Consider the following 57514-nt stretch of genomic DNA (forward strand, 5'->3'; position numbering starts at 1 on the left):
CGTCCAAGGTCGACCGTTCGGCGGCCTACGCGGCCCGCTACGTCGCCAAGAACGTGGTTGCCGCTGGCCTGGCCGACCGTTGCGAAGTGCAGGTCTCCTACGCCATCGGCGTGGCTGAGCCGACCTCGATCTCGGTCACCACCTTCGGCACCGGCAAGATCAGCGACGACAAGATCGAGAAGCTGATCCGCAAGCACTTCGACCTGCGCCCGTACGGCATCATCAAGATGCTGGACCTGGTGCACCCGATGTACCAGCAGACCGCCGCCTACGGTCACTTCGGCCGCAAGCCGAAGGAATTCAGCTACCTCAACGGCGAAGGCGAGACCGTCAACGCCACGGCCTTCTCCTGGGAGAAGACCGACCGCGCCGCCGCCTTGCGCGCCGATGCGAAGCTGAAGTAACGCCTGCGGGTAGAGCCGACCGGTAGAGCCGGCGGGTAGAGTCGACTGTTAGTCGACTGACCCTGGAGAAGGGCCGCGCAAGCGGCCCTTCTGCTGTCTGTAGAGCCGAGCCCATGCTCGGCTGCTCTTGGCGCAGGCAAAGGAAAGCCGAGCATGGGCTCGGCTCTACAAGAGCTACGCCACGCCGATACAATCGGCGCATGTCGACCGAACTGAAAACCCACCAGCTGTCCATGACCGTGCTGATGTCGCCGGACATGGCCAATTTCTCCGGCAAGGTCCACGGCGGCGCGGTCCTGCGCCTGCTCGACCAGGTGGCCTACGCCTGCGCCAGCCGCTACGCGGGCAGCTACGTGGTCACCCTGTCGGTGGACCAGGTGATGTTCCGCCAGCCCATCGCGGTGGGCGAGCTGGTCACCTTCCTGGCCTCGGTGAACTACACCGGCACCTCGTCGATGGAGATCGGCATCAAAGTCGTGGCCGAGGACATCCTCAAGCGCAGCGTGCGCCACGCCAACAGCTGCTTCTTCACCATGGTGGCGGTGGACGAGGAAGGGAGGCCGACGGCAGTGCCGCCGCTGCAGCCGGCCAGCTCGGACGAGAAGCGCCGCCAGGCCGCTGCGCAGATCCGCCGCCAGCTGCGGCAGGAAATGGAACAGCGGCACCTGGAGCTGCTGGCGTCGAACCCGCCGTCGCCGGAGTAGAGTCGAGCTTGCTCGACTGCTTTCCGCGTCAGGCGAGCAGGTTCGACTCTACCGCTCGCCGGGCATGGCCCGGCGCTACCGTGGATTGCCGCTTGGGTAGCGCCGGGCCATGCCCGGCGGATACGGCTCAGCCGGTGTTCTGCACGCCCTGCGAAACACCGTTGACGCAGGCCACCAGCGCGCGCAGCAGGTCATCATCCTCGCGCCCGCTGGCCCGCCAGCGCTGCAGCAGATCCACCTGCAGCACGCTGATCGGATCCACATAGGGATTGCGCAGGCGGATCGACAGCGCCAGCCTCGCATCATGGTCCAGCAGCGTCTGCTGCCCCATCAGCGCCAGCAGCCAGTGCCGGGTCAGCGCAAGCTCCTTTTCGACCTGCGGGAAGAACCGCCCGTGCAGGTCGACGGACAGCTGCGAGAACTGTTCGGCGATGGTGATGTCGCCCTTCGACAGCACCATCGCGATGTCGTCGAGGAAGGTGCGGAAGAACGGCCAGTGACGCGCCATCTCACGCAGCGTCTGCTCGTGGCCGGCGTCCACCGCCGCCTGCAGGCCACTGCCCACGCCGTACCAGCCGGGAATGACGGCACGCGCCTGGCTCCAGGCGAATACCCACGGAATCGCGCGCAGGTTGCCCAGCGCCGCGTCCTGGCCCAGCCGGCGCGACGGCCGCGAGCCCAGGGTCATCCGCTCGATCACGTCGATCGGCGTGGCCGTGCGGAAATAGTCCATGAAGCCGGACTGGCCGACGAAGGCGCGGTACACCTCGCTGCTGGCCGCGGAGACGGCGTCCATCACCGGCCGCCACCCGTCTTCGCGCGGCTCCGGCGCACGCGGGCGCAGGCTGGCGCGCAGCACCGCGCCGGTGGCCTGTTCCAGCGAACGCAGCGCCAGCGCGCGGATACCGTACTTGCGGTGGATCACCTCGCCCTGCTCGGTCACCCGCAGGCGGCCATCGATGCTGCCGCGTGGTGATGCGTCCACCGCGTGGGTGGTCTTGCCACCGCCACGGCTGATCGAACCGCCACGTCCATGGAAGAAGGTCAGGCGGATGCCGGCCTCGGCCGCGACATCCAGCAGTTCCACCTGCGCACGCTGCAGGCCCCAGCGCGAAGCGGCGATGCCGCCGTCCTTGCTGCTGTCCGAGTAACCCAACATCACCATCTGTACGTCGTCGCGTGCACGCAGGTGCGCGCGGTAAACCGGATCCTCCAGCAGATCACGCAGGGTGGCAGTGCCGCGCTTGAGGTCGTCCACGGTTTCAAACAGCGGCGCGATGTCGAGCGGCACGCCGCCATCGGCATCGACCAGGCCACCGCGCCGCGCCAGCGCCAGCACCGCCAGCACGTCGCCGCGATCGTGCGCCATCGAAATGATGTAACTACCCAGTGCGTCGCCGCCATGCCGCGCGCGCGCATCGGCCAGCGCCGCGAACACCGCATCCAGGCGCTGGTTGCCCTCGTCATCGCCGGTGGGCAATGCCGCTTCGCCGCTGGCATGCGGGCCGAGCAGGCGTGCACGGCCCAGTGCATCCAGCGCCTGCCAGGCCTCTTCGCCACCCAGCACCGCAGCGAGTGCGCGTGCATGCACGCTCGATTCCTGGCGCACGTCCAGCCGCGCCAGATGGAAGCCGAAGGTCTTCACCCGCCACAGCAGGCGCTGCACGGCGAAGCCACCGGCGTGCTCGCCACGGTGGGCACGCAGGCTGTCGAGGATCAGCTGCAGGTCGTCGATCAGTTCATCCGGGCCGGCATAGGCTCCGTCACCATCATCCAGCGCGGCCTGCAGGCGCGCACGCATGCGGTCGTTGAGCAGGCGGTACGGCATGTCGGCGTGCCGCGGGCGCGACTGCACTTGCGGCAGCAGCTGTTGGTAGTGCGCCACGCGCGCCTGCAGTGCTTCGCTCACGCCCACCCGTTCGGTGGACTGGCTGAGCAGGCTGGCCAGCTGCAGCAGTTCCTTCTGGTAGCGCCCGAGCACGGCCTGCCGCTGTGCATCCAGCGTGTTGCGGATGGTGCCGGCATCCACGTTCGGGTTGCCGTCCATGTCACCGCCCACCCACGTGCCGAAGCGCAGCAGGCGCGGCAGCGGCAGCTCCTCGCCGTAGGTATCGCGCAGCGCCTGCTGCAGCGATTCGTACAGTACCGGAATCACCCGGTACAGCACCTGCACCAGATAGAAGCCGACGTGCTCGCGTTCGTCATCGACGGTGGGCCGCACCGGCGAGGAATCGGTGGTCTGCCACGACGCGGTGAGCGCCATGCGGAAGCGCGCGGCATCGGCAGCAGCCTCGCCCGGCGTGCGCTGGCCATCCAGGTTGTCCACCAGGCTGGCCACCATCAGCTGCTCTTTTTCCAGCAGCGCGCGGCGCACGGCCTCGGTCGGGTGCGCGGTGAATACCGGTTCGATGTCGATGCGCGGCAACCACTGCGCCAGCTCGTCCAGGCCTACGCCCTGCGCCTTCAGGTGCTGCAGCGCATCCTGCAGGCCATCAGGCTGCGCCGCGGCAGTACCGGCACGCTGGTAATCACGGCGGCGGCGGATGCGGTGCACGCGCTCGGCGATGTTGACCACCTGGAAGTACGTGCTGAACGCACGCACCATGGTTTCGGCCTGCTCCGGCGTGCGGCCGGCCAGGCCATCGGCCAGCTCGGACAGCGGTGCCTGGTTCTCGCGGCGCGCGATCGCGCGGGTGCGCACGTCCTCGACGTCGTCGAGGAACGCGGCGGACACCTGTTCGACCAGCAGGTCGCCGACCAGTGCGCCCAGTCGGCGCACATCATCGCGAAGCGGAAGATCGGGGGAAGCGAATTCGATGCTGCTGCGGTACTCGTTCATCGGCGACGCACGAACCTCGGGGCATGATCCGTCGCCAAGCCTATCCCAATTCGAAGCTGCTGCTGCGTTGCAGGAATGGTTTCATCTGCACGTATCCACCGCAGACGTAGCCGAGCATGGGCTCGGCTCTACAAACGTCATGGTGCGTGACACCGTGTAGCGCCCGAGCCCGTGCTCGGGCGGCGGCGAAGCCGCACGGGCGGCCCCCGTTGCAGGGCCGCCATCATCGCGCGCGGGTCAACGCTTCTTCTTTGCCTTGCCCTGCTCGGCCGGACCGATGGTCTGTTCCAGCCAGCGCTCGCTCTCGGCCAGCATGGTCATGATCGACTCGCGTGCGCGGTAGGCGTGCGATTCGTTCGGCAGCATCACCAGCCGCGCGGTGCCCCCCAGGCCCTTCACCGCGGCGAACATGCGCTCGCTCTGCAGCGGGAACGTGCCGGAGTTGTTGTCGTCCACGCCGTGGATGAAGAGGATCGGATCCTTGATCCTGTCGGCGTAGTTGAACGGCGCCATCTTCTGGTAGACGTCCTGCGCCTGCCAGTAGTTGCGCTCCTCGGCCTGGAAACCGAACGGGGTAAGCGTGCGGTTGTAGGCGCCGCTGCGGGCGATGCCGGCCTTGAACAGGCGGGTGTGCGCCAGCAGGTTGGCGGTCATGAACGCACCGTAGGAATGGCCGCCGATGGCGATGTGCTCGCGGTCGGTCACGCCACGACGCACTACTTCATCCACCGCCGCCTGTGCATTGGCCACCAGCTGTTCGATGTAGGTGTCGTTGGGCTCCTTGTCGCCCTCGCCGATGATCGGCATGGTCGGGCTGGCCAGCACCACGTAGCCCTTGGCCAGGAACGCCTGCGGACCCCAGTAGCTGATCGCGTTGAAGCGGTACGGCGAATCGGTCACCTGGCTGGCGGCCGCGGCACTCTTGAACTCACCGGGGTATGCCCACATCAGCAGCGGCCGCGGGCCATCACGCTTGGGGTCGTAACCCGGCGGCAGCAGCAGCGTCGCGGTCAGGTCCACGCCATCGGCACGCTTGTAGCGGATCTGTTCCTTCTGCACGCCCTTCAGCTGCGGCAGCGGATGGGCGAAGTGGGTCAGCGCGCGCGGTGCGGCATCAGCCTGGGCCAACGACTGCACGTAGAAGTTGGTCGGTTCGTCCGGGCTTTCGCGGGTCAGCAGCAGCGACTCGCCTTCCTGGTCCAGCAACGCGACCGGTGCCGAATAGACCGGTGCCTGCGAGTGGAACAGGCGGGTGGCCTTGCGGCTTTCGATGTCGAAGCGGTCGACGAACGGACGGTCACCTTCCGGCGACGCGCCCTGCCCGTACAGGAAGATGCTGCGGCCATCGGCGGTGGTCTGCAGGCGGCTGCGGCCGTTGACGTCGCGCACCACGCCGGCGCGGCCCGGATCGTTGTAGCGGTCCTGTGCATCGCGGTCCCACAGCAGCTGCGGCGCCTGCGTCGCGTCGTCCGGGGTGATGCGCCAGGTCTTGGTGTTGCGCGTCTTCCACCACGACTCGCTGAGCAGGGCCAGATCGCCACGGCCCCAGGTGATGCCACCGAAACGGCTGCCCAGCTGGGCCAGGGTCACCGGCGGCTTCTCGAACGGCGCGGCCTGCATGAACACCGCATCGCGCACCTTGGCGTCGCGGTTCGGGTCACCGCCGTCCTGCGCTTCGGCCCAGACCAGTGTGGCCGGCGCATCGGCGCGCCAGCTGATGTCACGCACACCGGTCACCTCGGCATCGTTGCCGGTCGGCAGGCCTTCCACCAGCGGGCGCGAGGCCACGCTGTGGGCCAGCTGACCGTTGCGGTCGAGCACGTCGATGCGGCGCGGGAAGCTGCCCACCGGCACCACGTACGAATACGGGCGCTGCACGGTCTGGCTGAGCAGGTAGTTGCCGTCCGGCGAGGCCGACAGGCCCAGGTAGATACCGGCCATGCCGATGGCGCGGGCCTGTCCGTCCAGGCCGACCTGCATCGGCTGCGCACGCGCGTAGAAATCGAACAGGCGCGCGTCGGCTTCGTTCTTCAGCAGATCCTGGTAGGTGCGGATGGACACCACGCCGCTGCTCTTGCCGGTCTGCTGCACGGCCGGGCCGGTCGGGATGCCATCGGCAGGCGGCGGATCACCGGCATTGGCCAGGCGGGTCATCACGATCAGGCCGCGGCTATCGGGCAGCCACTGGTAACCGTCGCCGAACACCGTGTTGAGGTTGGCCTGCAGGCGGCGCGCACTGGCGTTGGCGACGTCCACCAGCCACAGCTCGTTGGCACCGCTGGCGGCGTCGACCTGGTTGAAGGCCAGCCACTTCTGGTCGGGCGACCAGGCCAGGCCGGCGATCGACAGCTGTGCCGGCAGGCCGCTGATCTGTCGTTCCTTGCCGTCGGTTACGTTCATCAGCCACAGCTTCTCGCCGAAGCTGAAGCGGCTGTCGGAGAACGTGCGCGGGTTGATGCGGATGCCGGCCAGCTTCAGTTCCGGCTGCGCCACCACCTGGATCGACGGCAGCGACGGCATCTGCATCAGCGCGGCCACATCGCGGCGCGGCGACAGGAACAGGCTGGGCGCACGCGGCGCATCGACCACCGCCTGCAGCGCGGCCGAGGGCAGCTCATAACCGGCCACGTCCCTGGCGGCGGCCACCTGCGGGCTGTCGGCCGACCACGCCTGCGGGACCACCGCCAGCAGGGCCATGGACAGGACCAGGCCGGTCCAGCGCCGGCTGCGGCGCGCGTGCTTGCTCATCGTTCTTCCTGTTTTGGATGCGTGAAGACCTTCGACCTTAACAGGCGCCGACCCGCGCCCCATCTGCCGATGGTTGGGTCGCTCCGGTTCCGGCCCGGGGCCGCGATATACTGGGGGTTCTCCCCTGCCGAGGGGCGCTGCGACCGGATCCCCTGAGGCCCGGCCAGGCTCGGTAAGGTGGCTTTGTAACAACGGCGCCCGGCTAGATGCGAGCACCCGCTCGCCCACAACCGGAGCTACTGCATGAACGCTGTTGCCAAGACCTTCTCCACCGAAGGTGACTACAAGATCCGCGACATCACTCTGGCCGACTGGGGTCGCAAGGAACTGGACATCGCCGAGCACGAGATGCCGGGCCTGATGTCGATCCGCCGCAAGCACGCCACCAGCCTGCCGCTTAAGGGCGTGCGCGTGACCGGCTCGCTGCACATGACCATCCAGACCGCGGTGCTGATCGAGACCCTGAAGGACATCGGCGCCGACGTGCGCTGGGCCTCGTGCAACATCTTCTCGACCCAGGACCACGCCGCTGCGGCCATCGCCGCCACCGGCACCCCGGTATTTGCCTGGAAGGGCGAAACCCTGGAAGAGTACTGGGACTGCACCCTGGACGCGCTGACCTTCACCCTGCCCGACGGCACCCTGACCGGCCCGGAGCTGGTGGTGGACGACGGCGGTGACGTGACCCTGCTGATCCACAAGGGCTACGAGCTGGAAAACGGCAGCGACTGGGTCAACACCGCTTCGTCCTCGCACGAAGAACAGGTCATCAAGAACCTGCTCAAGCGCGTTGCCACCGAGCGCCCGGGTTATTGGGGCCGCGTGGTCAAGGACTGGAAGGGCGTCTCCGAAGAGACCACCACCGGCGTGCACCGCCTGTACCAGCTGGCCCAGGCCGGCACCCTGCTGATCCCGGCGATCAACGTCAACGACTCGGTCACCAAGAGCAAGTTCGACAACCTGTACGGCTGCCGCGAGTCGCTGGCCGATGGCCTGAAGCGCGCGATGGACGTGATGCTGGCCGGCAAGGTCGCCGTGGTCTGCGGCTACGGCGACGTGGGCAAGGGCTGTGCGGCGTCGCTGCGTGCCTACGGTGCACGCGTCATCGTCACCGAGATCGACCCGATCTGCGCCCTGCAGGCGGCGATGGAAGGCTATGAAGTCAACACCATCGAATCGACCCTGGGCCGTGCCGACCTGTACGTCACCACCACCGGCAACAAGGACATCATCCGCATCGAGCACCTGAGCGCGATGAAGGACCAGGCCATCGTCTGCAACATCGGCCACTTCGACAACGAGATCCAGGTCGATGCGCTGGTGGGCTTCAAGGGCGTGCAGCACGTCAACATCAAGCCGCAGGTGGACAAGTACATCTTCCCGGCTTCTGATGGAAGTGCTGGCAATGCGATCTTCCTGCTGGCCGAAGGCCGCCTGGTGAACCTGGGCTGCGCCACCGGCCACCCGAGCTTCGTCATGTCCAACTCGTTCGCCAACCAGACCCTGGCCCAGATCGACCTGTGGGCCAACAAGGACAGCTACGAGAAGAAGGTCTACCTGCTGCCCAAGCACCTGGACGAAGAAGTGGCCCGCCTGCACCTGGAAAAGATCGGCGTGAAGCTGACCACCCTGACCCAGGAACAGGCCGACTACATCGGCGTGCCGGTGGAAGGCCCGTTCAAGCCGGACCATTACCGCTACTGATGCCATGCGGGGGTCGGATCCCTTTCCGCAGGAAAGGGCTCTGAACCCAGCAACGGATGCACACGGAACGGGCGCCTTCGGGCGCCCGTTCTGCGTTTGCCATGCGTGGATGCAGTACATGGTAGATCCACGCCATGCGTGGATGCGCTCCGGCAGTAGCCTCGGTCAAGGCAACCCGCCCAGCGCGCGCTACGATGCCCCCATGACCCCCGCCATCAACCTGCTCAAGCGCGAAAAAATCGCCCACAGCGTGCGCAGCTACGTGCACGACGCGCATGCCGGATCCTACGGCGGCGAAGCCGTGGAGAAACTCGGCCTGGACCCTGCCCAGGTGTTCAAGACGCTGCTGGCCAGCACCGAAACCCACGAACTGCTGGTGGCGATCGTGCCGGTGGCCGGGCAGCTGGACCTGAAGGCGCTGGCCGAAGCCGCCGGCTGCAAGAAGTGCGAGATGGCCGCGGCCGATGCCGCCCAGCGCGCCACCGGCTACCTGGTCGGTGGCATCAGTCCGCTCGGGCAGAAGAAGCGCCTGCGCAGCTTCCTCGATGCCAGCGCGCAGTCACTGCCGGCGATGCACGTCAGCGCGGGCCGCCGCGGCCTGGAAGTGGAACTGGCCCCGGCCGACCTGCTGCGGCTGACCGCAGGGCACTACGCGCCCATCGGGAAGGCCCGCTGATGTCCGCCGCAGATGTCCTGCTGCAGGACCTGCTCAGTGGTGATGCCACGCGCATCCATGCCTCGGCAAGCCGGGTCGCGGTGACCTTCGATCACGCGCTGCTGGATGCACTAGCGCCGCATGCCGACCGTATCGAACGTGCCTGCGCCGGGGTCACACTGGGCGGTGCACTGCTGGCCAACCAGGTGCATCTGCAGGCAGCGCTGCAGCGCCTGCGTTACTGGCAGGCGCAGGCCGGCTGCCTGTGCGCGCTCACGCCGAAATATCTGTTCTTCGATCCGCGCAGGCTGATCGCGCAGGGGCAGATGCAGCTGCTCTCGGTGGGCGACGCCGAGGACGGCTGGGGCGAATGCCACCACGTCGCCTGCACGCAGTGTGGCCAGCGCTGGAAAGCGACCGACCGCGAATACCATTACCCATGGTGGGAGTGGAAAGCCGATTGACGGAAGAGCATCCACGCATGGCGTGGATCTACCGGGGCCGGAGACCTACGGCCGCCAGTTGGCGTTGCTTTCCCAGAACTGCACGGCGCGCTGGTAGGCCTCGCGGTCCAGTGGCACGCCGGAACCGCCCTCCTCCACGCCCAGCGCGTTGCGCATCATGGTGATCGGCGCCATCGGCACCTCTTCCGGCTCGGCGGTGTAGATGCAGCCGACGATGCCCCAGTCCGCGTCGATCGGCGAGCCTTCCTTCGCCAGCTGTTCGGCGCTGTACAGGATCACCACCAGGTAGTTCGCGCGCGGCGATTCCACGCCCTCGAACCAGCGCACCAGCACCGGCAGTTCCTCGCGGTTGCGCGCTTCGTAGCCGCTGCGCAGCAGGTGGCGGTTGGCCTCGGTGACCGGCACGGTCAGGCAGCGCGTGCTGGTCCAGTTCTCGTACACGAACAGTTTGCAGAACGGCGCATAGCCGTCGAGCACCTTCAGCGGCGCATGCGCGTTGAGGTGCGTCTGGAACTGCTCGGCGCTTATGTCCTGGATGGTGTTGGCGCGCGGCACGCGCGGGAACAGGCGAGGACGGGCGAATTCAGTCAGGACGATGGACATGGCATGCCGGGGTTGGAATATCAGGCGCACAGGGTAACCGCCACGGCCCTGCCGGGGGCGCTGGGCTGAACGTCACTGGCGCCTGCGTCGTGGTTGCCGCACCCTGTTGGTGCCCCCCTGCAAGGATTGCCGGCCCATGCACGCAGCACGCGCGTTGTCCCCCACCCCTCGCCGTCGCTGGAAGCGCCTGGCCCTGGTACTGGCCGCCGTGCTGGCGACACCCCCGCTGCTGTTCACCGCCGCAGTGTTCTGGCCGCTGCAGGCACCGCCGCTGCCCGAGGCCGGCAACAGCCGGGTGATCATCAACGTGCGGGTACTGGACGTAGTGAACGGCCAGGCCAGCGAACCCACCACGGTGACCATGCGCGAGGGGCGCATCGCCGCCATTGGCGGGGCCGCTGCGGACCCCTCGCTGCCCGTGCTCGATGCCGGCGGGCGATGGCTGTCGCCCGGCTTCTGGGACATGCATACCCACGCCCTGCAGCTGTCACCGCAGGTGCAGTTTCCGCTGATGCTGGCCAACGGCATCACCGGTACGCGCGACATGATGGACTGCCCGCAGCCCACCGATCCGTTGATCGCCTGCGTGGCCGACAAGCGCCGCTGGACCGCGCAGGCCGTTGCCGGGCAGCAGGTCGCACCGCGCTTCGTGCAGGTCGCCAGCTTCTACTTCGAAGACCCGGCGATGCGCGCCGATGAAGCGCTGCGCCGCGCCCGCGAATACGATGCACGCGGCATCGATGCGCTGAAGGTCTACAACCGCCTGCGCGCAGATACCTACCAGCAGCTCGCCGCCGAGGCGCAACGCCTGCAACGTCCGCTGGTGGGCCACCTGCCCAAGGTGGTTCCGCTGCAGGACGCGCTGCAGGCCGGCCAGCGCAGCTTCGAGCATGCCCAGCTGTTTGCCCGCCACTGCTTCGACAAGGCCGCGCAATGGCGCGAGGGCGCACTGGATGGCGAAGACCCCACGGCACTGGCCGAGCGCATGGTTGCCGGCCATCAGCCAGCGCTTTGTACCGAAGCATTTGCGCAGATGCGGGCCAGCGGCGCCGCATTCGTGCCCACCCACGTCACCCGCGAGGAAGATGCGCGTGCCCGCGATCCAGCATTCCTCAACGACCCACGCCTGGCCTATCTGGATCCGCTCTCGCGCTGGGCCTGGCGCGATGATCTGCAGGCCACTGCCGCGCGCTATCACGGGCACCGTGGCGACGCCGCACTGCAGGCGTACTTCCGCCATGGCCTGGCGTTGACCGGCGCAGCGCACCGTGCGGGCGTGCCGGTGCTGGTCGGCACCGACACCGGCCTGGGGGGCTTCCGCTACCACGATGAGCTGCAGTGGCTGCGGCAGGCTGGCCTGAGCCACGCCGACGTACTGCATGCAGCCACGCTGCAGGCGGCGCGCCATCTGCAACTGCAGGCATCGCACGGCAGCGTCGAGGTGGGCAAGGCTGCCGATCTGGTGCTGCTCGATGGCAATCCCCTGCAGGACATCGGCAACACCCGCCGCATCCACGCCGTGTTGCTGGCGGGCCACCTGTATGACCGCCCGCGGCTGGATAGGATGCTGGACTACGCACGCAGGCAGGCACGTTCGCCTGCAGTCATGGCGCGACTGTTGTGGGGCTTCATCACCAGCCCGGTCAGCGCCGAGCTGTAGCAGCTACAGCGCCATCCGCTCACGCAGCTCGCGCGCCTGCCGGCGTGAGACTTCCACCTCGCTGCCATCATCCAGCGCCAGGTCGTAGCCATCGCCCACGCTGGGGCTGACCGCGCGGATCCGCCGCAGGTTCACCAGCGTGTTGCGGTTGGCACGGAAGAACAGCTCCACCGGCAGGCGTGCTTCCAGCGCGCTCAGGCTGCGGGTCAGCAGCGCGTTCTGGTCGCGGAACCACAGGCGGGTGTAGTTGCCATCCACCACCAGCCGGCGGATCTCGCCCACGGCCACGAACCAGCACCGCTCGCCATCACGCACGAACACCTGGTCCTGCGCGCTCAAGCTGCCACCTGCGGTCACCGGCGGCGCGGCAGGCACATCGCGCTGGCGCACGCGTTCCAGCGCTTCATGCAGGCGCGGCGCTTCCACCGGCTTGACCAGGTAATCCAGCGCATTGGTCTGGAAGGCACGCACCGCATACGCATCGTAGGCGGTGACGAAGACCACGGCCGGTGCCTGTTCCAGGCCATCGAGCACATCGAAGCCGGTACCGGAGGGCATCTGCACGTCCAGCAGCACGAGGTCGGGTTTCAACCGGGCGATCGCCTCGCGCGCGGCCGGCACGTCATCGGCCTCGCCCACGCACTGCACCCACGGCAGCGCCGCCAGCAGCGTGCGCAGTTCCTGCCGCGCCAGCCGCGCGTCATCGACGATCAGGACATTCAGGGTCGTGCGCATTGCGGAATCTCCAGGAGGGCCTGCATGCGGCCGTCCAACGGTTGCAGATGGAAGCGGCCACCGCGGCCCAGCTGCGAACGCAGGTAGGCCAGGCCGACGCCATGACCGGTGGTGGCGGTGGCATTGCCTGCGGCAGCCACACCGAGCGGATTGTCGACCTGCAGCCGCAGCAGGCCGTCGCGGCACTGCGCGCTGATACGCACTTCGCCGCCGCCAGGACACACGGCGATGCCGTGCTTGATCGCATTTTCCACCAGCAGCTGCAGCGCCATCACCGGCAGGCGCGCCTGTGCGGCTTCGCCACTCACCTCGATGTGCACCTGCAGGCGCTGCTCGTAGTGCACGGCTTCAACGGCCAGGTAATCGCGCACCACGGCCAGTTCGTCGGCCAGCACGGCCTCCTCGCTGCGCGCGTGCTCCAGTGCATGGCGCAGCGTGCGCGACAGATCGGTGACCATCTGCCGTGCGCGCTCGGGATCTTCGAGGATCAGCGCGCGCAGGTTGTTCAACGCGTTGAACATGAAGTGCGGGTTCAAGCGCGCGCGCAGCGCATCGCGCTCCAGCGCACTGCGTTCGGCCTCAGCACGCAGGCGCGCCAGTTCGGCCTGGCGCGCACTGCGCACGCCGTGCAGGCCGGCCCACAACGCGGTCCACAGCCCCAGCATCAGCACGGTGTTGAGCCAGTAGAGCAGGCGCGCCACCGGGCGGAAATCACCTGATTGGCCAGCAAAATCCACCCAGCCCAATGCCAGCGCCGGCTGCAGCACCGCCGTCAGCAGCAGTTGCGCCAGTGCTGCACCCAGCAGCACTGCCAACGCCAGCCGCAGCACCAGCGCGCCCAGGTCCAGCCGCCACCAGTGGCGCCGCAATGCCAGCGCGCGCACGCTGCCGCTGATGGCATACAGCAGCACGCCCAGGCCGACGCTGATGAGCGTGCTCCCACTGCTGCTGCCGCCACCGAACGCGCCGGTCATGGCCAGGCTGACCACGCAGAACAGCGCCCAGCCGAGGGTGTTGATCAACCAGAAGCGCAGCGTGGAGGTCGATTCGGGCATGGCAATGGCCGGCGGAATAGAAGGATCAGCGGTGGCTGTCGAGGAACGCCTGCACCTGCCCACGCAGCCATTGCGGATCATCCCACATCAGGAAGTGGTGGCCGGTCGCGCTCAGTTCGATGCGTACACCCGGCAGCGCGGCGTACTGCGCCTGGAAGATCGCACGCGCCGACGCTTCGGTCGCACCCATTGTCTGGTAGGACGCCCATGCGCCCAGCACCAGCGTGGGTGACTGGATACCGGCCACGTCGCTGCGCAGGTCGGTCACCAGCAGCGAGTACATCGCATCGGCGGTGGTGGCGCGATCGCTGTCGCGGCCCCAGCGCTTCAGTTCGGGCAGGCGCGCGGCACTGTTGGTCAGCGGGGCCAGCGCCGCTTCGGCCTGCGCCTGGTAGCTGGCCGGGTCCGCAGCCAGCATGGCCGTGCGCATCTGTTCGGCCATCGGCTGCACGCTCTGTGCGGTCGCCTGCGGGTTCTGCATGCCCGCGTAGAACGGCAGCGCGTCGACGATGACCAGCGGCCCCAGTGCGTCCGGTTCCTTCACCGCCATCTGCAGGGTCAGCACGCCGCCCAGGCTGTGGCCGATCACCGCCGGATGGTCCAGCGCCTGGTCATGCACATAGGCCAGCAGCTGGTCGCGCATGGCCGACAGGAAGTCGGCCGGGCGCGGCGCGGCGGCGCGGGCACCGGCAAAGCCCGGCAGCTGCACCAGGTGGCACTGCACATCCTTCAACGCCAGGCAGGTCTCACGCCAGACCTCGGCGCTGCTGTTCAAACCGGGGATCATCAACAACGGGCAGCCGTGGCCGACCACCTCGACCTGCAGCTTGCCGGTGCCGATCGGGGCTGCCTCGGCAGCATGGGCGGCGCCCGAGCCGAGCACGGCCATTGCCATGCCCAGCATGGCCAGCCGGGCCAGGGCCTTCATCGCGTAGTAGATCGCCAGGATCATCTTCATCGTGTGTTCCGTCCAGGGTCGGGTGCGTGGGGTGTGCGGCCAGCGTGGCCGCGATGGGCGCCGCCGGGGTGCAGTTCCGGAGCAACGGCCGCCACGCCGGGTGAACGGTCGCCACGCCATGCCGCTTCTTCACTCCGCGCATCTTCACATCCATCTTGATGGAGAGATATACTCAACCGCACCCGTCGCCACCGCCCGTGCCATGACCGCCATCAGCTTCGAGTTCTACCCGCCCAAGACCGATGAGCAGCGTGGCCAGCTGGACCGGGCCGCCGCCCGCCTGAAGGCGTACGCCCCGGAGTACGTGTCCTGTACCTTCGGTGCAGGTGGCTCGACCCTCAGCTACACCTCCGAGACGGTGCGCCACCTCAACCAGCACCACGGACTGGACGCCGCGCCGCACCTGTCCTGCGTCGGCGGCACCCGCCAGGAAATCCGCGAGCTGCTCAAGCTGTACCGTGCCATCGGCTGCCGGCGCCTGGTCGCACTGCGCGGTGATCTGCCCTCGGGCATGGGCTTCCCCGGCGACATGCGCTATGCGTCCGAATTGATCGCCTTCATCCGCGCCGAGCACGGCGATGCCTTTCGCATCGAAGTGGGCGCCTACCCGGAAACCCATCCGCAGGCACCGGACGCACTGACCGACCTGAAGCACTTCAAGGCCAAGGTCGATGCCGGCGCCGATGCGGCCATCACCCAGTACTTCTACAACGCTGACGCGTACTTCCACTTTGTCGATGAAGTGCAGCGGTTGGGCGTGCAGGTGCCGATCACCCCCGGCATCATGCCGATCGCCAACTTCAGCCAGCTGCGGCGTTTTTCCGAACAGTGCGGCGCCGAGATCCCGCGCTGGATCAGCCGCAAGATGCTGGCCTATGGCGATGACAGTGAGTCGGTGCGCGCCTTCGGCGCCGAAGTCGTGGCCAAGCTGTGCGAGCGGCTGGTCGAAGGCGGCGCACCGGGCCTGCACTTCTACACGCTGAACCTGGCCAAGCCGACGGTGTCGGTGCTGAAGCTGCTGAACGGCTGAAAGCGCACTGTGTTGTCACTTTCAACGCTACCCTGTGGCGATGAAAGCCGTCCTGTCCCTGCTGCTGGTGCTGTTGTCCGCAGCCAGCATCGACGCCCACGCCCAATCCACGCGCTTGAATCGCTGCACCGATGCGCAAGGCCAGAGCGTCTACACCGACCGTCCCTGTGACAGCGTGGGCGCGCAGTCGCGGCGCCCGCCACCGCCGCCGGCCGGCAGTGCCCTGCAGCGCGACAGCCTGGGCGCCAGCTGCCCGCGCCGCCTGAGCGAGCTGGTGCAGGCCCTGCACGACGCGGTGAACACCCAGGACGTCAACCGGCTGTCCACGCTGTACCTGTGGAGCGCGGTCTCCGATGCCGGCGCGCAGCGCATCCTCGGCCAGCTGGAATCGGTGGTGCGGCGGCCGCTGGTGGACGTGGTGCCGGTGTATCCGCAGCAGGATGATGAGGTGCAACCGGATGGGGGTCAGAGCCCTGCTGCGCAGGGATCCGACCCCGGGACGCCGGTGGCCCGCCACCCCGTGGGCCTGCGCCTGGAGCAGACGCTGCCGGGCAGTGCGGCGCGCGCCGCGACGGTGCTGGGGTTGCGGCGGCAGTACGGGTGTTTCTGGATCACGTTGTAGGGCCGCATCCACGCGTGGCGTGGATCTACTGACAGCGGGCGGCCGACCCTGTGGTAGCGCCGGGCCATGCCCGGCGGAAGGCCAGAAGCGCCGCGCTACCCGCCCGGCCACAGCCCGCGGATCGCGGCGATGCCCTGGCCGCCGTGGCGGCGGGCCTGGCTGACGTGGCCGGCATCCAGCCCGCCCAGCGCGTAGATCGGCAATGACACCTGCGCGCGCAACGCGGCGAACGCCTCCCAGCCCAGCGGCGTGGAATCGGGATGGCTGGCCGTGGCCTGCACCGGGCCCAGCACGGCGAAATCGCAGCCCAGCCGCTGCGCCGCCTGCAGCTGCGCCAGGTCGTGGCAGGAGGCAGCCACCAGCTGCCCGGCCGGCAGCGGGCGTTCCTGCAGGGTCGCCAGCTGTTCACTGCCCAGGTGCACGCCGACGCCCAGAGTGTGGGCCAGTTCGATATCGCGGTTGAGCAGCCACTGCACGCCCTGGCGGTGTGTCCGCAGGGCCTGTTCGATCAGCACCTGCCGCTGCGGGTGCGCGGCCGGCAGGCGCAGCTGGATGCGCTGCTGGCCCGCCGCCACTGCCTGCTGCAGCTGGTCCTGCCAGCGCTGCGGCCCGTGCTCGCCGTCCTCCGGCGCCGGGGTGATCAGGTAGCGGTCTGGTTGGCGCAGTGCAGCCACCACCGGCAGATCGGCCGGCGGCATCGAATAGCGGCCCAGCTTGTCCGGCGCCACCCAGGTGATGGCCTGGCCCTCGCACCCGCGCGGGGTCCCCTTCCAGCTGCGGATGTGCCGCACCTCCAGGGTCAGGTGCTTGTCCGGGTAGTGCTGCGGCACGTCCATGATCCACTCGCCGATCTCGGCCTCGATGCCGAGTTCTTCGCGCAGTTCACGCACCAGCGCCTGTTCGGACGTCTCGCCGGCCTCGCGCTTGCCGCCCGGGAATTCCCACAGCCCGGCCATGTCGCGGTTCTCGGTACGGCGGTTGAGCAGGATGCGGCCACGGGCGTCGGTGATGACGCCGGCCACGACATGGATCGATCGTTTCGGGGAAGGCATGGGGACAGGATGCCGAATCCGCAGGGCGCCGCGCAATGCCGGGCTCCGGCCCGGCGCGGCCATTGCCCCGGCCATAACAAGGAAGCCCCGCTTTCGCGGGGCTTCCTGGGGTCAGCTCAGCTGGCCGTGGCAGTGCTTGTACTTCTTGCCACTGCCGCAGGGGCACGGATCGTTGCGGCCGATCTTCGGCTCGTCACGCTGCAGCGGGTTCATGCCCTGCTGCGCGGCTTCCACCTGCGCTGCTTCCTCGTCGGCGCTGTAGCTGCCGGCGTCCTGGTGCTGGAACTGCGACTGGCTCAGGCGGGCTTCCACCTGCTGCCGTTCGGCCGCTTCCAGCGCCTGCACTTCCTCGTCGCTGCGGATGCGCACGCGGGCCAGCAGGGTCACCACTTCGCGCTTGACGTTCTCCAGCATGTCCGAGAACAGCTCGAAGGCTTCCTTCTTGTACTCCTGCTTGGGCTGCTTCTGCGCGTAACCACGCAGGTAGATGCCCTGGCGCAGGTAATCCATGCGGGCCAGGTGTTCCTTCCAGCTCTGGTCGAGCACGGTCAGCATCACGTGCTTTTCCAGCGCGCGCATGGTTTCCTCGCCCACCCCGGCTTCCTTCTCGGCGAAGTGCTGGTTGACGCGCTCCAGCACCTTGGCAGCGATGCCTTCGGCGTCCAGTTCCTCGTGCGACTTGACCATGTCCAGCAGCGACATCTGCAGGCCGAAGTCCGACTCCAGGGTCGCTTCCAGGCCACGCAGGTCCCACTGCTCGTCCACCGAGTTCGGCGGCACGAAGCGGGCGACGATGTCGAAGATCACGTCGTCGCGGATGCCGTCGACGTTGTCCTTCACCGATTCGGCGTCCAGCAGCTCGTCACGCTGGGCGTAGATCACCTTGCGCTGGTCGTTGTTGACGTCGTCGAAGTCCAGCAGGTTCTTGCGGATGTCGAAGTTGTGGGCCTCGACCTTGCGCTGCGCCTTTTCGATCTGGCGGCTGACCAGGCGGTCCTCGATGACGTCGTCTTCCTTCATGCCCATCATGCGCATGGCCTTCTGCACCCAGTCGGAGGCGAAGATGCGCATCAGGTTGTCTTCCAGCGACAGGTAGAAGCGGGACGAACCCGGGTCACCCTGGCGGCCGGAACGGCCACGCAGCTGGTTGTCGATACGACGCGATTCGTGGCGCTCGGTGCCGACGATGTGCAGGCCGCCGGCGGCCTTCACCGCGTCATGGCGCTTCTGCCATTCGGCCTTGACCGCCGCCTTCTGCTCGTCGGTCGCACCCTCGCCCAGTTCGTGGATTTCCGCTTCCAGCGAACCGCCGAGCACGATGTCGGTACCACGGCCGGCCATGTTGGTGGCGATGGTCACCGCGGCCGGACGACCGGCGTTGGCGACGATGGTCGCTTCGCGGTCGTGCTGCTTGGCGTTGAGCACTTCGTGCTTCACGCCGGCCTTGCTCAGGTGCTCGGACAGCATTTCCGAGGTTTCGATCGAGGTGGTACCCACCAGCACCGGCTGGCCGCGCTTGGCGCACTCTTCGATGTCGGCCAGCACCGCATTGAACTTGCCCTTGCGGTTGAGGAATACCTGGTCCGGGCTGTCCTTGCGGATGGTCGGGCGGTTGGTCGGGATGACCACCACTTCCAGGCCGTAGATGCTCTGGAATTCGAACGCTTCGGTATCGGCCGTACCGGTCATGCCGGACAGCTTCTTGTACATGCGGAACAGGTTCTGGAAAGTGATGCTTGCCAGCGTCTGGTTCTCGCGCTGGACCGGCACGCCTTCCTTCGCTTCCACGGCCTGGTGCAGGCCGTCGGACCAGCGGCGGCCGGACAGGGTACGGCCGGTGAATTCGTCGACGATGACCACTTCGCCGTCGCGCACGATGTAATCCACGTCACGCTGGTAGATGGCGTGCGCGCGCAGGGCGGCGTTGAGGTGGTGCACCACGGTCAGGTTCTGCGGCGCGTACAGGCCTTCGGTCTCGCCGTCGAGGATGCCGGCTTCCACCAGCAGCTGCTCGGCGTGCTCCATGCCGGCTTCGGACAGGTGCACCTGCTTGCCCTTCTCGTCGACCCAGAAGTCGCCCTCGCCGTCTTCCGCTTCCTGCTTGACCAGGTTCGGCACGACGCGGTTGACGCGGATGTACAGCTCCGGGGAATCGTCGGCCGGGCCGGAGATGATCAGCGGGGTACGCGCTTCGTCGATCAGGATGGAGTCGACCTCGTCGACGATGGCGTAGTGCAGGCCGCGCTGGTAGCGGTCAGCCTTGGACAACGCCATGTTGTCGCGCAGGTAGTCGAAACCAAATTCGTTGTTGGTGCCGTAGGTGATGTCCGAGGCGTAGGCTTCGCGCTTGTCGCTGTGCGGCATGCCCGGATAGACCACGCCCACGCTCAGGCCCAGCCAGTTGTACAGCTTGCCCATCTGGGCAGCGTCGCGGCGGGCCAGGTAGTCGTTCACCGTGACCACGTGCACGCCCTTGCCTTCCAGCGCGTTGAGGTAAACCGGCAGGGTCGCGACCAGGGTCTTGCCTTCACCGGTGCGCATTTCTGCGATCTTGCCCAGGTGAAGCACCATGCCGCCGATCAGCTGCACGTCGTAGTGGCGCATGCCCAGCACGCGGCGGCCGGCTTCGCGGCAGACCGCGAAGGCTTCGGCAAGCACCTTGTCCAGGGCTTCACCGCCGGCGATGCGCTGCTTGAACTCCGGCGTCTTGGCCTGCAGCTGCTCGTCGGAAAGCTTCTCGATCTCCGGCTCCAGCGCATTGATCTTGGCGACGATGCGGTTGAGCTGGCGCAGCTGTCGTTCATTACGACTGCCAAATACGCGGGTAAGCAGGCTGTTGATCATTGAAGGAACCGGGTTGGATGGACACAGCGGCCCGGCCTCCCCCTGGGGATCCGATCGCCGCAAACGAAACAGGGCGCCTGGCGCCCTGTCGATGGCAACACCCATTGTAGCTTGGGACGGGCATGAGGGGTTTCAACCCTTTGGCGGATCGGTGTCGGATCGGCCGCGCTGCGCGCTCGCGGGGCATGGCCCCGCGCTACCGCCGGGCTTCGGCGGCATCCAGGTAGCGCCGGGCCATGCCCGGCGTTGGCATCAACCGCGGCTGATGCGGCCGACCGGGGTGTTACCGCCGTCGCCGAGGAACTTGCGCGGGTTGACCACGTTGCCGTTCTCCCACACCTCGAAGTGTACGTGGGCACCGGTCGAGCGGCCGGTGGAACCGGCCTTGGCCACTTCCTGGCCGGCACGGACTAGGTCGCCGACCTTCACCACCAGGCGCGAATTGTGCGCGTAGCGGGTCACGTAGCCGTTGCCGTGGTCGACGTCGACCACGTTGCCGTAGCCGCCCTTCACGCCGGAGAAGCTGACCACGCCATCGGCGACGGCCATCACCGGGTCGCCCACCTTGGCGTGGAAATCCATGCCCTTGTGGGTGGCGGCACCGCGGCCGAACGGGTCGGCACGGGTGCCGAAACCGGAGGTCACGTAACTGTTGCGGATCGGCATGCGCGAGGGCACGGCGTTCTGCTGCAGCTGGTGGTCGAACATCAGCGATTCCATCACCGACAACTGGCGGCCTGAAGCAGCGAAGCGCTGCTCCAGCACCTGTAAGTCGGCGTTGACGTCCTTGACCGGGATGTCCGAGGTCGGGCCGCCGGCATCGCCGTCACCCAGGCCGGGGGTCTCGTTGAAGTCGAACTCGCCGTCTTCCAGCTTGCCCATCTGGGTCAGGCGCTCGCCGAGGGCGTTCAGGCGGGTGGCCTGTGCCTGCAGCTCGCCCAGGCGGGCGGCCAGGGCGTTGACCTGGGTCTGCGCATCGCGCTGGACCTTGGCCAGTTCAGCTTCCTGGCGGTCGACCTTGGCCTGCAGGCGCGAATCATTGAGCGCGCTGGCGCCAATGCCGCCGGCAAGGCCGATAATGCAGCCTACCCCGAGCACGCTGCCCAGCAGGGCGCGGGGGCGGTCCTCGAAATAGAACCGCAGACGCGCGATCGGCGATTTGGCCTGCCCTTCACGCGTTTTGATTACGATCTTTTTGAATGCCATCAGTGAGTTTTCATGTCTGAGCCGAAATCCAGCGTTCGTCCCGCGTCCAGGCCGAAACCGGCACTGGATGCAGTGATGGCGGACAAAAGCGGGAACCCGCTGCGTCGTGCCTTGTGGCTCGATGCGCTGGACCGTCAGTTGCGCCCCCAGTTACCGCCCGCGTTGCGCAACCGTTGCCGGCTGGCGAATGTGGACGGGGAACACCTCGTTTTTCTCGTCGAATCACCGGTCTGGCATGCCAGGTTGCGGCTTGCCGAAGCCCAGTTGCTCGACGCGGCCCGGTCCATCGGGCTGAAGGCCACCAAGGTGACCATCAAGACTGCGTCTCCCACTCCCACGCGCTCCCCAGCGCACGACAACCGGAATGGACCCCACGCAGTTTCAGCCGCCACGCACAAAGGGCTACGCGACGCCTTGGCGGCCCTGCAGGATGCCCCGGTCAAACCGAAGCAAGGGTCCTGAGGACAACGGAGCATCCAGCTCCGACCCCGTCGCGCGTGTCACCGCTGCGTGAAACTTTCTCGAGGGCCGGATCGCATCCTAGCCGCCCCGGGTGGTCGAGTCGTTAGATTGTTGTTAAATAATCGTTATATTCAGGCTTTCAGACGCTCTGGTTCACAAAACCGTGATCCGCAGTCGACTGTCGCTTTACGCGCTGCGCCATTCAGCCAACCGCGCCCGGAAACGACAACGCCGCCCGGAAAGGCGGCGTTTTCTTCTTTTATTTCAACAACCTGGAATGATCAGGCGTAGGCCGGCACGGCGTACACGACCGGATCTTCGGCGGTCGGCGACTCGTAGGTCACCCATTCCCAGGCGGTGGCATCGGCCATCAGCGCCCGCACCAGCTTGTTGTTGAGTGCGTGGCCGGACTTGAAGCCCTCATAGGCACCCAGCACCTGGCCACCGGCCAGATAGAGGTCACCGATCGCATCGAGGATCTTGTGGCGCACGAATTCGTCGGCGTAGCGCAGGCCGTCTTCGTTGAGCACGCGGAACTCGTCCAGCACGATGGCGTTGTCCATCGAACCGCCCAGGCCCAGGTTGCGCTCGCGCATGTATTCCAGGTCGCGCATGAAGCCGAAGGTGCGCGCGCGGGAGATTTCCTTGGTGTAGGCCATCGTCGAGAACTCGATTTCCTGGCGCGACTGCTTGGCCGGGATCATCGGGTGGTCGAACTGGATGGTGAAGCCCAGCTTGTAGCCCTCGTACGGAGCGAAGCTGGCGACCTTGTCGCCCTCGGTCACTTCCACGGTCTTCAACACGCGGATGAAGCGCTTGGGCGCGTCCTGTTCGAGGATGCCCGCCGACTGCAGCAGGAACACGAACGGGCCGGACGAACCGTCCATGATCGGCAGCTCGGCCGAGGACAGTTCGACGATGATGTTGTCCACACCCAGGCCGGCCAGTGCCGACATCAGGTGTTCGACGGTCTGGACCTTGGCGTCATTGCAGGTCAGGCCGGTGCACAGGGTCACTTCGGTGACCAGTTCGGCCTTGGCCGGCACTTCCACCACCGGTTCCAGGTCCACGCGCCGGAACACGATGCCATGGTTGACCGGTGCCGGGCGCAGGGTCATGTAGACCTTGTCACCGCTGTGCAGGCCAACGCCGGTGGCGCGGATCGTGTTCTTGAGGGTGCGTTGCTGGATCATGGGCGTAAACCGGAAGTGACACGCTAGATTAACACGCACGTCCCCATACCCCGGCTGAAACATCCCTGAGGGCTGTCGGTGGGACACGCGTCGAGCAAGGCGGCCGGGCCCATCCTGGCCCGGCGCCCGCATTTTCTGGACATGGTGGCGCAACCCGGGGGGGACAAGCCCCGGGCAACTCCGCTTAGTCCGCCTGGCGGCGCAGGAAGGCCGGGATGTCCAGGTAATCGTTGGGCAGTTCAGCCGATGCCGGGGCCGAGGAGGCCGGTGCCGACGGGGTCGATGCGGCCACGCTGTCGCTGCTGGCACGACGCAGGCCCAGGCCCATGCCGCCCACGGCCTTGGACACGGCGTCGCCACCGTTGTCGAAGTCGCCGAATTCCGGCTGGCCGGTGGTCGCGTTGCGCACCAGCTTGATCGGCGCGCGTTCGCCCGGGCGCTGGCTCTTGCTGGCCGACACGCGGTTCAGGCCGGTGGCCACCACGGTCACGCGCACTTCGTCCTGCATGTCCGGGTCGAGCACGGTACCCACCACCACGGTGGCGTCTTCGGAAGCGAAGCCATCGATGGTGCGGCCGATCTCGTCGAACTCGGCCATGGTGAAGTCGGCACCGGCGGTGATGTTGACCAGGATGCCGTTGGCACCGGCCAGGTTCACGTCGTCCAGCAGCGGGTTCTGGATGGCGGCTTCGGCAGCGGCCTGCGCGCGGTCATCGCCACGGGCGGTGCCGGTACCCATCATCGCCAGGCCCATTTCGGACATGACGGTACGCACGTCGGCAAAGTCGACGTTGATCAGGCCCGGACGCACGATCAGGTCGGCGATGCCCTGCACGGCGCCCTGCAGCACGTCGTTGGCGGCACGGAAGGCCTGGATCATGGTCGCGTTGCGACCCAGCACGGTGATCAGCTTTTCGTTGGGGATGGTGATCAGCGAGTCGCAGTGCTGGCTCAGCTCTTCGATGCCCTTCAGCGCGACCTGCATGCGGCGACGGCCTTCGAACGGGAACGGCTTGGTGACCACGGCCACGGTCAGGATGCCCATTTCCTTGGCCAGCTGTGCCACCACCGGTGCAGCGCCGGTGCCGGTGCCGCCGCCCATGCCGGCGGTGATGAACACCATGTCCGCGCCCTGCAGTGCGTCCATGATGCGCTCACGGTCTTCCAGAGCAGCCTGGCGGCCGACTTCCGGGTTCGCGCCTGCGCCCAGGCCCTTGGTCACGTTGGTACCCAGCTGCAGCTGCAGCTTGGCACCGCAATTCTTGATGGCCTGCGAGTCGGTGTTGGCGGTGATGAATTCCACGCCATCCACTGCCGAGTTGACCATGTGCGCCACGGCATTGCCGCCGCCGCCGCCCACGCCAACCACCTTGATCACCGCATTGGGTGCCATCTTTTCGATCAGTTCAAAATGCGCCATGTCCGTGTCCTCGTTGTATCCGCTTGTCGGTGGCATGGGCGTTACGGCCTCCTGCCTTTCGCGCGCCATGTTGCCGATGCGGCTGTGTGGGTTGTGTGTTGCCGGTGAAACTTTGTGTTGCCTTTGTTGCCGCCGGGCGATGCCCGGATGATGCAGGTTCCGCGTCAGAATTCGCCGCGGAACCATGTCTTGAGTTTCTTGAACATGCTGCCCGCGCGTCCGGTCGGCAGCGACGGCCGGCGCGGATGCTCGTTCTGGCTGCCCATCAACAGCAGGCCCACGCCGGTGGCATGCACCGGGTTGCCCACCACTTCGCCCAGGCCGGTGACGTGCTGCGGAATGCCCACGCGCACCGGCATCTGCAGCATTTCCTCGGCCAGTTCGACCACGCCTTCCATCTTCGAGGCACCACCGGTCAGCACCAGGCCGGCGCGAACCAGTTCCTCGAAACCGGAACGGCGCAGCTCGGCCTGCACCATCTCGAAGATTTCCTCGTAGCGGCCCTGCACTGCCTGCGCCAGCGCATGGCGCGGCATGCGGCGCGGCGGACGGTCACCCACCGACGGCACCTGGATGCTTTCCTCGGCGGTAGCCAGCTGGGCCAGGGCGCAGGCGTAGCGCACCTTGATCTGCTCGGCTTCCGGGGTCGGCGTGCGCAGCATGTGCGCGATGTCGTTGGTCACGTGGTCGCCGGCGATCGGCAGCGAGGCGGTGTGGCAGATCGCGCCCTGCACGAACACCGCGATGTCGGTGGTGCCCGCGCCCATATCGACCAGCACCACGCCCAGTTCCTTTTCGTCGGCGGTCAGTACCGCCACGCTGGAGGCCAGCGAGGACAGCACCAGGTCGTCCACCTGCAGGCCGCAGCGCTGCACGCACTTGCTGATGTTGGCCGCCGCGGACTGCGCGCAGACCACCAGGTGGGCATGCACTTCCAGGCGCACGCCGGTCATGCCGACCGGGTTGCGGATGCCTTCCTGCGAATCGTCCAGCACGTATTCGCGCGGGATCGCATGCAGGATTTTCTGGTCAGCCGGGATCGCCACCGCCTTGGCCGCATCCAGCACGCGATCCAGGTCACCCCAGGTCACTTCGCCGTCGCGGATCGGCACGATGCCGGGCGAGTTCTTGCACTGCACGTGGTTGCCGGAAATGGAGGCGTACACCGAGCGGATCTCGCAGCCGGCCATCAGCTCGGCTTCTTCCACCGCACGCTGGATCGACTGCACGGTCGATTCGATGTCCACCACCACGCCGCGCTTGAGGCCGCGCGACTCGTGCGAGCCGATGCCGATCACTTCGATCGGGTTGCCCGGCGAATACTCGCCCACCAGCGCCACCACCTTGGAGGTGCCGATGTCCAGGCCGACGATCAGCGATTTGTCACCCTTGCGATTCATGTCCTTTCCTGCGTTCGTCTGGCCGGGGTCGCGGGTGCGCCGGCCGGCGTGGCCGGCGTACCCCAGCTCAGGGTGAAACCATTGGTGTATCGGAGGTCGGCGCGCTCGATGGGCGCCGCCTGGTTGGCCAGCTGCGGCAGCACGCGCACGAAGCGCTGCAGGCGCGAGCGGGCATCGTCACGGCCGACCACCACTTCGGTGCCATTGCTCAGCAGCAGCGACCAGCTGCCGCGCGCATCCATGGTCAGGCGGCGCACGTCTACACCGGCCGGTGCGAACAGCGCGCGCGCATCGTTGTACAGCTTTACGACCTCTTCGGTCTGGCTGTCCGGGCCATCCAGCTCGGGCAGCTGCAGGTCGGCCAGCTTCTTCGGCGTGGGGAACAGCTTGCCCTGCTCGGAGAGCAGGCGGCCTTCGCCCCAGCGTGCGAACGGCTTGTGCTCGACCAGGGTCACTTCCAGCACGTCCGGCCACTGCTTGCGCACCTGCGCGCTTTCCACCCATGGCAGCTTTTCCAGGGCGTCCTGCGCATCCTGCAGCTTGACCGCAAAGAAGCCCGCATGCGCGTACGGCAGCAGCACCTGCTGCAGCTGTTCCGGCGGCACCCGCTTGAACTCACCGTGCACGCGCAGCTTCGCCAGCGGCCAGCGCTCGGCGCCGACCCAGCCATTGACCACGGCCACCACCGGCAGTGCAACCACCGACAGGGCCAACAGCCAGACGAAGATGCGCAGCACCGCGTTCATGCGTGCGATGCCTCCAGGGTCTGTTCCAGCACGCGCCACACCAGTTCTTCGAAACCGATGCCGGCCTGCGCTGCGGCCTTGGGCACCAGCGAATGGCTGGTCATGCCCGGCGCGGTGTTCACTTCCAGCAGGAAGAAGCGACCGCTGGTGCGGTCACGCATCACGTCCACGCGGCCCCAGCCACGGCAGCCGGCGGCGCGGAATGCGGCCAGGGCGATGCGGCGGATCTCTTCTTCGTCAGCGCCATCCAGGCCCGGGCACAGGTACTGGGTGTCCTCGGCGATGTACTTGGCGTTGTAGTCGTACCACTGGCCCTTGGGCACGATGCGGATCGACGGCAGCGCGACATCACCGAGGATGGCCACGGTCAGTTCGTCGCCCACCACCATCTGTTCCATCAGCAGCTGGCCGTCGTAGCGCGCGGCCAGGGCCACCGCTTCGTCCAGGCCGGCGTCGTCGGTCACCCGGCTGATGCCCACGCTGGAGCCTTCGTTGGCCGGCTTGACCACCACCGGCAGGCCGAGTTCGGCCGCGTTGGCATGCACGTTCTGCGCGGTCACCTTCCTGTACTGCGGGGTCGGCAGGCCAAGCGACAGCCACACCTGCTTGGTGCGGATCTTGTCCATGCTCAGCGCCGAGCCCAGCACGTCCGAACCGGTGTACGGCACGCCGAAGGCCGCCATCAGGCCCTGCACGATGCCGTCCTCACCGCCACCGTTGTGGCCGTGCAGGATGTTGAACACGCGGTCGACGCCGCCGGCAGCCAGCGCCCTGGCCAGTGCCGGAATGCCGTCCACGGCGAACGCATCGACGCCGCGCGACTGCAGGGCTTGGAGTACGTTGCGGCCCGAATCCAGCGACACCTCGCGTTCGCTGGAACTGCCGCCGAGCAGCACGGCGACGCGGCCGAACACGGCCGGGTCGGTGGCGCGCAGCGGCGGGAAGGTCAGCGCGCTCACGCCTGGCCCTCCACCTTGAAACCTTCCACGGCGATCTGGCTGGCGACGGCGCCGATGTCGCCCGCGCCCATCATCAACAGCAGGTCACCGTCCTGCAGCACGTCCGGCAGCACGCTGGCCAGCTCTGCGGCCTTGCCCACCACCACCGGCTCGCTGCGGCCGCGCGCACGGATGGCGCGGGCCAGGGCGTGCGAATCGGCACCGGCAATCGGCTCCTCGCCGGCCGGGTAGACCTCGCTCAGCACCAGCGCATCGACGCTGGACAGCACGGCGGCGAACTTGTCGAACTGGTCGCGGGTACGGCTGTAGCGATGCGGCTGGAAGGCCACCACCAGGCGCTTGTCGGTCCAGCCACCGCGGGCGGCGGCGAACACCGCTTCCAGCTCGCTCGGATGGTGGCCGTAGTCGTCGATGATGCGGACCTTGGCACCACTGGCCGTGGTCACTTCGCCCAGGTCGTTGAAGCGACGGCCAACGCCGGCGAAGCTTTCCAGCGCGCGGGCGATCGCATCCGGGGCCACGCCCAGCTGCCAGCCCACCGCCGCAGCGGCCAGTGCGTTCAGCACGTTGTGCTTGCCCGGCAGGGCCAGCACCACTTCCTGGCTGGTGCCCTGCGGCAGGCGCAGGGTGAAGCGCATGCGCGAACCTTCCTGCACCACGTTCTCGGCGCGAACGTCGGCCTGCGGGCTCATGCCGTAGCTCATCACGTGGCGCGGGGTCTTGGCCGCCAGTGCAGCCACTTCCGGGTCGTCGATGCACAGCACGGCCAGGCCGTAGAACGGCAGGCGCTGCAGGAACTCGGCGAAGGCCGCCTGCACGCGGGCAAAGTCGTTGCCGTAGTTTTCCAGGTGGTCGGCATCGATGTTCGTGATGATCGACATCAGCGGGTTCAGGCGCAGGAAGCTGCCATCGCTTTCATCGGCTTCGGCCACCAGCCACTGGCCACCGCCCAGCTTGGCGTTGGCACCGGCGGCCAGCAGCTGGCCACCGATCACGAACGTCGGGTCAAGGCCGCCTTCGCTCAGCACCGCCGCGGTGAGGCTGGTGGTGGTGGTCTTGCCGTGCGTGCCGGCCACGGCGATGCCGCGACGGAAGCGCATCAGCTCGGCCAGCATCGCCGCGCGCGGCATGATCGGAATGCGCTGGCTGCGCGCTTCCATCAGTTCCGGGTTGTCTTCGCGGATGGCGCTGGAGACCACCACGCAGTCGGTGCCCAGTACGTTGGCGGCCGAGTGGCCACGCATGATGCGTGCACCCAGGCCAGCCAAGCGGCGGGTGGCCGCGTTGTCGGCGTTGTCCGAACCGGACACTTCATAGCCCAGCGTCAGCATCACTTCGGCGATGCCGCTCATGCCGGTACCGCCGATGCCGACGAAATGCACGCGCGGAAACGCGCGCACCAGGTCGTTGGTGTCGTGCAGGCGGCGGATCATGCGCGGCCTCGCGCGTGGCAGGCGCAGTGGCGGGCCTTCTTCATACAGCTTCCTCGAGAATGATATCGGCGATGCGCTCGGCGGCATCGACCTTGGCCAGCGCGCGCGCGGCTTGCGCCATCTGCATGCGGCGGGCGGGATTTTCGGACAGTTCGCGCAGCAGTGCGGCAATGCCGTCGGCCAGCGTTCCATCCTGCTTCAGCAACACGGCCGCATCGCGCTCGACCAGGTACTCCGCATTGCGGGTCTGGTGATCGTCGACGGCGGCGGGGAACGGCACCAGCACGCTGCCCACGCCCACCGCGCACAGCTCGGCCAGGGTGGACGCGCCGGCACGGCACACCACCAGGTCGGCCCATGCAAAGGCCTCGGCCATGTGGGCGATGAACGGAGTGATTTCAGCCTGCACGCCGGCCTTGGCATACGCCTCGACCGCTTCGGCATGCAGCTTCTCGCCGCTCTGGTGGCGCACCTGCACCGGCACGGTGCCGGCCAGCGCGGCGATGGCCTGCGGCACACCGGTGTTGAGCGCGCGTGCACCCTGGCTGCCGCCCACCACCAGCAGCCGCAGCGGGCCCTGGCGATCGGCGAAGCGCTGCTCCGGCGGCGCGATCGCGGCGATTTCCGCGCGCACCGGGTTGCCGACGAACTCCTCGCCCTTGGCGAACGTGCCCGGGAAACCGGTCAGCAGGCGGCGCGCGTAGCGCGACAGGATGCGGTTGGTCATGCCCGGCGCACGGTTCTGCTCGTGCACCAGCAGCGGCAGGCCGTGCAGGCGGGTGGCGATGCCACCGGGGCCGGAGGCGAAGCCACCGAAGGCGATCACGGCGCGCGGCTGGCGCTTGCGGATGATCATGCCGGCCGCGCGCAGCGCGCGCATCAGCCGCCACGGTGCACCCAGCAGGGCCAGCTTGCCCTTGCTGCGCAGGCCGGTGATGGCCAGCGTGTCGACCGGGATGTCGTGCTGCGGCACCAAGCGGGTTTCCATCGCGCCGTCGGCACCCATCCAGGTGACCGGCACGCCACGCTGGCGCAGCACGCGGGCCACGGCCAGGCCGGGGAAGATGTGGCCACCGGTACCGCCGGCCAGAATCATCACCGGGCGGGCGCTGGCAGTCGTCGTGGAGGCAGTGCTCATGACAGCCTCCCGAAGGTCGGTTCGATGCGCGACTGCAGGCGGCTGGTGCCACGTGCAGCGGCAGCCACCGGTTCGGCTGCCTTCGGCACGCTGGTGGCAGCGGCCGGTGCAGCCGGTTCAGCCACGGGCGCACCTGCGGCCTCTTCGCCACCACCGATGCGCACGGCCTGGCGGCGCTCGGCGCGCTTCAGTTCATAGGTCACGCGCAGCAGCAGGCCCATCGCCACGCAGGTCATCAGCACCGACGAACCGCCCGACGAGATCAGCGGCAGGGTCAGGCCCTTGGTCGGCAGGATGCCCAGGTTCACGCCGATCGAGACGAAGGTCTGCATGCTGATCCACAGGCCGATGCCGAAGGCGATGTAGCCGGAGAAGTGGCGCTTCATTTCCACGCAGCGCATGCCCAGCCAGAAGGTGCGGCCGACCAGCAGCGCGTACAGGGCGACGATGGTGCAGGTGCCCAGGAAGCCGAATTCCTCGGCGGTGACCGAGAAGATGAAGTCCGTGTGCGCTTCGGGCAGGTAATACAGCTTCTGCACCGAGTTGCCCAGGCCGACGCCGGTCCACTCGCCACGGCCCACGGCCATCAGTGCGTTGGACAGCTGGTAGCCATCGCCCTGCTGGTCGGCCCACGGGTCAAGGAAGGAGGTGATGCGGCGCATGCGGTACGGCTCGATGATCGCCAGCGCGCTCATGCCGACCAGGCCGATGATCACCGGCATCGACATGCGCGGCATGTTCACCCCGCCCAGCACCAGCATGCCGGCGGTGATCGCCAGAAGCAGGGTGGACGAACCGAAGTCGGGCTGCAGCAGCAGCAGCACGACCAGCGCACCGGCCACGCCCAGCGGCTTCAGCATCGCCGGCCAGGTCGCATTGACCTCGTCGCGGAAGCGCACCAGGTAGCTGGACAGCCAGACGATGTAGAGCACCTTCACCGCTTCGACCGTCTGGAACTTGGAGATGCCCAGGTTGATCCAGCGGCGCGCGCCGTTGACCGTGCTGCCCAGGCCCGGCGTGAATACCGCCAGCAGCAGCACGAAGCAGCCCAGCAGCAGGATCTGATTGTACTGCTCGATCGACTTCAGCTCGGTGCGGGCGGCCACGACCGCCAGCACGATGCCGACCGCCAGGAAGATCAGGTGGCGGTTGAGGTAGTAGAACGGGCTGCTCATCAGCGCGATCGAGCTGGACGCCACCATCACCACGCCAATGCCCGTGAGCGCGATGATCGCGCCCAGCAGCCACTTGTCGTAGCTGCCTTCGATGGCTTCGAGGCGTGTTGCCTGGCGGGACAGGTCATTCATTCTCAGCGCACCTTCAGGGTGGCAAGGCCGATCAGCACGAGTACGACCGAGATGATCCAGAAGCGCACGATCACGCGCGGCTCCGGCCAGCCCTTCAGCTCGAAGTGGTGATGGATCGGCGCCATGCGGAACACGCGCTTGCCGGTCAGCTTGAACGAGGCCACCTGGATCATCACCGACAGTGTTTCGATGACGAACACGCCGCCCATGATCACCAGCACCAGCTCCTGGCGGGTGATGACCGCGATCGTGCCCAGCACCGCGCCCAGCGCCAGTGCGCCGATGTCGCCCATGAAGACCATGGCCGGATACGTGTTGAACCACAGGAAGCCCAAGCCCGCGCCGGCGATGGCCGCGCAGATGATGACCAGCTCACCGGCACCGGGGATCTGCGGGATCTGCAGGTAGTTGGCGAACACCACGTTGCCCGAGGCGTAGGCGAACACGCCCAGGCCGCAGGCCACCAGCACGGTGGGCATGATCGCCAGGCCGTCCAGGCCGTCGGTCAGGTTGACCGCGTTGGAGAAGCCGACGATCCAGAAGTAGGCGATGGCCACGAAGCTGATGCCGGCCAGCGGCAGCGCGATCGACTTGAACATCGGGATGTAGAAGGTCAGCGCGGCCGGCACGTCGGCGGTCTGCAGCAGGAAGATGCCCGCGGCCAGGCCGAAGATCGACTGCAGCAGGTACTTCCAGCGCGAGGCCAGGCCGTTCGGGTCGCGGCGCACGATCTTGATCCAGTCGTCGTACCAGCCGATGGCACCGAAGCACAGCATGACGGCCAGCACCAGCCACACGTAGCGGTTGCGCAGGTCGGCCCACATCAGCACCGACAGGGTGACGGTGAGCAGGATCAGCGAACCGCCCATGGTGGGCGTGCCGGCCTTGACGAAGTGGGTCTGCGGGCCGTCGGTACGGATCGGCTGGCCACCCTTGAACTGGGCAAGTCGGCGGATCATCGCCGGGCCGAGCCACAGCGACAGGAACAGGGCCGTCAGCGCGGCAAGGATGGCGCGGAACGTCTGGTAGTTGAACAGCCCGAACAGGCTCTCCAGCTGCTGCAACCATCGAGCCAGTTCATACAACATGCGGGGATTCCTCTCCTTGCGCCAGCAGCGCTTTGACAATCGTGTCCATGGCGCTGCCACGGGAACCCTTGACCAGGCAGCGCACGCCAGCGTGCAGCTCGTCCTTCAGCGCCTGCGACAGCGCGTCATGGGTGGCGAAATGACGGCCGCCTTCGCCGAAGGCGGTGGCTGCGGCGGCACTCAGCGGGCCCAGTGCATACAGGCGCTTGAGGCCGGCAGTACGTGCGCGGATGCCGGCCTGCGCGTGCAGCGCTTCGGCGTCAGGGCCCAGCTCGCGCATGTCGCCCAGCACCATCCAGCCCTCTTCCGGGGCGGCGGCCAGGGCGTCGATGGCGGCGGCCAGCGAACCGGGGTTGGCGTTGTAGCTGTCGTCCACCAGCACCGCGCCGTTGCGCAGCTGGTGGGCGATCTGGCGGCCCGGCACCGGCTGTGCCGCGGCCAGGCCCGACGCCACCAGGGCCAGGTCGATGCCGGCGCCCAGCGCCAGGCTGGCCGCGGCCAGCGCATTGCTGACGTTGTGCCGGCCCGGCAGGCCGAGTGCGATGCGGACCTCGCCCTGCGGCCCGACCAGGGTGAACTGGCTGCCCTGCGCACCGGCGCGGATGTCGCGCGCGGTGACATCGGCGCTGTGGTCCAGGCCGTAGCGCAGCACCCGGCAGCGCGCCGGGGTACCGACGAAATGCTGTTCGAACCAGCGGCCGTAGGCATCGTCGACATTGATGACAGCCACGCCATCGGCCGGCAGCGCGGCGTAGATCGCGCCCTTGGTCACCGCCACGCCGAGCAGGCTGCCCATACGTTCCAGGTGCGCCGGAGCGATGTTGTTGACCAGCGCATAGCGCGGGCGGGCAATGTCGGTCAGGTAGGCGATGTCGCCCGGCTTGCCGGCGCCCATCTCGTAGACGGCGTAGTCGGCGTCTTCCGGGGCATCGATGACTGCCAGCGGCAGGCCGATCTCGTTGTTGCGGTTGCCCGGGTTGGCGTAGACCACCTTGTGCGCGTGTTCGGCTACCTGCTGCAGGATCGCCAGCAGCAGGCTCTTGACGCTGGTCTTGCCGTTGCTGCCGGTGATCGCGAACACCTGGCTGTCGCGGTCGCGCTGCATGCCGGCGGCAATCCTGGCCAGAGCCAGTTCGCTGTCGGCCACCAGCACCTGCGGCACGTCCAGCGGCAGCAGGCGCTCGACCAGCAGCGCGCTGGCACCGCGCGCCTGCGCATCGGCGGCGAAATCATGGCCGTCGAAACGCTCGCCGCGTAGGGCCACGTACAGGGTGCCGGCGCCCAGGCTGCGGGTGTCATTGCTGACCGCATCGATGGCCACGTCGTCGCCGTGGATCTCGCCACCGGCCCAGTGCGCGATCAGCGAAAGCAGGGTGCGCTTCATGCGATGCCCTCCCCTGCCTGTGCTGCTAGAACACCGGCCTTGGCGGCCAGCGCGGCGGCCGCCACTTCGGTGTCGTCGAAGTCGTGGCGCACGCCATTGACCTCCTGGTATGGCTCGTGGCCCTTGCCGGCGATCAGGATGATGTCGCCCGCACCGGCGCGCTTCACTGCCAGGCCGATCGCACGCGCGCGGCTGCGCTGCACGGTCACGTGTGCCAGGTCGCGCGGTGCTCCTTCGCGTCCTGCGACCGCCCCGCTCGGGCTTCCATGCCCAGCGAATCCAGCCAGGATGTCGGCCACGATCACGTCGCCGTCTTCGCCGCGCGGGTTGTCGTCGGTGACGATGACCTCGTTGGCCAGCCGCTCGGCGATGGCGGCCATCTGCGGACGCTTGCCGGTATCACGCTCGCCACCACAGCCGAACACGCAGTACAGCGTGCCCTGCAGGTGGCCGTGCAGGCTTTCAAGGGCCTGTTCCAGCGCATCCGGGGTGTGTGCGTAGTCGACCACCACGGTGGGCAGGCCATCCTCACCGCCCAGGCGGTTCATGCGGCCGCGGATCGGCTGCAGTGCCGACAGCACGCCAGCGATGCGCTCGACCGGTTCGCCCAGTGCATGCAGGCTGCCGGCCACGGCCAGCAGGTTGTCCACGTTGAAGCGACCCAGCAACGGCGACTGCACCGCAGCGCGCGCGCCGTCGATGAGCAGTTCGAAGCCGATGCCGCGGCCATCCAGCTGCAGGCCTTCGGCACGCACGCTGGCACCGGCAGTACCGCGCGAGCTCAGGCCGATGGCCTGCACGCTGGCCGGCAGGCCTGCAAACAGTTCACGACCGAACGCATCATCCAGGTTCACCACCGCGGCCTTCAGGCCCGGGCGATGGAACAGGCGTGCCTTGGCCGCGCCGTAGCTGGCCATGTCACCGTGGTAATCCAGGTGATCGCGGGTGAGGTTGGTGAACACCGCCACGTCGTAGTGCACGGCATCCACGCGGCCCTGGTCCAGCGCGTGCGAGCTGACTTCCATCGCCACCGCACGTGCGCCGTCGTTGCGCAGCTGCGCCAGCAGCGCATGCATCTGCAGCACCAGCGGAGTGGTGAAGCCGGTCGGCTCGACCGCACCATAAAGTCCGGCGCCCAACGTGCCGATACTGCCACTGGGCGTGCCGAGAAGGTGCCAGGCCTGGGCCAGCAGCTGCACGGTGGAGGTTTTGCCGTTGGTACCGGTCACGCCCACCATCGTCATCGCGCGCGAGGGCGCACCATGGAACTGGTCGGCCATGGCGCCGAGGCGTGCGCGCAGGTCCGGCACGGCGATGGCATCGGCCGGCGCCGGCAGCTCGGCCGGGGCGGGCGGTTCGAACAGGATGGCGCTGGCACCAGCCGCGCGCGCCTGCTCGACAAAGCCCAGGCCATGCGCGCCGAAACCGGCGATGGCGACGAAGGCATTGCCGGGGCGCACGGCACGGCTGTCCAGCACCAGGCCGGTCAGAACGGTATCGTTGCCCGACAGGGCAACGTCCGGAAGCAACTGCGAAAGCAACATCGAAGGACTCATTGCGTGCCTCCCGCGGGCGGGGCCGGCACAGGGTTCTGCGCGCTGGGCAGCGCGGCATCGAATTCGGCGGCGGCATCGGCCGGCAGCACGGCCTCGGCCGGCGGCGCCGGCAGGATGGAGGCCGAATGCCCCATCTTTCCGGACTGCTGGGCAGCCAGCCACGACTGCAGGTCGTCCAGCGGGACGTCCATCAGGCGCAGCGTGCCTTCCATCACGTTGTGGTACACCGGTGCCGACACCAGGCCGCCGTAGAACTTGCCGGCCTGCGGGTCGTTGATGACGATGACGGTGGCGAAGCGCGGGTTGGTGGCCGGCACCACGCCGGCGAACAGCGAGTTGTAGTGGCCGCGCTCGTAACCGCCGGGGCCGGCCTTGCGCGCGGTGCCGGTCTTGCCGGCCACGTGGTAGCCGAGCACCGCCGCCTGCTTGGCGCCGCCCTGGGTCACCACCGTTTCCATCATCGCCACCACCTGCTTGGCGACGCTTTCGTCGATGATCTGCTTGCCTTCGTTGCGCTGGCCCTTGACGAAGGTCGGGGCGATCAGCTTGCCGCCGTTGGCCAGCGCCGAGTACGCGGTGGCGATCTGCAGCGGCGTCACGTTCAGGCCGTAGCCGTAGGACATGGTGGTCTTGGACGTACCCGACCAGCGCGCCGGGCGCAGCACCACGCCCCCGGATTCACCCGGGAAACCACTGTGCGGTACCGAACCGTAGCCGAAGCTGCGGATCGAATCATAGAAGGTCTGGTCGGGCAGCTTGGCCGCAACCTTGGCAGCGCCCACGTTCGAACTGCGGGTGATCACGCCGGTGACGTTGAGCACGCCGTTGTTGCGCGGCACGTCGCGGATGGTGAAGCGGCCCAGGGTCATGTAGCCCGGATTGGTATCGATGATGGTGTCCTTGGTCACCACGCCGGCCTGCAGCGCTGTCGCAATCGTCAGCGGCTTCATCGTCGAACCCGGCTCGACCAGGTCGGTCACGGCGCGGTTGCGGCGCGTGTCCGGCACCGCACCGTTGAGCGAATTCGGGTTGTAGGTCGGCAGGTTGACCATGGCCAGGATCTCTCCGGTGGCCACGTCCATGATCACCATCGAACCGCCGGCCGCCTTGTTGGCCACCAGCGCGTTGCGCAGTTCCTTGAAGGCCAGGTACTGGATGCGGCGGTCGATGCTGAGGGTCAGGTCCTTGCCCGGCTCGGCGGCGCGCAGCAGGTCGCTCTCCACCGTTTCGCCCTTGCGGTTGCGGATCACCCGCTTGGCGCCGGCCTTGCCGCGCAGCCATTCGTCGAAGGCCAGCTCCAGCCCTTCCTGGCCGCGGTCATCGATGTTGGTGAAGCCCAGCACGTGCGCCATCGCCTCACCCTGCGGGTAGAAGCGACGGAACTCGCGCTGTGCGGCCACGCCCGGAATCTTCAGCGCGACCACTTTTTCCGCGTCATCCGGATTGATCCGGCGGCGCAGGTACATGAATTCCTTGTCCGACTTCTGCGACAGGCGGCTGCTCAGCTCGTCCATCGACATGCCGACCGCCTGGGCCAGCTCGGGAATGCGGTCCGGTGCACGCAGCAGGTCCTGCGGGTTCACCCAAATCGAGGCGACCGGGGTGGACACTGCCAGCGGCTCGCCGTTGCGGTCGGTGATCATGCCGCGCGAGGTCTTGATCGGCAGCTCGCGCAGGTAACGTGCCTCACCCTGGCGCTGGTAGAAATCGCTGTTGATGATCTGCACGTAGGCCGCGCGACCGACCAGCGACACCGAGCACAGGCCGAGCGCCAGGGCCACCCAGCGCAGGCGCTGGCGCAGGTTGAAGGCGTTGCGCGGGCGGTTGCGGCCAGCCTTGCTCATGGGCGCACCACCACCACGTCGGCGGCTTCGGGGAACTTCATGCCCAGCTTCTCGCGGGCCACGCGGTCGACGCGGTTGGCTTCGGCCAGGGTGGCCTGTTCCAGCTGCAGGCGGCCGAATTCCAGGTTGATGTCATCACGCGTGCGTTCGGCACGCGACAGCTCGATGAACGTCTGCCGATGACGGTGACGCACGAACACGACGCCGATCGCCGAGGCCACGGTGCAGGCCAACAGGATGATCAGCAGCAGCCGGCTCATGCATCGGCCTCCCGCTTCTGTGCCACGCGCAGCACGGCGCTGCGGGCACGCGGGTTGGCGGCCAGCTCTTCATCGGTGGCCTTGATGGCACCGCCGATCAGGTCCAGGGTCGGCACGAACGCCACGGCCTCGGGCAGGCGGCGGTTGGCCGGCGGCGCCTTGGCCAGGCGGTTCATGTACTGCTTGACGATGCGGTCTTCCAGCGAATGGAAGCTGATCACCGCCAGGCGGCCGCCGGGCTTGAGCCGTTCCACGGCCGCATCGAGCCCGGCCTCCAGATCGGCCAGCTCGCGGTTGATGTGGATGCGGATGGCCTGGAAGCTGCGCGTGGCCGGGTGGATCTTGTCTTTTCCACGCGGCATCACCGAGGCGATCAGATCGGCCAGTTCGCCAGTGCGGGTGAACGGCTGCTTCTCGCGGCGGGCGACGATGGCACGGGCGATGCGGCGGCTCTGCCGCTCTTCCCCGTAGGTCCACAGCACGTCGGCGATCTCGCGGTCTTCGACGCGGTTGATCCACTGCGCCGCGCTTTCGCCGCTGTCCGGGTCCATGCGCATGTCCAACGGGCCGTCCTTGCCGAAGCTGAAACCACGCTCGGCCACGTCCAGCTGCGGCGAGGACACGCCGAGGTCGAACAGCACGCCATCCAGGCCTTCGGCCGTCGCATCCCACTGCAGCAGCTGGGCGAAGCTGCCGCGGAAGATGGACACGCGCGCGTCCGGCGCGAAATCGCGCTCTGCCACGGCGATGGCGTCCGGATCCTTGTCCATGACCAGCAGGCGCCCCTCCGGGCCCAACTGGGTGAGCACGCCACGTGCATGACCGCCACGACCGAACGTGCCATCCAGATAACGTCCGTTTTCGATCACCCTCAGGCCGTCAATGACCTGGGTGTACAGGACCGGCAGGTGCACCGCCGGCGACTGCGACACCGGAAGGTGACCGGTCTGCGCTTCTGGGCGCATCCGGGCACCCCGGCTCACAACTTCAGGTCGAGCAACCCATCCCCCAGATCCTCATCAGACAATGTCTGCTGGATCAAGGCACGATGCGCCTGCTCGCTCCACAATTCGAATTTGTCGCCCATACCGAGCAATACCGCCTTTTTCTCAATGCCCACCGCACCGCGGTGGCTGGCGGGAATGCTGATACGACCGTTGCCGTCGAGCTCGAGATGGGCGGCCGAACCGACCAGCTTCTGCTGCAACAGGCGCACGACGCGCTGGGTGTTGGGCTTGGACATCACGTCGTCGCGGACCCGTTCCCATTCCGACTCGGCATACAGCCACAGGCAGCCGGCTTCGAACGGGTTGTAGGTGAGAACCAGGCGGTTGTTGCTGGCACGGGCGACGAGGTCGCGGTAGGCGGTCGGAACCGCCATGCGTCCTTTATCGTCAACTGTGATGGCCGTCTCGCCCTGGAACACGACGCGTGCACCCTTCCTTCGCCCGGTGAAACATTGAACCACGAAAACCCACAAAACACCCGGATTTCCCTCTGATGCCCACCTTAGCAGCGGTCATAGGGTTGTCAACAACTTTTCAGCACGGAAATCGCCAGCCACATCAATGGCTTGCGGCGATGTTTAGAGAATTGTTCAAGGCTTATCCACAAGTTGCTGATCCGTCTCAATTTTTGAGATTGAACAGAAGTTCAGGGGTGTGGAGACGGCGTGAAACATGGCCTGCGCATTCATCTGGAACGGGGTGACAGCGGCGTAGGAATGCGCAAACCGGGCACAATGACGCCATGTGCCTGCTTGCTCTTGGCTGGTTACGTCACCCGCGCTGGCGTCTGGTGATGGCCGGCAACCGCGATGAGTTCCACGCCCGCCCGACGGCGGCCTTGGCCCCTTGGCAGGACGAGCCGTCCATCATCGGCGGGCACGACCTGCGTTCGGGCGGTGGCTGGGCCGGTGCAGGCCGTGCCGGGCGCATGGCCGTGGTCACCAACGTGCGTGACCCGCTGGCCGCCCAGGCCGGTCCCTCGCGTGGTGCGCTGGTGGCCGATTTCCTGCGCGGCCACGAACCGGCCGCTGTGCACATGGACCGGCTGGCCGGGATCGCTGCGGCATATGCTCCGTTCAACCTGTTGTTGGCCGATAGCGACAGCCTTGAGTACCTGGGCAACCATCCGGCCGAGCGCCAGACCCTGGGCCCGGGCGTGCATGGCATGTCCAACGGGGCACTGGACGCGCCCTGGCCGAAGACCCGCAGGTTGATGGACGCGCTATCGGCATGGCTGGACGCCGATGGGGTCGGATCCCTTTCGCAGGGCGAACGGGCTCTGACCCCCTTATGGGCTGCTCTCGCCGACGAACACCGCCCCGCCGACAGCGAGCTGCCCGACACCGGCATCGGCCTGGAACGCGAGCGCTGGCTGAGCCCGGCCTTCATCCGCGGCGACGACTACGGCACCCGCGCCAGCACGGTGCTGCTGATCGATACCGAGGGCCATGGGCAGATGCACGAACGCCGCTTCGGCGCGCAGGGTGTATTCCTGGGCGAGAGCAACGTCGCGTTCTAGGTAGAGTCGAGCTTGCTCGACTGCGTTCGCCGCGTGGATGGCATCGCCGATTCGAGAAATGGAGGCGGAGCCGGCCGATAAGCCGGGTTCTGTCGTGGACAGTCATTCCTCTAGGCGTTACGTCACCGCAACGCTCAAGCAACCTACCCGGATCCAACGCGGGCCGCGCCAATGGATCCCTATTTGGTCTTGCTCCAGGTGGGGTTTGCCGTGCCGGTCTGTTGCCAGACTCGCGGTGCGCTCTTACCGCACCATTTCACCCTTACCGGCCTTCCGAAGAAGACGTAGGCGGTATCTTTCTGTTGCACTTTCCGTCGGCTTGCGCCGCCCAGGCGTTACCTGGCACCTTGCCCTATGGAGCCCGGACTTTCCTCGGCACCCCCGAAGGGATGACGCGACTGTCTGGCCGGCTCCGCCAACGCGTATTCTAGCGTAAATGCGATGCGCTCCGCTCCGGGCCACCACAATACGGTAGCGCCGGGCCACGCCCGGCGGTTGTCTGATGCCGCGCTACGCGCTCGCCGGGCATGGCCCGGCGCTAACGGCCGTACAACGCCTTGCGCGGGGCGCCGGTCAGTTCGGCGGCCAGCTTGGCGGCGGTCGACGGCGGCAGGTGCTCGCTCAGCTTGGCGTAGACGTGGCGGCCGTGCGCCAGCTGTGCTTCGGCATCGTCGCCGGCGCCCTGCACCATCACCACGAACTCGCCCTTGCGCTGGTTCTCGTCGGCCTCGACCTTCGCCAGCAGGCCGGCCAGGTCACCCTCCAGCACGGTCTCGAACAGCTTGGTCAGCTCGCGCGCCAGCACCGCCGGGCGCTCGGCACCGAAGATCGCCGACATGTCCGCCAGCGATTCGGCGATGCGGTGCGAGGATTCGTAGAACACCATCGTGCGCACTTCGCCGGCCAGTGCCTGCAGGCGGTCGCGGCGGCCGCTGGCCTTGGCCGGCAGGAAGCCTTCGAAAGTAAAGCGGTCGCTGGGCAGGCCAGCCACGCTGAGCGCGGCGATGGCCGCGCAGGCACCGGGGATGGGGCTGACCTTGATGCCGGCCGCGCGCGCAGCGCGCACCAGGCGGAAGCCGGGATCGCTGACTAGCGGCGTGCCGGCGTCGCTGACCAGGGCCAGCGACTCGCCGGCCTGCAGGCGCGCCACCAGGCGCTGCGACAGCGCCTCTTCGTTGTGCTCGTGCAGGGCCACCAGCGGCTGCTGGATGCCGAAATGGGACAGCAGCTGGCCGCTGCGGCGGGTGTCTTCGGCACAGATGGCCGCCACCGAACGCAGCACCTCCTGCGCGCGCGGGCTCAGATCGGCCAGGTTGCCGATCGGCGTGGCGACGACGTACAGGGTTGGCACACTCATTTCAGCGGTACTCACGGGGCAAGGGTAGAATCCTAGCGTGTACCTGGCCAAGGCCGCTGCCCTCATCGCATGGACCCGATCATGAACAAGCCCGCCGCACGCATCTCCGCCCTGTCGTTGTCGCTGATGCTTCTGGCCGGTTGTGCCACCACCAGCCTTGTCAGCGCTCCCGAATCGCCGGCCCAGAGCCAGGCGCTGGCGCTGATCGAACAAGGCAAGCCGCGCGACGCTGCCCTGCAGCTGGAAGCGCAGGCCGCCACCCTGCGCGGCGGTGCCCGCAGCAATACCCTGGCCGATGCGGCCTGGGCCTGGCACCTGGCCGGTGACAGCGCCCGCGCACGCAGCCTGCTGGGCCAGCTGACCGCCCGCCAGCTATCCGGCGCCAGCCTGCAGCGCTTCCAGCTGGCCAGCGCCGAGCTGGCCCTGGCCGACAAGCAGCCGGCACAGGCCCTGGCCCTGCTCAAGGACGCGGGCGACAACGTGCACCCCAGCCTGCGCACGCGCTGGCACCTGGCCCGCGCCGAGGCACTGCAGGCCAGCGGTGACAGCTTCGCTGCCGCCGCCGAGCGCGCCCGTGCCCACGCCGGCCTGGCCGGGACCGCCCGCAGCGATAACCAGGCCGCCATCTCCGGCCTGCTCGGCACGCTGGACGACGCCACCCTGCGCAGCCGCGCCGCGGCGCTGCCGGCCAACGACCCGCTGTACAACTTCACCGGCCGTGCGCTGATCGCCCGCGGCCTGCCGCTGCCGCGCCCGTTCGACCGCGAGGGCGCGGCGCAGTTCGATACCAGCAAGCGCCCGCCGGCGCTGAGCGATGGCTACCGTCCGCCGGCGAAGATGGCCGTGCTGCTGCCGCTGAGCGGCCGCCTGGCTACCGCCGCGCAGCCGGTGCGCGATGGCCTGCTGGCCGCCTATTACGGTGAAAGCCGCCGCCGCCCGGAGATCAACTTCTTCGATACCGCCGGTACCCCGGCCGGTGCGCTGGCCGCCTATGACAAGGCCGTGGCCTCCGGTGCCGACTTCGTGGTCGGCCCGCTGGGCCGCGACGAAGTGGATGCGGTCTACGGCCGCCAGCCGCTGCAGGTGCCGATGCTGGCCCTGAACCGCGGCAAGGATGCGCCGCCGGCAGGCAGCGCGGGCTTCTCGCTCGCGCCGGAAGACGACGGCATCGTCGCCGCCGAATACCTGCGTGGCCGCGAGCGCAACCGCGCCCTGGTCATCAGCAGCAATGACGACACCGGCCGCCGTGCCGCCGCCGCCTTTGCCCAGCGTTTCGCCCAGCGCGGTGGCCAGGTGGCCGCCACGGTCTCCGTTGCCGAAGCGGTGGGTGATGTCAGCGCCCAGGTCCGCAACGCGGGCCAGGTCGATGCCGTGTTCCTGGCCGTGCGCGCGCCACAGGCCCGCCTGCTGGCACCGCAGCTGGCCCTGGCCGGTGCCGGTGGTGCAACGCGCGTCGGCACCAGCCAGCTGACCACCGGCAGCGGCAAGGCCGAGGAAGACGTGGCGCTGGACGGCATCATCTACCCGAACGAAGCCTGGAACGTGCGCAGCGTGTCCGGCCTGCCGTCAGCCGCGCAGGTGGGCCAGACCCTGCCCAGCGCGCGCGGTGCCGCCGGCCGCCTGTTCGCCTTCGGTGCCGATGCGTGGAAGATCAGCGCCTACCTGGAAAAGCTGTCGAACGAAGGCGGCCTGGATGGCGCCACCGGTACGCTGTACCTGGACAGCAACGGCAACATCCTGCGCCAGCCGGCGTGGTCCACCTTCAGCGGTGGCCGCCCGATGCCGATCGTCGGTGGTCGCTGAGCACCTGCAACGGGGCTCGGCGGTGGAAGCCGCCGCCGAGCAGCACCTGCAACAGGCCGGGTTGCAGCCACGCGCACGCAACGTGCGCTACCGGGGTGGCGAACTGGACCTTGTGATGGATGATGCGGGCACCGTGGTGTTCGTGGAGGTGCGTTACCGCGCGCGCTCGGATTTCGGCGGCGCCGCCGCCTCGGTGGATGTGCGCAAGTGCCGGCGCCTTGCCCACGCCGCGCTGCTGTACCTGCAGGATCACCCTGCTTTGGCCGACGCGCCCTGCCGTTTCGATGTGGTGGACGCCAGTGGCGACCCGCCGCAGCTGCGTTGGCTGCGCGATGCGTTCCGGTTGGATGACTGCTGATGCCGTCGATCATCACCCATGCCGCCGTGCCGCTGGCGCTGTGGTGCGCCGCTGACCGCGACCGCATTCCGCCGCGCCTGCTGACCGCCGGCGTGATTGCCGCGATGCTGCCCGACGCCGATGTACTGGCGTTTGCCCTGCATGTTCCCTATGCCGATGCGTTCGGCCATCGCGGTGCCAGCCATTCGTTGTTGTTTGCCGGCGTGCTGGCCGCGTTGGCGGCGCTGCTGGCGTTCTTCGGTAGTCGCCGACTTTGGCCGGCACCAGACAGCTCCGGTAGTCGCCGACCTTGGTCGGCGGTTCTGCGCCAACCAAGGTTGGCATCTACGACATCCACGGTGCAGGCCACAGTGTTCGTCTTCGTCTGCGCGGCCAGCCATCCGCTGCTGGATGCGATGACATCGGGCGGGTTGGGCGTTGCCCTTGCCTGGCCGTGGAGCGAACATCGCTTCTTCGCCCCGTGGCGGCCGATCCGCGTTTCGCCATTTGCGCCGCAGTTCTTCAGCGCGCGCGGCCTGGCCACGCTGCTGTCAGAGCTGCGCTGGGTGTGGCTGCCGCTGGCCACCGCCGTGATCGCCTGGAAACTGATCCAACCCGCCCCTGCCGTCCCCCGGAACCCCTCATGAGCACTGCCCTGCCCGCCGCCCTCGTTGCCGAACTGTCCGCCCTGCTGGGCGCAGAGGGCTGGCGCGTGGATGACGGTGCGCTGGAGGCCAACGCACAGGACAACTCCTGGCGCCGGCAGCGCGCGGAAGCCGTGGCCCTGCCCGCCGACATCGAGCAGGTGCAGGCGCTGGTGCGCGCCTGCCGCGCGTACGGGGTGGCCTTGGTCGCGCGTGGCGCCGGCACCGGCACCACCGGCGCTGCCGTGCCGCAGCCGGGCAGCATCGTACTGTCGTTCACCCGCATGGACCGCATCGTTGATATCCGTGCCGGTGACCGCTGCGCCGTGGTGCAGCCGGGCGTGTTGAACGGCACGCTGCAGCAGGCGCTGGCCCCGCATGGCCTGTTCTGGGCACCGGACCCGTCCAGCGCGGAGATCTGCAGCATCGGTGGCAACCTGGCCTGCAATGCCGGCGGCCCGCGCGCGGTGAAGTACGGCACCAGCCGCGACAACGTGCTCGGTCTGGTCGCGGTCACTGGCACCGGCGACGTCATCCGCTGTGGCGGCGCCTACACCAAGGATGCCACCGGGTACGACCTGACCCACCTGCTGGTCGGCAGCGAAGGCACGCTGGCATTGATCGTGGAAGCCACCCTCAAGCTGACCCCGCTGCCGGTCAGCCAGGCCGGCCTGCGCGTGCTGTACCGCGATGCCGATGCCGCCGCCGCCGCGGTATCGCGGTTGATGTCGCAGCCGGTGGTGCCCACGCGCCTGGAATTCATGGATGCGCGCAGCCTGCAGCTGCTGCGCTTGAATGGCGCCGACGTACCCGAGGCCGGCGCGATGCTGCTGGTCGAAGCCGATGGCGACCATGACACCCTGCCCTACCTGCTGCAGGCGCTGGCCAGCGCCGCGGAGGGCGACGGCATGATCGAACTGGACGTGGCGATGGAAGGCCGCGCCCGCGACCAGCTGTGGGCCGCGCGCAAGGCGCTGTCGCCCGCGCTGCGCAGCGTCGCCCCGGGCAAGATCAACGAAGACGTGGTGGTGCCGGTATCGCGCATTCCCGAGCTGGTGGCCGGCGTGCAGGCGCTGGCGCGTGAGTACACGCTGACCATCGTCACCTTCGGCCATGCCGGCAACGGCAACCTGCACGTCAACATCCTCTACCACCCGGAGGATGCTGACGAAAACGCACGTGCGCATGCGGCGCTGCCGAAGATCTTCGAACTGACGCTGGCGCTGGGCGGCACGCTGTCGGGCGAGCATGGCATCGGCCTGGCCAAGCGCGATTTCATGGCGCAGGCGTTCACCCCGGCCACGCTGGCGACGATGCGCGCGATCAAGGCGGCGCTGGACCCGGATGGCATTCTCAACCCGGGCAAGGTGTTGCCGGCGGCGTGAGGCCACTCGCAATCCTGTAGCACCGAACTCACGCTCGGCTGCATTGCTCTCTGTAGAGCCGAGCCCACGCTCGGCTGCATTGCCCCTGTAGAGCCGAGCCCACGCTCGGCTGACGCGTCCGCGCAAAAAGCAGCCGAGCATGGGCTCGGCTCTACAACAGCTGTCGCGATCTGCTCGCTCGTGCAACCGCGGCCGCGCCACTGCAAGCATTCGTAATTCTTCTACCTTTCCAACTTTTCTCATTGGGCTGCGGGCGCTAACCGCCCATCCTCGACAGGCCACCGACAACGGGTGGCACGGGCTTGCAATCCCGTGGGTTGGTTTGTTGTTTACGCTTGTCTGCCGGCGTCGTGCACCCCCTGTGCGCGGCGTCGGCGGGCAATCCGTCCGCGGCTCCATGGCGGGCGGTGCGTGGGGGCCTCGCGCCCGCCGGCAACTCTTAACCGACCCCCGGTATTGCAACCACGCACCGTCCGCCACCCCGCTGTCAAGCGCGGGTGGCGTCCCGCCTCATGCACAAGGACGCCGAGATGATCTCTTCCAAGTACCCCTTCCTGTTCGCCACCCTGGGCGACGCGGCCGCGCGCCTGCCCGACGACCTGGCACGCACGCTGGAAAGCACGCTGGCCGCCACCGATGCCGCCAACGCCCCCGAACGCACACCCGAAAGCGTCACGGTGCTGAACTGCCTGCGGCGCATCCGCCAGGTGGAAGCGGCCAACGGCCAGCCGTGGCCGAACGATGGGCATACGCCCGGCCAAAGCATGGCGCTGGCCCGCATCGACCGCGCCAATGCCGGACAGACCTTCCTGCTGGAACTGCTGCACGCCATCGAACGCACGTGCGTGGATGGCGATGAAGACGAGAAGCTAGGTGACGGCGCACGCGAGGGCATTCTGTTTGCCTGCCGCGCGTTGGCCGAGTACATGGATCTGCAGCTGCACGCGGCGTGAGCAGAAATGCAAAAAAGGGTCAGATCCCTTCGCGGTGCAAAGGGCCCCGACCCCAAGTGCTCTACCGCTGTAGCTCAGGCCTACCTGTGCACTGGTCTTGTGGCAGCCATCTGCACCCGTGCATCCGCGCGGGCATGTGGCCGCCCCGCTGGTAAAGCGGGGCTCTGCCCTGCTGTGTGAGGTCGTGTCTGACCGGCCTCACTACCGCATGGCTGCGCAGCATTACCAGCGGTAAGACATGCCCAGGTTTCCCGTGGCTTCACGGTACCCATGGTCGCCGCGCATCACCCCCAATCCACCCCAGGCACTCAGGCCGGACGGGAAATCCACCCGCACCCCGCTGCTGAGCTCGTAGCGGTTGAGCGGTGCACCCGCCTTCAACACATCGGCATCGAAGGCAATGCCATCGCTGGCACCATCTCGGTACCAGTTCGCTGCCAGGTAGGGGCTCACTGCCGCCCCGGATGCCGGGCGTGCCTCGCCCTGCAGGCGCAGGCCCAGACGGCCAGACAATCCGCTGTTGCCCAGGCTGCGCACTACGGTGCCGTTGCTTTCCTGGTGGACGCCGGTGTTCGAATCGGTGTACACCAGCTGCAGTTCTGGTTGCAGGTGCAATGCGGTACTGCCGATCCTGCCGAGGCCGAAGCGGTATCCCGCCTCCAGCGAGGACTGCCACAGGTCCGAATCGTAGCGCTCCGGGGCCAGGCCTTCGCCCTGTACGGTGTTGCGGAAGCGGCCGCGCTGGGCGCTGGCGTCCACATACGCCGCATCGTTGCTCCAGTTGCCATACACCCCCACCGCACCGCCTTCCAGCGTGCCGGTGGCGCGGTAGCCGGTCACCGACGAACGCGATTGCGCGTGCGACTGCGCAGCAGTGGCCATCAGGCCCACGCGGCCACGGCCGTCATCCCACACCCCCACATCCGCACCGAGCTGCAGGCGAGAACGCTGCACGCGCATGCCCAGCTCTTCATCCACTGCAGACATGCGGCTGTTGCCAGCGTCCACCCGCGCCCAGCCACGCACGCCATCTGCCGCTGTGCTCCCACCCTGGCGGTCACGCCACTGGTGACGCAACACCTGGTTGAGTGCGAACTGGTTGGCCAGGTAGGCACCTGCTTCGGGACGCAGCACCGGCGGTGGCGGCTCGATCGGGTCGATGGGATCAATAGGGTCGATCGGATCGATTGGCGGGTCCACCGGGCCACCACATTCGGGCAAGGTGGGGTCGGTGTCGCAGGGATCAGGCGCGGGCGGCAGCTGCGAGCGCAGGTACCAGCCGCCGTTGCCGGCATCCTTGAACAGGAAGTACTCGTACTGCCCACCCACGGCACGGCCGCTCAGGTTGAACTGCGCGTTGGATGCCCCGCCGATGCGGATCAGCTCGATGCCTTTGTCGGTCTGCGCCCCGGCGCCGCCGGCGTTGAACACGCGCACGTTGGCCTGGCCATTGGCATCGCCGGTGATGATCAGTTTGTCGGTCGCCGAGGTGTCATCGCCCAATTGGGTATTGAACGCCAGCGTGCCGCCGTTGCCCACGAACGCATCCACGGTGAGCGTGTTGAACGTGGTGCCGCTGCCCAGCCCCACCACGCCGGTGGCATCCAGCTGCAAACGGCCCACGTTGCTGTCGCCGGTGAGCAGCCAGGTAGCGTCGGTGCCGATGGTGGCACTGGTGACATCGAAGAAACGGCCATCGAGCTGGGCCTTGTTGCGCAGCACAACGTCGAGGCGGCCATTTAGGACCGTGGTGGGGTCGAAGGTGATGTTGCCCGCCAGCCGGACATCATCCGCCGCAAAGTTGACATCGGTGCGGGCCGTGCTGGCACCATCTCGTGCCTGGACCAGCAGCAGATTGCCATCACCCCCCATCAGCTGCGCACCGTTGCTGACGCTGATACGGTAATCCGCGTCGTCATCCAGCGGCTGGACCTCAATGGCGGCGCCGCGTCGCGAAGCTACCCGGGAGTTGTCGATTCCCAGACGAATGGCGTCTCCCACGGGCTGAAATGATGACAACACAACGCCTATATTGGCCGCATCGATGGTTGATCGGTTGAGGATGTCCATCTGCCCGTAGTTCAGGCGCACTCCCAGCCCGGAGTTGAGGGGGTTGCTCGCATTGGGCGCATCCTCGACTACGATCGAGGTACCATCAACAACGACGGTTGCATCATAGATGCTGGCACCCACGGCGTCGTACGTGACATCAATTCCGACCGCCAGTGTTCTCGGATTCATTTCATCTGCAGTGATCGAGATGGCACTGTTGACAATCGAGGCGGCCGCGTTGTCACCGCGCAGGGAGACGCCCCCGCCTGAGAAGCGGGTGTTGACGGCCTGAAGTACAGCCCCTTTTCTCAACTCCACCGCAGCCTGCCCGCTATTACCGGTCCGCGTCACCTGGGCCCCGTTCAACGTCAGCGTCGAGCCGCTACTGGCTTCCAGCTGATGGGTCCTGCCGCCGTTGACCGTCAGGCGGGAACCGTTGACCAGGGACCACATTTCCTCGGGATCGCCTTCCACCACCTCCGCGCTCTGGCCATCCAGGTCGCGCGCCATCAGCGCGGGGGTAGAAAGTGATGCCATGACCAGCAACAGGCCCTTGGCCAGGGGGCGCAGCTCAGGCAGGTCAAAAAGGGGGAAAGCACGGCGATTCATGCGCAGGTCCTCAGCGGGAAAGGGAATGCCCGTTGGGAAGGGGCAAGGCGTTACCTCGGCTTCCTTCCTGCATCTCAGGGGCCATGGCGTGACAACACTGTGATTGTCTGCGCATTGAGATGCTGCAACGGGTCTTGGAACGACGTGAAGTGTCGCAATCCACTCTCTGACGGCCTATGCAACTAGTTGCAATTTCCGGCTGGGAGGATGCCGCCTCGCCATGGGCTTGGCGATTTGTTCAGCGTCGCTGCTCGATGCCACTTGCAGTGCCCTGGTAGCGCACGACCGGTGGCCGTGCGCTACCGCCGCACGCCGCGCTACCAGTCGTAACGCAATCCCAGCTGCGCACTGGTCTGGTAGTAACCGGATGCCCGCTGCAACGACAATCCGCCCCACGCACCCAGGCCGTTGCCGAACGTCACCGAGGCACCGCCACTGAACTCTCCGCGGTTGCGCGGAATGCGTGCATCCACCACGTCATCATCCATGCGTACCCGACTGTCGTTACGGGCGTGCAGCCAGTGCGCGGCGATGTACGGCTGCACCTGCGCCATGCCATCACCCCAACGGGTAACCCCCGACAAACGCACACCCGCACGACCATGCAACCCATCCGCATGCTGCGTGGCCACCACCGTGCCGTTCGCTTCGGTGTGGCGCAGATCATTCCAGCGACTGTACCCCACCTTCAACTGCGGCTCTACATGGATGCCAGCGTTGGGCGCACCGCTCACACGGAACGCATACCCGGTTTCAACCGCACCTTGCCACGCCTTGCTGTCGTACCGCTCCGGCATCAGGCCCACGCCTTCCACGCGGTTGCGGAACCGTGCACGCTGCACCGAGCCATCCACGTAGAAACCCGCATACGGGTCTTCGTTGGCCGCACGCCAGGTGCCATACACCCCCAACGCTTCGCCCTTCACTTTGCCGCGTGCGTAATAGCCGGTCAGGGTGTTGGCCGCCGTGCTGCTGGCATTGCCGCTGGACAGCATCACGCCGAACCCGCTGCCATTGGCCACCTGCATCACATCCACCCCCACGCTCAGCGCCTGGCTGCTGCCACGCACGTCCAACTGGCGGCTGACCGCGTCGAACCCGCTGCGTGCACCCCGCACGCGCGCCCAGCCGCGGCCTCCCCCCAGGCCCGCCTGGCGGTCGTGGTAGCCCAGGCCGAACATGTTCTGCGCGGCAGTCAGGTTGGACAGGTAGGCACCGCCTTCCGGGCGCAGCACCGGGTCGGGAAGCGGGTCTACCGGTGGGGTCACCGGGGGATCGACCGGAGGGTCAACAGGCGGGTCAAGCGCACCGCCACACTGCGGCAGCGTCGGGTCGGTGTCACAGGGGTCCGGCGGCAGCAACTGCGAGCGCAGGTACCAGTTCCCTTCGCCACCGGCCACGCCGCCCTTGTGCAGGAAGTATTCGTACTGCCCGCCTACCGCACGCCCGGCCAGTTCAAAGCGTGCATTGGACGTCCCCTCCACGCCGATCAGGGAAATCCCATCCAGCGTCGGGGCGCCACGCCCGCCCAGGTTGTTGACCTGCACGCGCGCGTTGCCGTGGGTATCCCCCAGTACGTGCAGGTGATCGGCAGGCGAGCGGTCATCGCCCAGCGCCGCGTTGAACAGGAACATCGCCCCGTCGGCGTGCAGGTCGCCGGTCACGGTGAGAGTGTTGAAGCCACCACTGCCATCGGACAATGCCACCCCGCTGCCGCGCAGTTCCAGCGCACCCACGCTGGCATCGCCGGTCAGCGTCCACTGGCTGCCGCCTTCCAGCGACAGGCTGTGCAGCAGTGAAGAGCGCCCGACCCATAACGCGCGGTTGGACAGCGCAAGATGCACCTGCGACTGCGGCACCAGCCCGGCATCTTCATCGGCCTGGGTGGTGACGATGTCGCCATGCAGTTCCGCCCCGCCTTCCAGCGCAATGTCGAATCGCCCGGCCACGGCCGCATCCAGCGCGATGCCGGTGCCGTTACCACCGGCCACCACGGCACCATTACCCAAGCGCAGCCCAGCATCACGCGTGCTGCGTACCCACACGCCGCCATGCTGCGCACTGACCAGCGAGCCGCCATCCAGTTGCAGGCTGCCGCGTTCGTTGATAACCGCCGCCCAGGCGCCTTCGCCTTCGGCACGGACATGGGTATCGTGCAGCGCCATCTCACCGCCACCGTGCGCGTACAGGCCATGCGCTCGGTCACCCGTGGTGCGCACCACGCTGTCCTTCAGCCGCACGTTGCCGCCCTGGTAGGCAACCACCCCCATGGCCCCCGCGCCCTCGGTCAGCACCTCCGTCCCGATCACATCCATGCGTGGTCCCGGGCCAGCCATCGCATTGGCATAGAGGGCGTGCCCGTTGTCGCCACGGGTGTGCACGCGGCTGCCACGCAGCGTGGCCTGGGCATCGGTGCCGAACAGGGCAACGCCGTAGCTGTCGGATCCGCCTGCGCTGATCTGCGAAGCGTCCACCTGCAGCCGGGAGTTGAACCAGACCTCAATGCCCGAACCCTTGGCAGTAGCTATGGTGGAGTTGTCCACCTGCGCATCCCCATCGCGCATGTTGAGATTGATACCGGTGGAGGCGGTTTCCAGATGGGAATTGCGCATGACCAGCACCGAGCCCTGACCCAGGCTGATGCCCCAGTTCCCGCGCATGTCCACGTCGTCCAGCAACAGGCGGCCGCCACCGCCTGTGGCAAAGCTGACCACACTACTGCTGTCGCCGTCGGCATGGATGCGGCCACCACGGAATTCGACTTCCCCGCCCACCAACAGCCCCGCACCGGAGCGCGCATGGCTGAGGTCGATATGGACATCTTCCAGCGTGACCTTGCTGCCCGCCCCCGTCGTGATGCCACGGGAACCAGCCCCCAGGCCATTGATCTGCACGGAACGCAACGTGACATCACTGCCGGCATTGGCGACCGATACCGCAGCACCGCTCCCCATCTGCTCAATCCGCATGCGCTCGGCCCGCAGACTGCCCGCCTGCACATCAATGCCATTGGCACTGGTGCCTTCCACGCGGATGACGCTGTCCAGCAGACCCACCGTACCGCCACGCACCGACACGCCGTGGGCCAGGGCACCACGGGTAACGATGGTGCTGTCGTTGATGGCTGACGTTGCGTTGTCCACCGCGATGCCAAACGCGGCCTGGCCGTTGGTTTCGATGCGCGTATCCACCAGTGCAACGTGGGCACCGCTCAACGCCGCCACCCCGCTGGCCGCGTGGCCAGTGGTCACGATGCTGCTGCTTTCCAGTGCAATGCGGCTGCCCACGCCTTCGGCCCGCGCCGCCGCGGCGCCCTGGCCTTCGGTGCGCAGGTTGACCGCGCCAGTCGGAACGATGCTGCCACCATTGCGGGCAAAGAAGGCATAGCCGTCTGTGGTGCCGGGGTTCTCCGGCGCGGTGGTGTGGTAGTCGCCTGCGGCGGGGGTCTGGACGTCGCCGTCGGCAATGACCTGCTGTGCGTTGGCGGGAGGGAGGGAGAACAGCGCAGCACTGAGCGCGAGCGCCAGGGCATGGTAGGACTGGGGAGGGTGATGCATGGAACACTCCGTGGATGAGCCGCCCGATCCTGCGGCACGGCCATGGGGCGCACCATGGAAATTGTTGCAACGTAGTTCCGCCGTCCGTGTGAGCCGACGCGGTAGTTGGACGGGGATCTGCAGTTAGTAGGACGAGTGAGGTACATCACGGCATGCAGCGTGACGGAAACATCCATGCGGCGATGGCGCAGGACCGCGCACGCCGAGCGGGTGCGTCACCTGCCCTCGGCCGGCGAGGCCAGCAAGAGAGTCACCGCCAGCCATGGGTAAGCTGCCGGTGACCTACTGCTGGTTGGCGAAAAGCAGCGCCGGCTGCACTCTGTAGAGCCGAGCCCATGCTCGGCTGCTCTTCGGTCAGATCACGATGCATCATCGTCAGCCGAGCATCGGCTCGGCGCTACAGGGTTTGACGCAATCGGCACGCATTGACGCTCTTTCCCGCGGCGCTGCAACTCTTCGTATTTTTTCTACTTTCCAACTTTTCTCATTGGCAGCGCGGGCGCTGCATGCCAATCATGTACGCGCCACCGACAACGGGTGGCTAGGGCTTCCAATCCCGATAGGTAATTCTGTTGTTTACGCTTGTCTGCCGGCGTCGCGCATCCGTGTGCGCGGCGTCGGCAGACATTCTGTCCGCGCAGTTTTGGCGGGCGGTGCGTGGGGGCACTCGTGCCCGCCGGCGTTTCGCAGAGTTACCTCCGGTATTGGAACCACGCACCGTCCGCCACCCTCGCGTTCTGCGGGGGTGGCCCTTTGCACCCCGCACAAGGACGCCGCCATGAGCGCATCGAAGTATCCCTTCCTGTTCGCCACCCTGGGCGAGGCTGCCACGCGCCTGCCCGAAGATCTGGCACGCACGCTGGAAAGCACGCTTGCTGCCACCCAGGCCGCGAACACTGTGCAGCGCACACCCGATGGAATTACCGTACTGAACTGCCTGCAGCGCATCCGCCAGGGTGAAGCCGCCGATGGCCAGCCGTGGCCGGACAAAGGCCACACGCCGGGCCAACGCATGGCGCTGGCCAGCATCGACCGTGCCAACGCCGGGCAAACCTTCCTGCTGGAACTGCTGCACGCCATCGAACGCACCCGCGTGGATGGTGATGAAGACGCGCAGGCAGGCGATGCGGCACGCGAAGGCCTGCTGTTTGCGTGCCGTGCGTTGGCCGCCTACGTCGGTGAGCAGGTGCAGGCGGCATAGACGGTGCCGCTCTGCGCTGCTGGATGCCAACCGGTAGCGCCGAGCATGGGATCAGCGCTATAGAAGACAAGAATTCTGCCGTTGATCAGGCAAAGTGCTGGTAACCGCCACTGGCGGGCTCGCCATCCACCTGCACACCCTGCCCTTCAGTGATGCGGCCGACGCAGGTCGTCCGTCAAGCGAGGTCACCGTGGATGGAGAGCAGTGAGCGCCTGGTGGAGCCGCATTACCCGCCGTCACTCAATCCCAGCTGCGCGGAATTCGTGCATTGATCACCGCAGCGTCCATCTGCACCCGTGCATGGGCGCGGGCACGCGACCGTCCCACCCGTAGAGCCGGGCTCTGCCCGGCTGCATTTCATTCCGGGGCCAAGGCGTCTGCAGCGTGTCGGTGTTGGATCGGAAAGCAGCCGGGCACTGTGTACTGCACCATCCCGTTGCACAGCGCACCTGCCGGAGCGGGTAATGCAGTCCTCACTGGTAATCGGCTGTCAATGTGGCCTCGCCGCGCAGGACACCCGGCTGCAGCGCGCCGCTGGTGCGGATGTACTGGGCAGTGAATGCAATGCTTTGGTCACCCGCACTGGACGCGCCATGGGTCCATTGGGTGCCGAACTGCACGGGGGTGGTGCCACGCAACAGGCGCACCCGTGCGCCCGCCGCCGTGGAATCACGCGTGGGCGTCAGTTGGCCGGTGCCACCGCTGTTGCCGTTGGCATCGGTGAGCGTGAGCTTTACCGTTGTACCGGCACTGGGGCAGTTCATGCGCACGTTCAACGTGCTGTTGCCGGCGGTGCTGCCGGCGGTGGGCAGGGCCGTGGGGCGCACATCCGGGAGTGACATCGAGGCGTTGGACAGCGTGCACGCAATACTGGGCACATTGATATCGAAGGTGATGTCATGCTGCCCCGCAGGAACCCGGCTGTAGCCGGTCAGTCTGGTAGCACCTTTGTAGCTGCCGCGCGCCACGCTGCTCATGGCACCGCCGCGGGAGACCACGGCGAACTCCAACGCAGCGTAGAGGTCCCCGGAACTGCCCGTCCTGACAACGAAGTCGTTGCTCTGCTTCATGTTCATCGGGTGGATCTGCGCACCGACACCGGCGCTGTTTTTCCAATGCCGGAACACCACCAGCGGTGAGGTGCTGGAAAAGCCGTAAGCCGGGTAGCTGGTGCCATCCACGTTCACGTGGCGCACATAGGTCAGGTTGTTGGCCTGCGGTGTGAAAGCCACGCTGATGTTCTGCGTGCCCGGGCAGCCCCCGTAGCGTATGGCGCCCCAACCGTTGGCACTCCAGCTCCGCAGCACCACGTTGGGGGCCACCTCATTCCGCACGGAAACGCTGGTGCTGTAAGTGTCGGCTCCGCTCACCGATGTGCAGGCCTGGGCCACCGCAGGCATCAGCAACACCAGCAGCAGCCAGCCTCGCCCACGGCGGGTGGCTGTGCTGGCACGGTCATCCCCGGCAGGGCAGCGCCGCTTACTCATAAGCGGCGGTCACGGTGATGTCGCTACGCACGGTACCCGGCACCAGCGTGGCCACATTGGCCACGTAGTACGCCGCGCGCAAGGGGTAACTGGCGCTGGCACCGCTCACCGTGACCACAATGCCGGTGTCGCCCTTTTTCAGGTAGGTGCTTCCGCTGGCACCGGCCAGCAGCGCCACCGCGATGCCGGTGGCCGGATCGGTAGTGGCGGTGTTCTGCCAGCGCTGCGGGTCCCCGGAGGCGGCGGTCCCATCGAAGGACAGCTTGGCCCTGGCCACGCCCACGCAGCCGGTGAAGTTGAGCGCACCGGTCTTCACCGCGTTGTCGCCCACCTTGGCCTGGTCGACCCGGATGGTGTCCAGCGGAATGGCCGGGGCGGCCAGCGTGCAGGTGCCGGGCAGCACGCGGCCACTGATGGTGAGGGTGGCCGTATCGGCCAGTGCAGCGGGGGCCACGCCAGCCAGACCCAGCAGGGCAGCGGCGCGCATCAACGAACGGGACATGGTCAACTCCTGGGAGAGAGGAACAAGGCGGACGCGGGAGAGAGCGGCAGGCTCACCGCCTCGCTCCAGTAGATGCCGCAGGCATCGGGGGCATCGGGCAGGCGGTGGGCAAGGCGGCAGCGGTGTGGCCCATCCGGGTCCACCAGCAGAACGCCCTGCGGCTGCGCGTCCCGCAATTGGAAAACACCGCCCTGCCCCAGCGCACCGGCAGGACCGCCCTCTTCAGCCCGCGCTGCGGCGCGGGTTTGGACGTCGCCGTCGGCGATGACCTGGTGTGCGTTGGCAGGTAGGTGGGGGCTGAGCGCGAGCGCCAGCGCATGGTGGGACTGGAGAGGGTGATGCATGGGACACCGCGTGGATGAACGGCGCGATTCTGCAGCACGGCCATGGAGCGCACCATAGAAATTGATGCAACGTATTACCGCCGCCCGTGTGAGCCAACCCGTAGTTGGATGGGGATCTGTCGGCGAGGCCAGCAAGGGAGTCACCGCCAGCTGGGTGGTTCTATCGTTGGGGATGGGAGTGGGAGCACCGCGATCGGGTGACGCACGATCAACGATCGTGCATCACCCGTGCAGCCTCAACTGAAATGCTGGTAGCCACCGCTGGCCAGCTCACCATCGACCTGGACGCCCTGCCCTTCGGTGATGCGGCCGACGCAGGTCAGCGGCACATCCAGTGATTCGGACAGGTACAGCAGCGCGTCGCGCTGGTCGGCGGCGGCGGTGAAACACAGTTCGTAGTCATCCCCACCGCGCAGCGCGCAGTCGCGCGCGTCATCGCGGCCCAGCAGGGTGCGCAGTTCCGGCGAGATCGGCAGCACGTCAGCATCGATCTGCGCGGTCACGCCACTGCGTGCCGCGATGTGCCCCAGGTCAGCCACCAGGCCATCGGACAGATCCACGGCGGCATGCGCGAAGGCACGCAGGCGCAGGCCGAGGGTGACGCGCGGAGTCGGACGCAGCAGGCGCAGGCGCAGGGTTTCGTAGTCACCCAGCAGAGTGGCGGTGGCCACGTCCAGGGCGCCCTGCTGCCACAGCTTCAGTGCACCAGCAGCATCACCGATCGTGCCGCTCACCCAGACATCGTCGCCGACCTGCGCGCGGTCGCGGCGCAGGGCCTGGCCGCGGCCTACCTGGCCCATCGCAGTCACGGTCAGCGACAGCGGACCGCGCGTGGTGTCGCCACCGATCAGCGCGATGTCGTGCTGGTCGGCCAGGGCGAAGAAGCCTTCGGCGAAGGCGTCGATCCAGTCTTCGCTGGTGTCCGGCAGCGAGAGTGCCAGCGTGCACCACGCCGGGCGTGCGCCCATCGCGGCCAGATCGGACAGGTTGACCGCCAGGGTCTTCCAGCCGATGTCGTAGGCCCGGGTTTCCGCCGGGAAATGCACGCCGCTGTTGAGCGTGTCGGCGGTGACCACCAGTTGCTCGTTGGCACGCGGCTGCAGCAGCGCCGCGTCATCGCCGATGCCCAGCAGGATGTCGTCGCGCTCGGTGGTGCGGGCGCGGATGCGGTCGATGAGGGCGAATTCGGCCAGGGACATGGGGCGCTCCGGCGGGTTGGCGTGAATGGGCGACGGGCGCGGGCGGATGATGCAGACGAGATGGAACCGGTGGGATGGAACCGAT

47 protein-coding genes, 1 other RNA gene and 1 riboswitch (1 of these 49 running past the window's edge) are annotated in these 57514 nt (G+C 67.6%); of the genes, 16 read left to right on the plus strand and 32 right to left on the minus strand.

Annotation, left to right across the window (positions count from 1 at the left end; genetic code table 11):
• Together metK and FJU31_RS02890 are read left to right on the plus strand one after the other, a co-directional pair.
• Positions 1 to 404: the end of a methionine adenosyltransferase gene (gene metK / locus FJU31_RS02885; protein WP_079220656.1), read on the plus strand. It extends 808 nt beyond the left edge of the window; 404 of the gene's 1212 nt are visible here — the last part of the coding sequence; the start codon falls outside the window, past its left edge; it ends in the stop codon at positions 402 to 404.
• A 200-nt stretch (positions 405 to 604) separates the two neighbouring features.
• A complete protein-coding gene (locus FJU31_RS02890) occupies positions 605 to 1108 on the plus strand; it encodes an acyl-CoA thioesterase (RefSeq protein WP_150453397.1) in 504 nt (167 codons plus the stop codon).
• 127 nt (positions 1109 to 1235) lie between these two features.
• Here the strand turns inward: FJU31_RS02890 and ppc are convergent, their stop codons facing one another.
• Both ppc and FJU31_RS02900 read right to left on the minus strand, forming a co-directional pair.
• Complete coding sequence (gene ppc / locus FJU31_RS02895; protein ID WP_150453398.1) at positions 1236 to 3947, minus strand: phosphoenolpyruvate carboxylase; 2712 nt, start codon at positions 3945 to 3947, stop codon at positions 1236 to 1238.
• A gap of 237 nt (positions 3948 to 4184) precedes the next feature.
• Positions 4185 to 6695, minus strand: coding sequence for a S9 family peptidase (locus FJU31_RS02900; protein WP_150453399.1), 2511 nt, complete (start codon positions 6693 to 6695; stop codon positions 4185 to 4187).
• A gap of 123 nt (positions 6696 to 6818) precedes the next feature.
• Positions 6819 to 6902, plus strand: a riboswitch (S-adenosyl-L-homocysteine riboswitch).
• A 36-nt stretch (positions 6903 to 6938) separates the two neighbouring features.
• Here FJU31_RS02900 and ahcY point away from each other — a divergent pair.
• The 3 genes from ahcY (at position 6939) to FJU31_RS02915 (ending at position 9518) form a co-directional block, all read left to right on the plus strand.
• Complete coding sequence (gene ahcY / locus FJU31_RS02905; protein ID WP_150453400.1) at positions 6939 to 8399, plus strand: adenosylhomocysteinase; 1461 nt, start codon at positions 6939 to 6941, stop codon at positions 8397 to 8399.
• Positions 8400 to 8601: 202 nt separating this feature from the next.
• Positions 8602 to 9075, plus strand: a complete 474-nt coding sequence (gene ybaK / locus FJU31_RS02910) for a Cys-tRNA(Pro) deacylase (RefSeq protein WP_150453401.1) — start codon at positions 8602 to 8604, stop codon at positions 9073 to 9075.
• Positions 9075 to 9518 carry a hypothetical protein gene (locus tag FJU31_RS02915; RefSeq protein ID WP_150453402.1) on the plus strand — a complete coding sequence of 148 codons (444 nt, stop codon included), beginning with the start codon at positions 9075 to 9077 and terminating at the stop codon, positions 9516 to 9518. Before ybaK ends, FJU31_RS02915 begins: the two co-directional genes overlap by 1 nt.
• Before the next feature lie 45 nt (positions 9519 to 9563).
• Here FJU31_RS02915 and FJU31_RS02920 read toward each other — a convergent pair whose 3' ends face one another.
• Positions 9564 to 10121, minus strand: coding sequence for a DUF3228 family protein (locus tag FJU31_RS02920; protein WP_150453403.1), 558 nt, complete (start codon positions 10119 to 10121; stop codon positions 9564 to 9566).
• A 136-nt stretch (positions 10122 to 10257) separates the two neighbouring features.
• Between FJU31_RS02920 and FJU31_RS02925 the strand changes: the two genes are divergently transcribed.
• A complete protein-coding gene (locus FJU31_RS02925; RefSeq protein WP_150453404.1) occupies positions 10258 to 11781 on the plus strand; it encodes an amidohydrolase family protein in 1524 nt (507 codons plus the stop codon).
• A 3-nt stretch (positions 11782 to 11784) separates the two neighbouring features.
• Here FJU31_RS02925 and FJU31_RS02930 read toward each other — a convergent pair whose 3' ends face one another.
• The 3 genes from FJU31_RS02930 to FJU31_RS02940 are packed head-to-tail and all read right to left on the minus strand — an operon-like array spanning position 11785 to position 14529.
• Positions 11785 to 12516 carry a LytR/AlgR family response regulator transcription factor gene (locus tag FJU31_RS02930; protein WP_150453405.1) on the minus strand — a complete coding sequence of 244 codons (732 nt, stop codon included), beginning with the start codon at positions 12514 to 12516 and terminating at the stop codon, positions 11785 to 11787.
• A complete protein-coding gene (locus FJU31_RS02935) occupies positions 12501 to 13571 on the minus strand; it encodes a sensor histidine kinase (RefSeq protein WP_150453406.1) in 1071 nt (356 codons plus the stop codon). The genes FJU31_RS02930 and FJU31_RS02935 overlap by 16 nt, the downstream gene beginning before the upstream one ends.
• Before the next feature lie 25 nt (positions 13572 to 13596).
• On the minus strand, positions 13597 to 14529 hold the full coding sequence (locus FJU31_RS02940; RefSeq protein WP_150453407.1) for an alpha/beta fold hydrolase: 933 nt from the start codon (positions 14527 to 14529) through the stop codon (positions 13597 to 13599).
• 202 nt (positions 14530 to 14731) lie between these two features.
• Here FJU31_RS02940 and metF point away from each other — a divergent pair, with 202 nt between their 5' ends.
• Positions 14732 to 15559 carry a methylenetetrahydrofolate reductase [NAD(P)H] gene (gene metF / locus FJU31_RS02945; RefSeq protein ID WP_150453408.1) on the plus strand — a complete coding sequence of 276 codons (828 nt, stop codon included), beginning with the start codon at positions 14732 to 14734 and terminating at the stop codon, positions 15557 to 15559.
• Between the two features lie 40 nt (positions 15560 to 15599).
• Entirely contained in the window at positions 15600 to 16181 is a 582-nt protein-coding gene (locus FJU31_RS02950) for a DUF4124 domain-containing protein (protein ID WP_150453409.1), read from the plus strand.
• Positions 16182 to 16276: 95 nt separating this feature from the next.
• Here the strand turns inward: FJU31_RS02950 and FJU31_RS02955 are convergent, their stop codons facing one another.
• The 3 genes from FJU31_RS02955 to FJU31_RS02965 form a co-directional block, all read right to left on the minus strand.
• Positions 16277 to 17233, minus strand: a complete 957-nt coding sequence (locus FJU31_RS02955) for a Nudix family hydrolase (protein ID WP_150453410.1) — start codon at positions 17231 to 17233, stop codon at positions 16277 to 16279.
• A 111-nt stretch (positions 17234 to 17344) separates the two neighbouring features.
• Positions 17345 to 20077, minus strand: a complete 2733-nt coding sequence (gene secA / locus FJU31_RS02960; RefSeq protein ID WP_150453411.1) for a preprotein translocase subunit SecA — start codon at positions 20075 to 20077, stop codon at positions 17345 to 17347.
• A 252-nt stretch (positions 20078 to 20329) separates the two neighbouring features.
• Positions 20330 to 21283 carry a M23 family metallopeptidase gene (locus tag FJU31_RS02965; protein ID WP_150453412.1) on the minus strand — a complete coding sequence of 318 codons (954 nt, stop codon included), beginning with the start codon at positions 21281 to 21283 and terminating at the stop codon, positions 20330 to 20332.
• Between the two features lie 12 nt (positions 21284 to 21295).
• Here FJU31_RS02965 and FJU31_RS02970 point away from each other — a divergent pair, with 12 nt between their 5' ends.
• Positions 21296 to 21745 (plus strand): DciA family protein, encoded by a 450-nt coding sequence (locus FJU31_RS02970; RefSeq protein ID WP_150453413.1) that lies wholly within the window; start codon positions 21296 to 21298, stop codon positions 21743 to 21745.
• Positions 21746 to 22026: 281 nt separating this feature from the next.
• On the opposite strand, the gene lpxC is transcribed toward FJU31_RS02970, so the two are convergent.
• From lpxC to mraZ, 15 genes are all read right to left on the minus strand, one after another.
• Positions 22027 to 22938, minus strand: a complete 912-nt coding sequence (gene lpxC, locus FJU31_RS02975; RefSeq protein WP_150453414.1) for a UDP-3-O-acyl-N-acetylglucosamine deacetylase — start codon at positions 22936 to 22938, stop codon at positions 22027 to 22029.
• 184 nt (positions 22939 to 23122) lie between these two features.
• Positions 23123 to 24358 carry a cell division protein FtsZ gene (gene ftsZ, locus FJU31_RS02980; protein WP_079220635.1) on the minus strand — a complete coding sequence of 412 codons (1236 nt, stop codon included), beginning with the start codon at positions 24356 to 24358 and terminating at the stop codon, positions 23123 to 23125.
• 164 nt (positions 24359 to 24522) lie between these two features.
• Entirely contained in the window at positions 24523 to 25758 is a 1236-nt protein-coding gene (ftsA, locus tag FJU31_RS02985) for a cell division protein FtsA (protein ID WP_150453415.1), read from the minus strand.
• The gene (locus FJU31_RS02990; RefSeq protein WP_108767754.1) at positions 25755 to 26504 is read right to left on the minus strand and encodes a cell division protein FtsQ/DivIB; all 750 of its coding nucleotides are present in this window, start codon (positions 26502 to 26504) and stop codon (positions 25755 to 25757) included. Before FJU31_RS02990 ends, ftsA begins: the two co-directional genes overlap by 4 nt.
• Positions 26501 to 27463 (minus strand): D-alanine--D-alanine ligase, encoded by a 963-nt coding sequence (locus tag FJU31_RS02995; RefSeq protein WP_150453416.1) that lies wholly within the window; start codon positions 27461 to 27463, stop codon positions 26501 to 26503. The genes FJU31_RS02990 and FJU31_RS02995 overlap by 4 nt, the downstream gene beginning before the upstream one ends.
• Positions 27460 to 28896, minus strand: coding sequence for a UDP-N-acetylmuramate--L-alanine ligase (gene murC, locus FJU31_RS03000; protein ID WP_108748530.1), 1437 nt, complete (start codon positions 28894 to 28896; stop codon positions 27460 to 27462). The genes FJU31_RS02995 and murC overlap by 4 nt, the downstream gene beginning before the upstream one ends.
• Positions 28897 to 28936: 40 nt before the next feature.
• A complete protein-coding gene (gene murG / locus FJU31_RS03005) occupies positions 28937 to 30034 on the minus strand; it encodes an undecaprenyldiphospho-muramoylpentapeptide beta-N-acetylglucosaminyltransferase (RefSeq protein WP_150453417.1) in 1098 nt (365 codons plus the stop codon).
• A complete protein-coding gene (gene ftsW / locus FJU31_RS03010) occupies positions 30031 to 31341 on the minus strand; it encodes a putative lipid II flippase FtsW (RefSeq protein WP_150453418.1) in 1311 nt (436 codons plus the stop codon). The genes murG and ftsW overlap by 4 nt, the downstream gene beginning before the upstream one ends.
• Positions 31342 to 31343: 2 nt before the next feature.
• Positions 31344 to 32429: a phospho-N-acetylmuramoyl-pentapeptide-transferase gene (gene mraY / locus FJU31_RS03015; RefSeq protein ID WP_150453419.1), complete on the minus strand. Its 1086-nt coding sequence runs from the start codon at positions 32427 to 32429 to the stop codon at positions 31344 to 31346.
• Positions 32419 to 33813, minus strand: a complete 1395-nt coding sequence (locus FJU31_RS03020; protein ID WP_150453420.1) for a UDP-N-acetylmuramoyl-tripeptide--D-alanyl-D-alanine ligase — start codon at positions 33811 to 33813, stop codon at positions 32419 to 32421. Before FJU31_RS03020 ends, mraY begins: the two co-directional genes overlap by 11 nt.
• Positions 33810 to 35369 (minus strand): UDP-N-acetylmuramoyl-L-alanyl-D-glutamate--2,6-diaminopimelate ligase, encoded by a 1560-nt coding sequence (locus FJU31_RS03025; protein ID WP_150453421.1) that lies wholly within the window; start codon positions 35367 to 35369, stop codon positions 33810 to 33812. The genes FJU31_RS03020 and FJU31_RS03025 overlap by 4 nt, the downstream gene beginning before the upstream one ends.
• Entirely contained in the window at positions 35366 to 37213 is a 1848-nt protein-coding gene (locus FJU31_RS03030) for a peptidoglycan D,D-transpeptidase FtsI family protein (RefSeq protein WP_150453422.1), read from the minus strand. The genes FJU31_RS03025 and FJU31_RS03030 overlap by 4 nt, the downstream gene beginning before the upstream one ends.
• A complete protein-coding gene (gene ftsL / locus FJU31_RS03035; protein ID WP_079220624.1) occupies positions 37210 to 37473 on the minus strand; it encodes a cell division protein FtsL in 264 nt (87 codons plus the stop codon). Before ftsL ends, FJU31_RS03030 begins: the two co-directional genes overlap by 4 nt.
• Positions 37470 to 38438, minus strand: coding sequence for a 16S rRNA (cytosine(1402)-N(4))-methyltransferase RsmH (gene rsmH / locus FJU31_RS03040; protein ID WP_150453423.1), 969 nt, complete (start codon positions 38436 to 38438; stop codon positions 37470 to 37472). Before rsmH ends, ftsL begins: the two co-directional genes overlap by 4 nt.
• A gap of 14 nt (positions 38439 to 38452) precedes the next feature.
• Positions 38453 to 38899: a division/cell wall cluster transcriptional repressor MraZ gene (gene mraZ / locus FJU31_RS03045; RefSeq protein WP_004143635.1), complete on the minus strand. Its 447-nt coding sequence runs from the start codon at positions 38897 to 38899 to the stop codon at positions 38453 to 38455.
• Between the two features lie 323 nt (positions 38900 to 39222).
• Between mraZ and FJU31_RS03050 the strand changes: the two genes are divergently transcribed.
• Positions 39223 to 39999: an NRDE family protein gene (locus FJU31_RS03050; protein ID WP_150453424.1), complete on the plus strand. Its 777-nt coding sequence runs from the start codon at positions 39223 to 39225 to the stop codon at positions 39997 to 39999.
• Positions 40000 to 40061: 62 nt separating this feature from the next.
• On the opposite strand, the gene rnpB is transcribed toward FJU31_RS03050, so the two are convergent.
• Positions 40062 to 40413: RNase P RNA component class A (rnpB, locus tag FJU31_RS03055), an RNA gene on the minus strand.
• Positions 40414 to 40537: 124 nt separating this feature from the next.
• Positions 40538 to 41356 carry a 16S rRNA (cytidine(1402)-2'-O)-methyltransferase gene (gene rsmI, locus FJU31_RS03060; protein WP_150453425.1) on the minus strand — a complete coding sequence of 273 codons (819 nt, stop codon included), beginning with the start codon at positions 41354 to 41356 and terminating at the stop codon, positions 40538 to 40540.
• An 81-nt stretch (positions 41357 to 41437) separates the two neighbouring features.
• Here rsmI and FJU31_RS03065 point away from each other — a divergent pair, with 81 nt between their 5' ends.
• The 5 genes from FJU31_RS03065 to FJU31_RS03085 all read left to right on the plus strand — a co-directional run bounded on the left by FJU31_RS03065 (position 41438) and on the right by FJU31_RS03085 (position 46478).
• A complete protein-coding gene (locus FJU31_RS03065) occupies positions 41438 to 43159 on the plus strand; it encodes a penicillin-binding protein activator (protein ID WP_150453426.1) in 1722 nt (573 codons plus the stop codon).
• Positions 43149 to 43517: a YraN family protein gene (locus FJU31_RS03070; RefSeq protein WP_188115436.1), complete on the plus strand. Its 369-nt coding sequence runs from the start codon at positions 43149 to 43151 to the stop codon at positions 43515 to 43517. The genes FJU31_RS03065 and FJU31_RS03070 overlap by 11 nt, the downstream gene beginning before the upstream one ends.
• On the plus strand, positions 43517 to 44143 hold the full coding sequence (locus FJU31_RS03075; RefSeq protein WP_150453428.1) for a metal-dependent hydrolase: 627 nt from the start codon (positions 43517 to 43519) through the stop codon (positions 44141 to 44143). The genes FJU31_RS03070 and FJU31_RS03075 overlap by 1 nt, the downstream gene beginning before the upstream one ends.
• Positions 44140 to 45525 (plus strand): FAD-binding oxidoreductase, encoded by a 1386-nt coding sequence (locus tag FJU31_RS03080; RefSeq protein WP_150453429.1) that lies wholly within the window; start codon positions 44140 to 44142, stop codon positions 45523 to 45525. Before FJU31_RS03075 ends, FJU31_RS03080 begins: the two co-directional genes overlap by 4 nt.
• Positions 45526 to 46055: 530 nt before the next feature.
• Positions 46056 to 46478 carry a hypothetical protein gene (locus FJU31_RS03085; protein WP_150453430.1) on the plus strand — a complete coding sequence of 141 codons (423 nt, stop codon included), beginning with the start codon at positions 46056 to 46058 and terminating at the stop codon, positions 46476 to 46478.
• 222 nt (positions 46479 to 46700) lie between these two features.
• On the opposite strand, the gene FJU31_RS03090 is transcribed toward FJU31_RS03085, so the two are convergent.
• Together FJU31_RS03090 and FJU31_RS03095 are read right to left on the minus strand one after the other, a co-directional pair.
• Positions 46701 to 49139 (minus strand): autotransporter family protein, encoded by a 2439-nt coding sequence (locus FJU31_RS03090; RefSeq protein WP_150453431.1) that lies wholly within the window; start codon positions 49137 to 49139, stop codon positions 46701 to 46703.
• Between the two features lie 317 nt (positions 49140 to 49456).
• A complete protein-coding gene (locus FJU31_RS03095) occupies positions 49457 to 52696 on the minus strand; it encodes an autotransporter family protein (RefSeq protein ID WP_150453432.1) in 3240 nt (1079 codons plus the stop codon).
• Between the two features lie 778 nt (positions 52697 to 53474).
• On the opposite strand from FJU31_RS03095, the gene FJU31_RS03100 reads away from it, so the two are divergent.
• On the plus strand, positions 53475 to 53897 hold the full coding sequence (locus tag FJU31_RS03100; protein ID WP_150453433.1) for a hypothetical protein: 423 nt from the start codon (positions 53475 to 53477) through the stop codon (positions 53895 to 53897).
• Positions 53898 to 54370: 473 nt separating this feature from the next.
• Here the strand turns inward: FJU31_RS03100 and FJU31_RS19390 are convergent, their stop codons facing one another.
• The 4 genes from FJU31_RS19390 to thiL all read right to left on the minus strand — a co-directional run bounded on the left by FJU31_RS19390 (position 54371) and on the right by thiL (position 57429).
• Positions 54371 to 55297, minus strand: a complete 927-nt coding sequence (locus FJU31_RS19390; RefSeq protein WP_246161198.1) for a fimbrial protein — start codon at positions 55295 to 55297, stop codon at positions 54371 to 54373.
• 79 nt (positions 55298 to 55376) lie between these two features.
• Positions 55377 to 55886, minus strand: coding sequence for a fimbrial protein (locus FJU31_RS03110; protein WP_246161194.1), 510 nt, complete (start codon positions 55884 to 55886; stop codon positions 55377 to 55379).
• A 2-nt stretch (positions 55887 to 55888) separates the two neighbouring features.
• Positions 55889 to 56230, minus strand: a complete 342-nt coding sequence (locus FJU31_RS03115) for a hypothetical protein (protein WP_150453434.1) — start codon at positions 56228 to 56230, stop codon at positions 55889 to 55891.
• A gap of 236 nt (positions 56231 to 56466) precedes the next feature.
• Complete coding sequence (gene thiL / locus FJU31_RS03120) at positions 56467 to 57429, minus strand: thiamine-phosphate kinase (RefSeq protein ID WP_150453435.1); 963 nt, start codon at positions 57427 to 57429, stop codon at positions 56467 to 56469.
• Positions 57430 to 57514: the final 85 nt, after the last annotated feature.

Origin of the sequence: Stenotrophomonas cyclobalanopsidis (assembly GCF_008710035.1) — a bacterium.
Taxonomy (GTDB): Bacteria; Pseudomonadota; Gammaproteobacteria; order Xanthomonadales; family Xanthomonadaceae; genus Stenotrophomonas; species Stenotrophomonas cyclobalanopsidis.

Coding starts and splice junctions, on each gene's coding strand:
- FJU31_RS02890 (WP_150453397.1), top strand. CDS start 605: ATGTCGACCGAACTGAAAACCCACCAGCTGTCCATGACCGTGCTGATG.
- ppc (WP_150453398.1), bottom strand. CDS start 3,947: ATGAACGAGTACCGCAGCAGCATCGAATTCGCTTCCCCCGATCTTCCG.
- FJU31_RS02900 (WP_150453399.1), bottom strand. CDS start 6,695: ATGAGCAAGCACGCGCGCCGCAGCCGGCGCTGGACCGGCCTGGTCCTG.
- ahcY (WP_150453400.1), top strand. CDS start 6,939: ATGAACGCTGTTGCCAAGACCTTCTCCACCGAAGGTGACTACAAGATC.
- ybaK (WP_150453401.1), top strand. CDS start 8,602: ATGACCCCCGCCATCAACCTGCTCAAGCGCGAAAAAATCGCCCACAGC.
- FJU31_RS02915 (WP_150453402.1), top strand. CDS start 9,075: ATGTCCGCCGCAGATGTCCTGCTGCAGGACCTGCTCAGTGGTGATGCC.
- FJU31_RS02920 (WP_150453403.1), bottom strand. CDS start 10,121: ATGTCCATCGTCCTGACTGAATTCGCCCGTCCTCGCCTGTTCCCGCGC.
- FJU31_RS02925 (WP_150453404.1), top strand. CDS start 10,258: ATGCACGCAGCACGCGCGTTGTCCCCCACCCCTCGCCGTCGCTGGAAG.
- FJU31_RS02930 (WP_150453405.1), bottom strand. CDS start 12,516: ATGCGCACGACCCTGAATGTCCTGATCGTCGATGACGCGCGGCTGGCG.
- FJU31_RS02935 (WP_150453406.1), bottom strand. CDS start 13,571: ATGCCCGAATCGACCTCCACGCTGCGCTTCTGGTTGATCAACACCCTC.
- FJU31_RS02940 (WP_150453407.1), bottom strand. CDS start 14,529: ATGAAGATGATCCTGGCGATCTACTACGCGATGAAGGCCCTGGCCCGG.
- metF (WP_150453408.1), top strand. CDS start 14,732: ATGACCGCCATCAGCTTCGAGTTCTACCCGCCCAAGACCGATGAGCAG.
- FJU31_RS02950 (WP_150453409.1), top strand. CDS start 15,600: ATGAAAGCCGTCCTGTCCCTGCTGCTGGTGCTGTTGTCCGCAGCCAGC.
- FJU31_RS02955 (WP_150453410.1), bottom strand. CDS start 17,233: ATGCCTTCCCCGAAACGATCGATCCATGTCGTGGCCGGCGTCATCACC.
- secA (WP_150453411.1), bottom strand. CDS start 20,077: ATGATCAACAGCCTGCTTACCCGCGTATTTGGCAGTCGTAATGAACGA.
- FJU31_RS02965 (WP_150453412.1), bottom strand. CDS start 21,283: ATGGCATTCAAAAAGATCGTAATCAAAACGCGTGAAGGGCAGGCCAAA.
- FJU31_RS02970 (WP_150453413.1), top strand. CDS start 21,296: ATGTCTGAGCCGAAATCCAGCGTTCGTCCCGCGTCCAGGCCGAAACCG.
- lpxC (WP_150453414.1), bottom strand. CDS start 22,938: ATGATCCAGCAACGCACCCTCAAGAACACGATCCGCGCCACCGGCGTT.
- ftsZ (WP_079220635.1), bottom strand. CDS start 24,358: ATGGCGCATTTTGAACTGATCGAAAAGATGGCACCCAATGCGGTGATC.
- ftsA (WP_150453415.1), bottom strand. CDS start 25,758: ATGAATCGCAAGGGTGACAAATCGCTGATCGTCGGCCTGGACATCGGC.
- FJU31_RS02990 (WP_108767754.1), bottom strand. CDS start 26,504: ATGAACGCGGTGCTGCGCATCTTCGTCTGGCTGTTGGCCCTGTCGGTG.
- murC (WP_108748530.1), bottom strand. CDS start 28,896: ATGATCCGCCGCCTGCACGACACCAACGACCTGGTGCGCGCGTTTCCG.
- murG (WP_150453417.1), bottom strand. CDS start 30,034: ATGAGCACTGCCTCCACGACGACTGCCAGCGCCCGCCCGGTGATGATT.
- ftsW (WP_150453418.1), bottom strand. CDS start 31,341: ATGAATGACCTGTCCCGCCAGGCAACACGCCTCGAAGCCATCGAAGGC.
- mraY (WP_150453419.1), bottom strand. CDS start 32,429: ATGTTGTATGAACTGGCTCGATGGTTGCAGCAGCTGGAGAGCCTGTTC.
- FJU31_RS03020 (WP_150453420.1), bottom strand. CDS start 33,813: ATGAAGCGCACCCTGCTTTCGCTGATCGCGCACTGGGCCGGTGGCGAG.
- FJU31_RS03025 (WP_150453421.1), bottom strand. CDS start 35,369: ATGAGTCCTTCGATGTTGCTTTCGCAGTTGCTTCCGGACGTTGCCCTG.
- FJU31_RS03030 (WP_150453422.1), bottom strand. CDS start 37,213: ATGAGCAAGGCTGGCCGCAACCGCCCGCGCAACGCCTTCAACCTGCGC.
- ftsL (WP_079220624.1), bottom strand. CDS start 37,473: ATGAGCCGGCTGCTGCTGATCATCCTGTTGGCCTGCACCGTGGCCTCG.
- rsmH (WP_150453423.1), bottom strand. CDS start 38,438: ATGCGCCCAGAAGCGCAGACCGGTCACCTTCCGGTGTCGCAGTCGCCG.
- FJU31_RS03050 (WP_150453424.1), top strand. CDS start 39,223: ATGTGCCTGCTTGCTCTTGGCTGGTTACGTCACCCGCGCTGGCGTCTG.
- rsmI (WP_150453425.1), bottom strand. CDS start 41,356: ATGAGTGTGCCAACCCTGTACGTCGTCGCCACGCCGATCGGCAACCTG.
- FJU31_RS03065 (WP_150453426.1), top strand. CDS start 41,438: ATGAACAAGCCCGCCGCACGCATCTCCGCCCTGTCGTTGTCGCTGATG.
- FJU31_RS03075 (WP_150453428.1), top strand. CDS start 43,517: ATGCCGTCGATCATCACCCATGCCGCCGTGCCGCTGGCGCTGTGGTGC.
- FJU31_RS03080 (WP_150453429.1), top strand. CDS start 44,140: ATGAGCACTGCCCTGCCCGCCGCCCTCGTTGCCGAACTGTCCGCCCTG.
- FJU31_RS03085 (WP_150453430.1), top strand. CDS start 46,056: ATGATCTCTTCCAAGTACCCCTTCCTGTTCGCCACCCTGGGCGACGCG.
- FJU31_RS03090 (WP_150453431.1), bottom strand. CDS start 49,139: ATGAATCGCCGTGCTTTCCCCCTTTTTGACCTGCCTGAGCTGCGCCCC.
- FJU31_RS03095 (WP_150453432.1), bottom strand. CDS start 52,696: ATGCATCACCCTCCCCAGTCCTACCATGCCCTGGCGCTCGCGCTCAGT.
- FJU31_RS03100 (WP_150453433.1), top strand. CDS start 53,475: ATGAGCGCATCGAAGTATCCCTTCCTGTTCGCCACCCTGGGCGAGGCT.
- FJU31_RS19390 (WP_246161198.1), bottom strand. CDS start 55,297: ATGCCTGCGGTGGCCCAGGCCTGCACATCGGTGAGCGGAGCCGACACT.
- FJU31_RS03110 (WP_246161194.1), bottom strand. CDS start 55,886: ATGTCCCGTTCGTTGATGCGCGCCGCTGCCCTGCTGGGTCTGGCTGGC.
- FJU31_RS03115 (WP_150453434.1), bottom strand. CDS start 56,230: ATGCATCACCCTCTCCAGTCCCACCATGCGCTGGCGCTCGCGCTCAGC.
- thiL (WP_150453435.1), bottom strand. CDS start 57,429: ATGTCCCTGGCCGAATTCGCCCTCATCGACCGCATCCGCGCCCGCACC.